This window comes from Corynebacterium sp. 401_CJEI, from assembly GCF_001076435.1.
Taxonomy (GTDB): domain Bacteria; phylum Actinomycetota; class Actinomycetes; order Mycobacteriales; family Mycobacteriaceae; genus Corynebacterium; species Corynebacterium jeikeium_D.
The window spans coordinates 57,672-104,146 of record NZ_JVIP01000009.1; the positions used below are offsets into that span (position 1 = coordinate 57,672).

A 46,475-nucleotide genomic window follows, 5' to 3' on the forward strand; every position below is an offset into this window, starting at 1 on the left:
GCGGACCGGGCCGCCGGCAGCCATCATACGGTCGCGAATCACTGCGACACGGCAGTCCTCGACAAGCCCATCGGCGCCCCCATGTGGCCATGCGTCCACGCCAACACGTTGCTGGAGTGGAAGCCCCTTAGTCATTTGTGCACCATTTACTGGGCAATCCCGCAATAGCATTGTCAAGTTTGTGGTCGCCAACGTCGCCTCAGCCTGAGCCTTAGTTGGTTTGACCTCAATGGCCACGCCATCCTTGGTGGTCACCAGCGTCGGATACATCGTGACGGACTGACCGTCGACATTACTTTTGACCGTTAATGAGACGGCGCCCAAGTTCTCTGAAGTCCACTTTTTCACAGCTTCGCGTGCTGCAGACTTCGAACGTTTCGACACAGCAGTTGAGACCGTCGAGGCATGCTTGTCTCGAAGCGCAGCAAGATCTCGGCTCTGATCGACGATCTTTCCATGGCGGTCGACCACTGCGTAGTTAAAGCGCAAGTGTGCTGGCAGCTTCGAAGGGGCAAAGTCTGCACCATTGATGCCCGAGCCTCCGAGTCGTCGTAAAGCATCGGCAAAAACATCGACGAAGCGGCCTGAGTACGGAGTCATCGTCTCCAGCGCGCGGCGTGCGAAATCCGGGGCGGGGACAACGGACTTCCGCAGTGCCTTCGGCAGAGTGCGAATGTAGGCTTCCGCGAGCTCAGCGCGAAGACCTGGTACCTGCCAGTCGAAGCCATCTTCACGCAGACCTGCAAGAAGAGGCACGGGGACACGGAGAGTCACACCGTCATCAGGGGCGCCCGGTTCGAATTTATAGGACAGAGAGAAATCGACCGAGCCCTGCTGCCACATTTCGGGGAAGGCGTTGTCGTCGATGTCGCCGGCTTCGGGGTTGAGCAGCTTATTGGGATCAAAGTCCAGTAGATTTGGCTGCTTGGGCTTAGTTTTCTTCCACCAGCGGTCAAAATTGGTGGCCGTGGTGATAGAGGCGGGCAGCTTGGAGTCGTAGAACGCGTAGAGCACGTCGTCATCGACGACAATGCCGCGGGAACGCTGCTTTTCCTCGATCTTCTCGGCTTCGGCAAGTTTGTCTTGATTGTTCTTAAAGAACTCGTGATGTGTGTTCCATTCGCCGTCGACAAGCGCAGAGCGAATGAAGATCGAGCGGGCGGCGTCGGCATTGACTCGGTGATAAGGCATCAAACGGTCAACCACCACGGGCACGCCGTAGAGCGTCGACTTCTGGTAAGCCATCGCTGCACCGCGCTTAGTAGACCAGTGAGGCTTTGAGTACTGGTGCTTGAGCAGATGAGGGGCTACCTTCTCTAGCCACTGCGGCTGAATCGTGCCGACGTTGCGCGCAAAAGTGCGCGAGGTCTCGACGATTTCCGCAGCCATCACCCAGCGAGGCGGCTTCTTTGCCAACGCGGACGAGGGGTGAATGAGGAACTTAGTGTTGCGGGTGCCAGTAAATTCCTTGCCCTCGCCCTCGCGCGTACCAATCATCGATAACAGACCCGGTAACAGTGACTTTGCCACCTCGTCGGGATTGTCGACACCGTTGGTTGAGCTGCGGGCCGAAAGATGCCAGCCCAGCTCGGCCGTTGCCTGGTGGAGCTGACGCACCAAGTCCTGCCACTCGCGAACGCGCAGATAGTGGAGGTACTCGCGCTTGCACATCTTGCGGAATTGGTTACCGCTAAGCTCGCGACGCTTTTCCTCCAGGTACTCCCAGAGCTTCAGTAGGGAGTTGAAGTCGCTGGTGGTGTCCTTAAAACGGGCATGTAGCTGATCTGCCTGAGCTTGGAACTCCAGTGGACGTTCGCGAACATCCTGCAGAGACAAAGCGGCGACAATGACGGTTACCGCCCCAAGAGTGGTGTTCTCGTACCCTTCGACCAGCATGCGGGCAAGACGCGGGTCGACTGGGATACGGGCAATTTGTCGGCCGATGTCCGTCAGCTCGGGGGCATCAGACCCCGACGTGGTGGTAATAGCCTGAAGCTCTGTGAGCAGGTTAATGCCATCGCGGATTGCTTTGTGCTCTGGTGGCTGGACAAAGGGGAAGTCCTCAATCGCGCCAAGCCGCAGTGAAATCATTTGCAGTACAACCGAAGCGAGATTGGTGCGCAGAATCTCCGGATCCGTAAACTCGGGGCGCGAGAGAAAATCCTCTTCGCTGTAGAGACGAATCGCCACACCATCAGCTACACGGCCACAGCGTCCAGAGCGCTGATTCGCGGATGCCTGGCTGATGTCCTCAACTGGCAGGCGCTGCACCTTCGTGCGGGTGGAGTAGCGGGAAATGCGTGCGGTACCAGTATCGACGACATACTCGATACCAGGGACCGTCAGCGACGTTTCCGCAATGTTGGTCGCCAGCACAATGCGACGCCCGGAATGCGGAGTGAAGATCCGATGCTGCTCTGCATTAGATAGCCGACCGAATAGTGGAACGGCTTCTACACCTTTCCAGTGTTTGCCCTCGATGGCTTCGGCAGCTTCTCGGATCTCTCGCTCACCCGAAAAGAACACCAGGATATCGCCGTCGCCAAGCCGCATCAGCTCTTCACACGCAGCGATTACACCATCGATCTGCTCGATGGCGACTTCCTTTTCCTGCCCATTCTTCGCAACAACGGTCCGCACCAGCGGGCGATAGCGGATTTCCACCGGGTAGGTGCGCCCCGACACCTCGATGATGGGCGCAGGGTGCTCGTCGTCAGGCGCGAAATGACGAGCGAACCGTTCCGGATCAATCGTCGCGGAAGTGATAATGATTTTCAGATCTGGACGCTGCGGCAGAATATGCTTTAAATATCCCAGCAGGAAGTCGATGTTGAGGCTGCGCTCGTGCGCCTCATCGATGATGATGGTGTCGTACTCGCGTAGCAGTCGGTCGCGGCCAATTTCGGCCAGCAGGATACCGTCGGTCATCAGTTTGATGCAGGTATCCTTGCTCACGCGATCATCAAAACGCACTGCATAGCCGACGTGCTGTCCAATCTTTTCGCCCAGCTCATGAGCGATGCGCTCCGCGACGGAACGCGCCGCAATACGACGTGGCTGAGTGTGACCAATCTTGCCCCGCACGCCGCGTCCCAGTTCGAGGCATATCTTCGGGATCTGCGTAGTCTTACCAGAGCCAGTCTCACCAGCAATAATGACGACCTGGTTGTTTTCAATTGCCTCTGCAATGTCGTCGCGGCGCGCGGACACCGGCAACTGGGCAGGGTAGGTGATGCGAGGAATCGCTTTACGACGATCTTCTAACCGCTCCAGCGCAAAGTCGAGGTCTGCAGAGATTGCAGACAGCGCCTTCGGCGCGGATGCTCGCTTTAGCCGGCGTCGGAAGGACTGAGCCTCCCGAATCGGCAATTGATCAGCGAGCTGGTAGAGCTCCTTTTTACGCGTGTCCTTAGCAGGTTTGCCAGAGCGCTGTGGCCTGGCGGAATTGCGGTGGCCGGAGTGGTGGTTTCCCGACTGGGCACGTGGAGCTGGTTTATCAGAACGGCTAGGAGTACTCATGGTTGCCTACTAGATTAGCCGCGTCTGGGGAGACAACCCACATCTGTGCTGATTAAGAGGTGCTCGAGATAGTCCGATGGCAGCAGGGAGCGTCCTACTTTGCGGCTGCTAGCTCTTCGGCAACTTCCTTGCAGTCCTCGCGCCCACAGTGCTGTGTCTCGGTGTGCTCCCAGCAATCATCGCAAATAAGCACCTGACGACGGCAGGTATCTTCGTTGATGCAGTTCTGGAAGGTGTTTGTGGGCTTGCCGCAGTGGACGCAGTGCCCGAGCTGTACGTAGTCCTCGTCTTCGATGCCATCGCCAAACTCCATATGCATGCGCTTGTCGAAGACATATAGGGAGCCTTCCCACAGCCCCTTATTGCCAAACTTTTCGCCGTAGCGCACAATACCGCCGTCGATTTGGTAGACCTCTTCGAAACCGCGGTTCTTCATAAGTGCGGAGAGGATCTCGCAGCGGATGCCGCCGGTGCAGTAGGAGATAACCGGCTTGTCCTTCATCCAGTCGTACTTACCGGATTCCAGTTCGTCGATGAAGTCGTGCGTGGTCTTTACGTCCGGGACGACAGCGTTTTTAAACTTGCCAATCTCGGCTTCCATTGCGTTGCGGCCATCGAAGAAGATGACATCGTCGCCGCGTTCCTCGACCAGTTTATTGACCTCTTCCGGCTTCAAATGTGTGCCGCCGCCAATGACACCATCGACATCGACTTTCAGCTCACCCGGAGCACCGAAAGCGACGATTTCGTCGCGAACCCTGACGGAGAGTTTTGGAAAGTCATCAGCGCCGCCTTCGCTCCACTTGAACTGCATGGAGTGAAAAGCGGGGTACTGCTTGGTTTTCTTGATGTACTTCTTGCAGGCATCGAGATCACCGCCGACGGTGCCATTGATGCCGTGCTCGGACACCAGAATGCGGCCCTTGAGCCCTAACGACTCGCAAAGATCGCGCTGCCATAGCATGATGGCACGCGGATCGGACAGTGGGGCGAACTGGTAGTACAGAAGAATCTTGCTGATGCTCACGGGGACTATTCTAGTCTGCTCTCTCAGTTATCCTATTTTCGGCGTGAGCTGCTGGTATGGCTTAGTGCTTCTGATAGAGAGCCTTCTTCTGGTACTTAGGCTCCGAAGTCACTAGCACACCGAGGTTGCGGAAAATTGTTTCGTCCACGCTGCCCAGAATGGTGGTGGTGTGGACATCGCAGTTTCGAAGGTTCTTCAGCTCGGCGAGGGCTGCGCGGGCATCGTCGCTGGTGGCCGCCGACACGGAAAGGGCGATAAGAACCTCGTCGGTATGTAAGCGGGGGTTGCGGCTGCCCAGGTGATGCGTCTTAAGCGTTTGAATTGGCTCAATGGCAGCTGGGGAGAGCAAGTGCAAGTCCGGGTCGATATTGGCGAGCTTCTTGAGAGCGTTGAGGAGCATTGCTGCTGAGCATCCGAGTAGTTCAGAAGTCTTGCCCGTGATGATTGTGCCGTCGTGCAATTCGATTGCGCTACCCGGTGCCCCGGTAGATTTCTCAACTTCAAGTGCTGGTGCGACGACTCGGCGGGCGGCTGTCGACACGTTGGCCTTGCTCATAATCATGGCAATGCGCTGTGAGACTTCGTCGTCTGCGCTGTTCTTGTGTTCGTCGACAAGAGCCTTGTAGTAACGGCGAACGATTTCCTGGTTGGATGCCTCTCGGCACACTTCGTCATCGTCGATACAGTAACCGGCCATATTGACGCCCATGTCGGTCGGTGACTTGTACGGCGACTCGCCCGCGAGCTTCTCCAACAGAGTGCGCAGCAGTGGGAAGACCTCGACATCACGGTTATAGCTGGTGACCTTGGTGTCATAGGCGGCCAAATGAAAAGGGTCGATGAGATTGATGTCATCGAGATCAGCTGTTGCCGCCTCGTAGGCCAGATTTACCGGGTGTTCGAGTGCCAGGTTCCAGATAGGGAAGGTCTCAAACTTTGCGTAACCGGAACGAATTCCGTGTTTGTGATCGTGATAAATCTGCGATAGACAGGTCGCCAGCTTTCCAGAGCCCGGGCCCGGCGCTGTAACAACGACCAAGTCCCGCGACGTTTGCGCCCATTCATTCAGCCCGAAGCCGGCTTCACTGACAATTTTCTCCGTGTTTGTCGGGTAGCCCTCGATATTGCGATGGCGGATTACGCTCAATCCGAGTCGCTGCAGGCGCTCAATGAAGTTCTTTGCCAGGGTGTTGTCGTCGGAAAGCTGCGTGACGACGACGCTGTCGACTAGAAACCCGCGTTCACGAAAGACATCGACGAGGCGCAGCACATCGTCTTCGTAAGTGATGTCGAGGTCAGCGCGGACCTTGTGGCGCTCCAAATCCTTGGCATTGATGCACACCATGATTTCCAGATCGTCTTTGAGGCGATCGAGCATAGCGATTTTATTGTCAGGCGTGAAGCCGGGGAGCACGCGCGAGGCATGCATGTCATCAAATAGCTTGCCGCCCATTTCGAGATAGAGCTTGCCGCCTTCACCTGCGATGTCTGCGCGCCGCTTCTTAATATGAGCGGATTGCATTTCGATGTACTTTTCGCGGTTAAAACCGACAGCCTGAGCCATGGTGCCCTTTCTGAAGTTGTGTCTGCGAGGAGCGCGCTAAAGCTTGCGAAATTCTACTGTGTCCATGGTAGTGATACTGCCTTGCGAATGTCGTATCGGTTACTGCTGTCGCGGGGGGAATTTTGGGAACTTTGGCTTATTAGGCCACGCGTAGGGGATTGTCTGATTAAAGTCCAACATATTGATATTCAAAAAGAAATATGAAGAGGATGTGACATGCTCGATCCCCAGATGGCATCATCGTCGAATTCGGCAGAACCAACCGCACGCGCCCCGTACCAAGTGGGCAGGCGAGGCTTCCTCGTCGGAGCAACTGCCGTGTCAGCTGCGAGTATGATGCCTGCCGTAAATGGTGCATCAAAGGCAAACGCCGCTCCTGCAAACGGGGCTTCTGCCGCCGCGGGGAATTCGACCACCACTTTGAATGTCGGTCGAGGAATGGCTGACATGACAGGCGAGCCACTCGGCGCTGGCATGAACGGGTATGCGGTCATGGACCAGACCACCTCGGGTCTGCGTCTTCGCCAGATGGCGCGTGCATTCATCTTCGGTGATGACAACGACAACCGTGTCGTCCACGTCACCGCAGATATGGGGCTCATGTTCCAGTCCATCCAGATGGAAGTTCTGCGGCGACTGCGAGCTCTCTTCGGAGACCTCTACCACGAGGGCAACGTGCTTATCTGCGCATCTCATACGCATGTCGCGCCGGGTGGTACATCGGGCCATCTTATGGTCGACCTGACTACTCTCGGTTTCCGTCCCGTCACTTTCGAAGCTGTGGTCGTCGGTGTGGTCAAGGCTATTGAACGTGCACACGCTGATTACCAGCCGTCGACTATCCACCTGACCAAGGGGATTGCCAAGGATGCGGGTGTTAACCGCTCCCTGGAGGCATTCAGGCGTAACCCCGAGGAAGAACAGCGTCTTTTCCCCGACGGAGTCAACCCGGAAAGCCATACACTGCACGTGAGTCGCGGTGGTCGCGAAGTCGGATTCATTAACTGGTATGGAATTCATCCGACCACCTTCGGCCCCGAGCACACCATCATCGACGGCGACAACAAGGGCTATGCAGCATGGAAGGTTGAGGTCGACCGCGGGGTTACCCACCGTGAGCCGGCCGATGCCCCCTTTGTCGCCGCATTTACCATGTCGTGCCCGGGTGACATCAGCCCGAACATGGGGCTCGTGCCAAATTCGGGTCCCGGCAACGGAGACGAAGCAGAGTCCGCCCGCATTCTCGGTCAGCGTCAGATTGACGCTACCCAGGGTCAGACCATTGCACTGCCAGGAGGCGGAATCTCTACCGTCCACAAGTGGGTCAACCTCGGCGATGTCGACATTGACGGCCAATTCACGCCCGACGGCCAGCCGCACCGCACTGGACCTGCAATCCTCGGTGCGGCCTTCGCAGCCAGTAGCCAGGAGGACGGCGGCGGCGAACCAGCCCTAGGTTTCAACGAGGGCCAGCGTGGAGGCACACCGTGGGTACGTCAGCTCAATAACGTCGTACTCCCGAAAAATATCGGGGAGATTCAGGGCGAGAAAGAATGCCTGCTGCCAGTGGGCTACATCGATGGTCTTCTCCAGCAGACCCACATGTTCTCCATCACCCGCATCGGTGGCTTCACCTTGATTACCAACGGCCTTGAACCCACCACGATGTCGGGTTACCGCATGCGTCAGCACGTCGCCGATGTCCTCGGCGTTCCAATCGACACTGTCATCTGCCAGGGCTACACCAACAGCTATGGACACTACGTCGTTACCCCAGAGGAATACGATCAGCAGGACTACGAGGGCGGCGCAACGGCTTTCGGCAAGTACACGCTCAGTGCGATGATCTCCATCTATCACGATCTCGCCCACGCGCTTGCCGACGGCATGGCTGTCGACCCGGGCAGTGCTGCAGGTGATCTCACTGGCATCATCCCGCCGTCGCCAGCAGGAGGAAAGACTATCGATTCCGTACCAATGGGCAAGAATTTTGGTGACGTGCTCGAATCGACTGCAAGCGTCACGGTAGGGCAGCAGGCCGTTGCCCAATTCGTCGCGGCAAATCCGAATAACGACTTGCGACTGGAAGACGGCTACCTACTCATCAAGAATGACCGCGGTGAGATCGTTTCTGACGACTGGGACCAGGCAACTGTCATTGAATTTGCCAAGGACGGTAATTACACCACCGCCAAGGTCACTTGGGAGACCGGAGGAGTCGCGCCGGGCAAGTATGACATCATCGTGCGTGGTAGCGCGTTGGGTGCCGGTGATTCGCTGAACGAGTTCGAGGGAGTCGCCGCGGTGGAGCTCGTGTAAGAACGTCCAATTAAATACGTCCATGCGCACAATGTGACTTATACTTCGGCCTTTAAAAACTCATCAAGGGCTTGTCTCACGTATAGTCCGTTGTGCGCGTTATTTGTATGTATCCGTCAATTTGGCAGGAGCAATTTGCTTCATGAATACCTCAAACGATCCATATAGCAACAACGATTCTTACGGTGACGGCAGCCGGGACAATGAGTCCAATAACTATGACTCCCAGAGTCACGGTTTTCCCAACAATGGTTCGCAGGACTACAACCCTTACGGGTTCGATTCGGACGCACAACATGGCCCGCGTGGACCAGAGGATTCGCCACAGTGGAATCAGACTTACGGCCGTGAACAGGCTTATGGCGAAATTCCTTCTTATGGAACTGGCGAGTCGCGCGATAGTTACGGCGGGCAACCCTATGGTGCGGACTCGAGCTACTGGCAGCACCAGTCCAGCGGGGCTTCTGCAGCCGGTGCACTTGCTCCCGGAGTCAACATGCCAGGTGGCGATGAGCCGCCGGTGAAGCCTGTGGCACAGGGGCCGACGAAGGTCGACATTGGAAGTGCCTTTTCCGCGGCGTTTCGTAGTCTAAACAGCAATTTTGCTTCCTGGCTTGGCATCATGCTGACGTTCTTCGCCGTACTAGTCGCACTGATTGTTGGCGCAGCGGCAATTCTCTTTGCGACTGGTGACTTCGATCCGGACTTTGAGCCGAACTATCCAGGCGATGTTCCGTTTGAGGATCTAGGGTCAATGTTCGCGACTCTCGGCGCGATGGCACTCCTATTTGCCGTGGGCATGTTCGCGATGCAGGCATTTATGCTGCGCGGTGCATTCGAAGCTGTCGACGGCCGAGTGCCGAGCTACGGTACTTTCTTCCGTGTAAACCGGTGGGGATCTCTTATCGGTGCCTACATTGTCACGTTCCTGGTGGGGCTGCTCGCCATGCTTCCGGGGATGGTGCTCTTCATCGCTGGAGTATCCCTGTCTGCCAACGGCAGTGAAGCTGCAGCTGCGATGATTCCCATCGGCTACCTGTTGGTACTTGTGCTGTCCATCTTCATCATGCCAATCACAGCGACTATGCCGCTTCTTGTTTTTGATGGTCGAGCAACAGCACTTGAGGCTCCGGTCGTCGCATGGCGCTTGGTGAAGCCTCAGTATTGGACGATGCTCGTTGCATTCATTCTGACGTCAATTGTTTCTTCCGCAGGTGCAATGCTCTTCTATATCGGTATGTTGTACACAGTCCCGCTTGCTCTCCTCGTGCAAGTACATATCTACCGTCAGCTCATCGGTGGCCGTCGAGTAGTTAATGAAGCCCAGGAGAATCCGGGTTATTACCCGCCACAGCAGTAGCCAAAAACGTACAAGAAAAAGCGCCCAAGGAACCGATAAAAATTGGTTCCTCGGGCGCTATTTCGTCAGCAGGTAATCCTGCGGGGGAGCGTTCGGCTATCAAAAGCCGAACCTAAGCTCTGAATATTTAGCGGGTAGCCTCAGCGAAGACAGCCTGTGCAACACCAGAGACGGTGCCTGCAATCTTCACAGCTTCCCAGACCTGCTCCTTGGTCAGACCAGCATCGCGGACGACCTTTGCGTGAGAAGTCACGCAAGCTTCACAGCCGTTGATGGCAGAAACTGCCAGAGACCACAGCTCGAAGTCTTCCTTCTCGACACCCGGATTGGAGATGATGTTCATGCGCAGGCCGAACTTGACCTGTGCGTAGTCATCACCGAGCATGTGGCGAGTGCGGTAAGCAACGTTGTTCATGCCCATAACGGTGGCCGCACCAAGCGCAGACTCGAAAGCCTCGTCAGACAGGTGCTCCTTGGCTTCCTCAGCGATCTCGGAGAAAACGGTCTCGTTGCGGGTGGCAGCAGCGGATGCAAGCAGGGTACCCCACAGCTGCTGCTCGGAGAGTTCCGTAGAACGGGTGAGAGTGCCAAGGTTCAGCTTCATGTCCTTGGCGTACTCCGGTAGACCGGAACGAAGGTTATCGATGCTCATATGAGTTACTTCAGCTCCTGCTTCAGAACGTCCATCTTGTCGATGTTCTTGGTCGGGTCATTCTTCTGCCAGTTACATGCGCAGACCTCTTCAGACTGAAGAGCGTCGAGAACACGCAGAACCTCGTCAACGTTACGACCGACAGCGTCCGGGGTAACGGAAACGAACTGAATGATGCCGTCCGGGTCAATGATGAAGGTTGCGCGGTCTGCAACACCGTCAGCGTTCTCGACGCCGAGTGCACGCATCAGGTCATGGCGGATGTCGGAGAACATCGGGAACGGGATGTCCAGCAGTTCCTCGTGGGTTGCACGCCAGTTGAAGTGGGAGAACTCGTTGTCGCCAGAGCCACCGAGAATAACGGTGTCACGGTCCTCGAATTCCTCATTCAGCTTGCCGAATGCAGCAATCTCAGTCGGGCAGACAAAGGTGAAGTCCTTCGGGTAGAAGAAGACGACCTTCCACTTACCCTCGTAGGACTCATTGGTTACCTGCTCGAAGTAGTCATCCGGAGAAGAAGCGTTTGCATCACGCAGGTTGCCGCCCTTCAGAGCGGTCAGAGAAAACTCGGGGAACTTGTCGCCAACAGTCAAAATTGCCATGGAATCCTCCTGAATGTATTCCTTTTGGGGTCACACACCATTATGCCTATGGATTCCCGAACCGTCAAGAGGAAAAAGTTAATAAGCTCGTGTAGGCTTATAGGTATGCGTAATAGAGATTATCGGCCCACTTTGCCTCAGTTACGTGCCTTTGTCGCGATTGCCGATACCGGTCACTTCGGTCAAGCCGCTGCCCGCCTCGGCATTTCACAGCCCAGCCTGTCACAAGCGCTTTCCACCCTTGAGCAGGGACTGGGGGTGCAGCTTGTAGAGCGTTCGACTCGCCGAGTGCTGGTGACGCCACTCGGTCGCGGTCTGATTCCATATGCCCGCCAAGCATCTGAAATTGTTGACGAGATCGTTGCTCGCGCCTCTGGCCGTACAGATGATTTGTCCGGACCACTATCCATTGGTGTTATCCCTACGGTTGCTCCATACGTGCTGCCCAACTTCCTCCAGTTGGTTCGTGACGAGCTGCCAGATCTAAAGCCTAGGATCGTCGAAGAGCCGACCGAGCGCCTCATCGAATCACTTCGCTCCGGCACCATTGATGCAGCCATCATGGCACTGCCGTCCGATGTGCCTTCCTTTGAAGAGATCTACCTCTACGACGAAGAGTTCTACATCGTCGTGCCAGAGGATCATCCGCTGGCAGGTAAGGAAGAGGTAAAGCTTGAGGCAATCAGAGACTTGGACTTGCTTCTGCTTGACGACGGTCATTGCCTGCGCGACCAAGTGTTGGATATTTGTCGCAAGGTCGATGCTGTTCACGGCGAGACCTCCAGCTTGGAAACACGGGCGGCTTCTCTATCGACCGTCGTGCAGTGTGTTGCCGGTGGGTTGGGGCAGTCGCTTGTACCGGAATCGGCTGTCAAGATTGAGGCCGACCGTCCCGGCCTGGCTGTTGCGCGATTCGAAGGTCCGGCACGGCCGGGACGCACCATTGGGCTGGTTCACCGCGCATCATCGGTACGCGGCGGCGAGTTCAATCGAATTGCTGAACTGGTACGGCAGGCCTACATAGACGCTGTTGCCTAAAGCTCTCTTGGCGCATGCCGCAGTAGCGTATGAAATAAGCAAAACCGGGCTGGTAGTTCCAGCCCGGTTTTTCGCGTTTATCCCTGAATAATTCGCAGCGATGCCAACCTGACCTCGCCGTATTCATCAGATGCAGCCAAGTCAACGCCCGCTTCAAAGCGCCAGCCGTGGTCGCCCTCAGGGTCATCGAGTATCTGGATCACATGCCATAGGCCCTCACCAGCCTTGCGGTCAATCGAAATCATATCGCCGCCGCGAGCCTTTGCATCGATCCCTAGGTCATCGTATTCATCGAAGTAGTCATCCATCGCGGCAGGCCAATCTGGCGCATCGTCGAGGTAGTTGTCCAGGTCGGCCAGCTCCTCCTCCTTTTCAAAGGCAAAGAGCTGCACGTGGCGAAACATGAGATTGCGCACCATACGGGTAAATGCACGTTCGTTGCCTGTAAGGGGCCGCGACTCGTCGGTGCCAAAAGCCGCTTCCTTGAGAGTTTCCTCGTCCAATGGCTTGTCCGGATCGGCCATCTGCGCCCATTCATCCACCAGGGAGTTATCCACCTGCACAACGAGCTCGCCGAGCCATTCCACAATGTCCCGGAGTTCCTCGTTAGCGGCTTCCGGAGGGAGAGTGTGTCGCAAAGTGCGCCAGGCATCGGTGAGGTAGCGCAGGAAAATACCTTCAGAGCGGGCAATTCCATACTCAGATACCACGTCCGAGAAAGTCATGGCCTTTTCCACCATCTCGCGCACCACAGACTTGGGCGACAGCGAAAACTCACGCACCCACGGGTGACCTTGAGCATAGGTGTCGAATGCGCCCTCCAGCTCGTCGGCAAGCGGCATCGGCCATGTGATGTCTTCGACGATGTTCATACGTTCGGTGTAATCAACACCCTCGGCCTTGAGCGCGGCGATTTCTTCACCGCGTGCCTTTTTCTGCTGCGCGATGAGCAGTGGGCGAGGGTCTTCCAGAATTGACTCAAACACACTGATGACATCGAGTGCGTAGTTCGGGCTGTCCTTATCCAACAGTTCGAGCGCGGCGATGGCGAAAGGCGACAGCGGCTGATTGAGCGCGAAGTCACGCTGCAGCTCCATTGTCAGCTCGGGGCGGCAGTCATCGCCCTCGCCATGCATGACGACGATTCCCGCGTTGACCAAACCGCGGTAGAGCTCAATTGCGGTCAGAATAGCCTCATTTTGCTGGTGGCGGGTGTCGTGATTGGTGCGCAGCAGATGACGCATGTGTTCGTAGGTATCGCCACCACGTGCAATGACGTTGAGCAACATACCGTTGGTAACTGCAAAGCGGCTGGTCAGCGGCTCCGGTGGCTGAGAAACGATTTTGTCGAAGGTCTTCTCCGACCATGTCACTTCGCCCTTGGGAACGGACTTCAGCCGCAACTTCTTCAGTTTGGCCTCATCCTGGCCGGCACGGCGCCGCAGCTTGGCGTTTTCGATTTCGTGTTCAGGTGCTTCGACAACTACGGTGCCCTCGGTGTCGTAGCCAGCACGGCCGGCGCGTCCAGCGATCTGGTGGAACTCGCGTGACTTGAGAATACGGCTACGACGGCCATCGAACTTGGCCAAACCGGTAATCAGCACCGTGCGAATAGGCACGTTAATGCCGACGCCGAGGGTATCCGTGCCACAGATGACCTTCAGCAGACCAGTCTGAGAGAGACGCTCAACCAAACGACGGTACTTCGGCAGCATTCCCGCATGGTGGACGCCAATGCCCTGGCGCACCAACTTGGAAAGAACTCGACCAAAGGCCGTGGTAAACCGGAAATCGCCAATCTCTTCGCGAATCCGCTCCTTCTCCTCCTTCGTCAGCAGCTTCAGACCGGTCAGTGCCTGAGCCTGTTCAGCTGCTTGGCGCTGGGAGAAAAAGACGATGTAGATTGGGGCTTTGCCGGATTCCAGCAACTCCGCCAGCGTGTCATGAACTGGTGTGTAGACATAGTGGAAATCCAGCGGTACCGGGCGCGTCGTACCTGTAACGAGGTTGACGTCGAGTCCCGTGCGTTCCTTCAAATCCGTCTCAAACTTTTGAGTATCGCCGAGAGTGGCGGACATCAACAGGAATTGGCAACGGGAAAGCTCGAGCAAGGGCACTTGCCATGCCCACCCGCGATCGGGATCCGCATAGAAGTGGAATTCATCCATTACCACCTGGTCAATATCGGCGTCGGCCCCGTCGCGCAGGGCGATATTGGCGACAATTCCCGCAGTTGCGCAGATGATGGGTGCACCACCGTTGACGGTGGCATCGCCGGTCATCATACCGACGTTCTCAGCGCCAAAGACCTCGCAGAGGGCAAAGAACTTCTCGCTGACCAAGGCCTTAATAGGCGCTGTGTAAAAGCTGCGCTGGCCACGAGCGAGGGCGCAGAAGTGGGCAGCAATAGCCACCATGGACTTGCCCGAACCTGTCGGAGTGGCAAGGATGACGTGGTCGCCACCAGCGAGACCAATAGCGGCCTCCTCCTGGGCCGGGTAGAGCGTGATGCCCTGATCCCTGGTCCAGGCAATGAACGAGTCCATAATCGCATCGTCGAAAAGGGACTCTGGAACCTCAGCTAGGTCGGGAAGCATTTCAGATAGTGACACGCTTCCCACCCTAGCGGTAACCCCGGATTAGAAGCGGAACCAGGGCTTCCAGCCGCGCCGACGGCGAGGTTGTTCCGGTTCACCGGATTCTTCGCTTTCCGCCTGCTCTTCCCGAGGCTGTTCTGACTCAGGCTGTTCGGCAGTGCCGTCTGCAGAAAACTCCGCAGACCTATCATCCGCCGAGGCCGACTCGGATTCTTCCGAGTGTGCGTCAGTGTCCTCTGATGTAGTTGCCGAGGAATCCGAGCTGGCCGGGGTCTCCGCCTCGTCGTCAAGCGAGGAAGAATCCTCTACTGGGCGCAGCGGTTGAGAAGCGAGGAACCTTTCGAACTCAGCGCCAATCTCGTCGGCCGAAGGCATCTCGCCGTTAGGTCCAAGCAGGGGAGAAGTCTCCAGCTCTTGACGACGTTGAACTTCCTGGTCGTACTGTTCCTCGAGAAGATTGACCAGCTGAGAGACCTCGCCGGAATCATTCGTCTGCGTATTGAGCAGCTCCGCCACCCGCGCGGATTCCTTCTCCAACGCCTCAAGCGGGAGCTCGAGCTTGGCTAGTTTTGCTACCTCCTGCAACAGCCGCAGTGACGCCAGCGGATACTCAGAGGCCGCGACATAGTGTGGCACCTGTGCGGTGAAACCAAAGGCATCACAACCGCGGCTTGCGAGCTCGTACTCAATGTTCAGGCTCGCAGCACCCGGAACTGTGACGCGGTTTCCCCAGGTATGCATATCACCGAGTTTCCGCTTATCTGTGCCATGGGCGATGATGCCCAGTGGTCGGGTGTGCGGAACCGTCATCGGAGCCGAGTACAGCGACACAGTCCGACCGACATCGTAGCGCTCCGCCAACTCTGCAACGGCAGTCGAGAAAGCCTCCCACCGCATGTCTGGCTCAGGGCCAGAAAGCAGCAAGAACGGCTTACCGACGTTGTCGCGAACCACATTGAGTGACAGGTTCAAATCGGATACATCCACAATCTGGTCGTGGTTCATCGTCACAGAGGGACGGCGAGAACGATAATCAATCAGCTCGTCGATAGAAAAGTTCACCAATGGACGGTGCTCGAGAGCATCCAAGAGGAAACTAGCTGATTCCGAGACGGCATTACCGGCATCCGCATAACCGCTAAGTGCAATGACCAGGGTCAGATGGCCCTCGCTTCCCGTTACGTCAGGAACCGGAAAAACTACCTCGTACATATTGCCCTGAGGCTTGTCGGTCGGATCACTCACGTACGACTACCTCCTGCATCACATTTTTCGTCATTTGAAGTAAACAACCACGATACCGCAGAAACTATTCCAGTTATCCACAAGTAGAAAGTAGTCCACAGATGGGCCGATTTTTCCGGTCGCGCACAAGCAAGGCTGTTGCGGATTCGATAACAATGAGAGCCACCAGATGGCGAGAGGATTGTCCGCTGTCGAGCTATTCCAATGGGGGGAAAAGGGGTAAGGAATTAATGGGAAACAAACAGAACTTCGGTGCAGGACAAAAGCCTGAAATTGAGCCGAGTGTTTTTCTGACGAACCTGCCGGGAATCGTTGGATTCTATCCGCGGGGGCAGGTAGTGATTGCGGCGTTGTATCGTCAGCAGGTCGAAGATCTCATCGATGGCAAGGTCGAGTTTGATCCGACAGCGCATGCTGGCCCGATGCTGATTAAGGATGTGGCCTCGATGGAGAACAATCCTGACTTGGTGCGGGCAGCCGCGGACTTCCTGCTCGATGAAGGATGCACTCACGCAGATGTGTTTATCATCGACGAATCCTGGGGGATTGAAAAGGACTCCACACCTATTACAGGCTGGCTGCGAGAAGGCGGCCTGCATGAGGTGCGTTTGGCGGGCGTTGCCACTATTGCTGCGGGGGAAGTTGTCACGGACGAGCAGGGAGAGATCGTCGGCATTGTCGGTGACAGTCTGATGACCGACAATGCAAATCTAATCTCTCGGCAGGGAGAGCAGATTTTCAAAAACTATGAGGAGTACCGCAGCTATTTTCGAGGTGGCCAATTCCGCGACAGTAAAGACAGGGCTCTGATTGAACGCCTCCGGGAACGAGCGACAGCCGTTGAGCAGCCTAGGAAGCTCAAAATTGGTTCGGACAATCCCGCGCTCATCGAGCATTTCGACATGCTAAAAGCCGCCGTGGAAAACGTGGCCGATGGTGTGATGGATGCACATGAGGCGGTTCGCGATGAAACCGCGGGATATGCCATTGCTGCAGCACTGACCAACGTCACCTTGCGCGATATGTCCATGATTTTCATTACTACGCAGTTGGCGCAATCAATGGGAGAAATCTGGCGCGAGGCCGCAATCGTCCACCGCGGCAGCCTGCGTGCTAACGCTTTAGCGTGTTTTGCCATCGCAAAGTTCGCGGCTGGGCTGGAGAACTATGCGCAAACAGCTCTCGATGAGGCAGCGGGGGAGCAACCGAATCATTCACTGACTCAGTTGCTGGAAATTGCGGTCGCCAATCAAATTGTGCCGAGGTGCGTTGGCACAATTCTTGGTGCGGCACAAGAGGTGCTGCGCAGGGTATACAAGGTGAAAATGCCGCGTATTGATTAGCGACCCTGCAAGCTGTGCTGCAGTACCTAGCGGTGCGCCGAGTGGGCTCGGTCGCCGAGGTTCTTGGTGTACTCCCATGCATCGGCGACGATGGTTTCCAGCTCCGTATGATTGGGCTTCCATCCGAGCTCGTCCATGGCGCGCTGAGAAGAGGCAATAAGGGTTGCCGGATCACCGGCTCTACGCGGTGCATCCTCAGCAGGAATCGGGTGACCGGTGACCTTACGGCAGGTCTCAATAACCTGGCGAACCGAAAAGCCGTCGCCAGAACCGAGGTTGAAGATACGGTGGGTTCCCGGCGTGTTGGACTCCAGTGCCAAGACGTGCGCATCGGCGAGGTCTTTGATGTGGATGTAGTCACGAACCGCGGTGCCGTCCGGAGTCGGCCAGTCATTGCCAAAGACCATAATCTTGTCGCGGTGACCGAGCGCAACCTGCAGTACCAGGGGGATGAGGTGAGTTTCCACCTCACGGTTTTCGCCAAAACCGCCCCAGGCACCCGCCACATTGAAGTAACGCAAGCTGGTAGCGCCGATGTTGTATGCCTTGGCGTAAGACGAGATGGCGTAGTCCATGGCCAGCTTGGTGGCACCGTAAGGGTTGGTCGGTGCGGTTGGCATGTCTTCGGTAATTGGTGTCTTCTCTGGCTCACCGTAGGTTGCAGCTGTCGAAGAGAACACCAGGTTATTCGTACCGGTATCACGCATTGCGTCGAGTAGCTTCAGGGTTTGGCCCACATTGTTGTGCCAGTAGTCGGAAGGAACCTCAACAGACTCGCCAACAAGCGATTTCGCAGCGAAATGAACGACGCCGTCGAAGCTGTCGGAGGACAGAACCTCGTAGGCCTTGTCCGCCACATCGCCTTCGACTAGGGTCGCGCCCTCTGGCACCGCATCACGGTTGCCAACAGAGAAGTTGTCCAGAATGGTGACGTCGTGGCCAAGAGAAATCAATACTGCCGAGCACACGCTACCGACGTAGCCGGCACCACCAGTGACGAGGAGTTTCATTTGATAATCACCATGATTGCGTGAGACAGAGTATCCGGAATGTCAAGAGAATGATCACCACGGGCGAGAGTCACGCGGCCGGCGGCAACCTCGGCAAGTGCCTCAGTACCCGGCATAATTCCAGCCTTGTGGAGACGCTTCATGTAGCTCTGCTCGACCTGCAGGATTTCGTTAATCTGGACGATCTCAACGGTGTACTCGCCGGGGTTTAGATCGGACAGTCGGCGAACGTTCTCTAACGACTCTGGTGACTGAGTCCCACCGAGGTCTCCCAAACCGGGAATCGGATTGCCGAATGGGGAGCGTGTGTAAGAGTCAAGCACGTCGAGAAGTTTGCGCTCGACCTCGTCACTCATTACGTGCTCCCAGCGGCAGGCTTCGTCGTGAACCTTGTCCCATTCGAGGCCAATGACATCCGTAAGTAGGCGCTCAGCTAGGCGGTGCTTACGCATGACAGCCGTGGCCAGCCTGCGGCCCTCGTCGGAAAGCTGCAAGCTGCGATCTGGGGCAACTACGAGAAGGCCATCGCGCTCCATGCGCGCAACGGTTTGGCTAACGGTCGGCCCCGACTGCTCAAGGCGTTCGGCAATGCGAGCACGCAAAGGAATGATGCCCTCTTCTTCGAGTTCGAAAATCGTACGTAAGTACATTTCCGTGGTGTCAACCAAATCCCTCACGGTTTTCCTCCGATAACACAGTCTTAAAAGTTTTCACTCAAGTATTAGGATAACCACACTTGCGCAAGAAAGATGTTAGGGCTCGCAAATCTAGTGGCTTTGGTGCTGATTAGGCAGCGAAAAGCTTGGTTCGGTGGGCGCTGCTGAGACGGAAGGGAGCGTACGCGATGTCGAAAGTTCGACGTGCAGACGAAAACGCCGACCGCCAGTGTGGATGAAACTCCGGCACGGGGTCGGCATTGAAGTCCAGCTCTATCTCAGGGCTGAAATTAGGAACCCTATCGATGTCACCGCCATGTGGCGTTAGTTTGCGTACTCACGCAGCTTGTCAGCACGGTCACCCTCGCGGAGCTTGGACATAACTTCCCGCTCAATCTGGCGGACGCGCTCTCGAGACAGGCCAAAGTGGCGGCCAATCTGATCCAGCGTGCGGGGCAGGCCATCGTCGAGACCGTAGCGGAGCTTAATAACTTCCTGCTCTCGAATCTCGAGAGTGGACAGAACCTTGCGGACATCGTGGTGACGCAGGGAAGCGACAACTGCCTCCTCGGCATCAGTTGCCTCTGAGTCCTCGATGAAGTCTCCCAGAGGAGCTTCCTCATCAGTGCCCACCGGCATGTCCAAGCTCACCGGGTCGCGGGACTGACGCAGCAGCATCTCAATCTTGGCTTCTGGAATGCCGGATTCCTCTGCCAATTCCTCATTCGTAGCCTCACGGCCGAGTTGCTGGTAGAGCTCACGCTTGATACGAGAAATCTTGTTGACCTGCTCAACCAAATGAACAGGGAGGCGAATGGTGCGCGACTGATCAGCCATACCGCGGGTAATAGCTTGGCGAATCCACCACGTTGCGTAAGTGGAGAACTTGAAACCCTTGGTGTAGTCGAACTTTTCCATGGCGCGGATGAGGCCCAAGTTGCCCTCCTGGATTAGATCCAGCAGAGGCATACCGCGGTTGGTGTAGCGCTTCGCCAGCGAGACCACAAGACGGAGATTGGCTTCGAGTAGGTGGGCGCGTGCAGCCTTACCTTCCTTTGCCAAAATCTTGACATCACGCTTCTTTGCGCGGGTCATTTTCGCGCCGGTCTGCAGCAAATGCTCGGCGTATACACCGGCTTCAATGCGCTTAGAAAGTTCCACCTCTTCTTCAGCGCTGAGAAGAGCAGTCTTTCCGATGCCGTTCAAATACACACGAACCAAATCGGCGGACGGATTGGAGTTATTGCCAGTGCGGCGCCCCTTGTCCCGTGGCTGACCTTCCAGTTCGTCATTTTGAATATCGGCACTCTTCATGAATCTGCCTCCTGGATTTTTAAGTGGACTCGATAACTACAACGCACGGAGTTACGGAAATGTTCCCGTGAAAGTTGATGAATGTCAATAGGGTAATTTTGCCATGCAAATATAATGTTAAGAAAAACTGCCGCGACTAGCATTCTATGAGAACTGTAAAGGGTCCATCATTGACGGATGCGACCTCCATCATCGCTCCAAATTGTCCCGTTTCGACCGTCAAGCCACGATTGCGCAAGTTCTCGACAATTTTTTCTATGACGGGTCCGGCCTCTGGGCCCGGAGCCGCGTCTACCCACGACGGCCGCCGTCCCTTCTTTGTCGCCCCCATCAACGTGAATTGGCTAACAACGAGCACCGGGGCGCCAGCGTCGACAGCGCTGAGCTCGCCATCCAGAATGCGCAGCTCCGCAATCTTGCGGGCCATCGTTTCCCAAGCATCGGCAGTGTCCTCGCGGCCAACACCTACGAGCGCCAAAATGGCGCCGGTATCGCCTCCGTCAACGTGGCCAACAACGGAGCCGTCGACAGTGACTGACGCGGATTTAACTCGGGTGAGAACGGCTTTCATTTACTGTTTATCCTCCAAGAGCTCGGCGGGGAGAATCAGACCATGGCGAACCAAGTCAACGACGATGGGAACTAGGGCGTCCTTGATTGCAGGGACTTCGGACTCATCAAAGGCTCCAAACATTGCCATGATGTCGATGACGGAGCCCAGGGCAGCTTCGGGATGCAGTGCACCCAGGATGGTTGCGACGGACTCATCGATTGAGTGTGTCCAGGCGGGGCCGTCGGTGCGTGAGATGCGCGTATCGAACTCAGTGAAGCCCTGGCCGCTGTCGACGTCGGCAAGCGAAACGCGTTCTAAGGCGACGCCGGGTCGCACAGTAAAGGCAGCTTCGAGGATGGTGTTAGCAGTTTGTGCGCGAAGCCATTCGGCGCGGCCGAGATACTCCTGGGCTTCGGCGCCGAAGGGAGCGGCCAAAGGCTGCGGCATTTCTTCGCACACGGCGGAAGTCGGGCCGGCAATGCGTTGGACTGTGATGTAGCCGAACCCGATGCCTGTCACGCCGCTGTTGCGGAAGTGCTCCAGCCAGGCACGGGAGCGCTCGCAGCCTTCTGGGCTGCGGGGGTCGATGGACTCGTCTCGAAGCCAGGTGCCGATGTATTCCGCCGGCGTGGCGACATCTCGTTGTGTTACCCACACTTCGAGGCCTTCAGCAGGGAGCCAAGAGGCGATGCGCTGTTGCCAACTTTCGCCTTCGATATGGGCCCAAGCACCGAGCAGATGCGCCGTGCCGCCGTCGGTGAGATGGTCGGCCAGACCGCGGATCATAAGTTCGGTGGCACCGTCCAGATTCAATCCTGAGTCACGGTAAACATGTTCCACACTTGGCAGCCCTACGACGAACGGCGGGTTCGCCACAATGCGGTCAAACTTCTTGCCTGCAACCGGTTCAAACCACGAACCTTCGACGGCCTGCGCCTGGTCGAAGCCATTTGCGGCGAAAGTAGCGCGGGCAAAAAACAGCGCCCGGGGGTGAATGTCCGTCGCGACAATCGACTTTGCATCCGGCTGGGCAAGACTCTGGACGCCACAACCGGCACCGAGGTCGAGTACGGATTCCACCGCCGAGGTCGGCGAAATATCGAGGAGGGAGCGGGAAGCCCGCCCTACGCCCAAGACATGATTGGGTCCAGGAACGTGATCGCTCATAGAGGCATCGCGGTCGGAAAAGACAATACGGTCGACTCCCGCAATCTCGACCGGGCGCACATCGATACACACCTGTGCGTTGGTGGCGGTGCCGGCAAGTATGCCGCTGCCCAGTAACTTGGCTGTCAGCTCAGCCCCAAATAGCTGCTGTGCGTCGGCGAAATCGCCCAGGATGAAAAGACGCAACGCGGTCACAGTGTCCGCAGAAACGCCCTCAGTTTCGGTAAGTAGAACATCGACAACGCCGGGCTCACCGCGGTCCAGCGCGGCCAGTCCCTCGGCGCCTAGGACTCGACGCAGTGACTCGCTGGAAAACTCAAGGCGCCTGAGCGCGGTGGCAAATTCCTCCGCACATTCGACAAAATCACGAAGCTGCTGATCAGTCGGTGGGGTGAAGGTGGAGGGGGAAAAGGTCATCGTAGGCACTACCTTCGTCGTAAAGCGGGGCGGAGGGGCTAGTTAGGGGAGCTTGACGACGGATCGTCGTCTTCCGGCATATCGATGACATTTGCATCATCGAAGGGGGGTGAGATGGTCTCGTTACCGGACTGCGGCGGTGCGTCGGTGTCTTCGGTACTGGCGGCAGAACCGAGCGCGCGCATCTCTGCTTCCTTGAGGGCGCGCTGGCGTTGCTGCTCCTCCCATTTGCGGTTTTGCTCGCGTACAACTCCAGGCTTGTATACGCGCGGCTTACGCTTGTCAGCGGGTTCTCCAACGCCATTGGCGATGACAACCGCGATCCACGGCATGGGTACGGAGACGACCATGAGAATCGCTGCGATCCACGGGACATCCCACCACAGATAAAAAGCGCCGGAAAGAAGCAGCAGCGGAATGCGAGACCATTGCAGGGCCGCGTAGACGTGGCGGCGGTGGTCATAGTTGCGAATCCGAGAGCCGCGGGCGTCGGTAATCAACGCCGCGTCTTTCTTGCGTCGCCGGGAACTTCCGCGTTTCGGCAGCGCGGAGTCGCGACGGTCATTGATTCGCGCCATGGTTGTCTAGCATACGCCTGTGGCGTGGGGTCGTCTCAACTAGCTATGCCCGTTGCAGCCGCATGCTCGCGTAGTCACAGCGATGTTGCGGATGGCTGTGGAAGGCAGCAGTCTGCAGCGGCCAGCACCTGGGTCGCTAGGCATAATTTGACCGATGGGGCACAATTGGAATCTGTGAGCACTCCATTGAAGACGACAAAGACGATTGAACGCACCGATACCCGCGTCGATGAGTCGACGAGGGACGACACTCCGAAGTTCTTCCATTACGTCAAGAAGGACCAGATCGTGAACTCCGCGGTCAACGGCTCCTACGTCGTTGCTCTGTGCGGTGAAACCTTCCCAGTGAAGAAGTCGGCGAAGCCGGGTTCACCGGTATGCCCTGACTGCGAGCGGATTTACAAATCCCTGCGTCGCAAGTGAGCGGGCTTCGTAAATGGCAGCAGGAGGCTCTCGACAAATACCTGGCGACTAGCCCCAAGGACTTCCTTGCAGTGGCGACACCGGGCGCAGGTAAGACGACCTTCGCCCTACGTATCGCCAGTGAGTTGCTGTCGCGCCGAATCGTCGAGCGCATCATCGTCGTAGTTCCCACTGAACACCTGAAGGTGCAGTGGGCTGCCTCCGCTGCTCGTTCGGGGATTGCGTTGGATCCCAAATTCACCAACGCCAAGGGTGTGGTAAACCCCTCCTACCAGGGAATTGTTGTGACCTACGCCCAAGTCGCAGTGCACCCGTTTAAGCACCATGCCGTAGCCACCGCTCGGCCGACATTGGTGATTCTGGACGAGGTGCACCACGGCGGCGATGCCAAGAGCTGGGGCGACGGTATTTCCGAAGCTTACGGCGATGTCGAACGCCGCCTGTGCCTAACTGGTACGCCGTTCCGCTCCGATGACGCGGCGATTCCGTTTGTTCGCTACTCGCCGGACGGCGATGGTTACTCGCGTTCCGTCGCCGATTACACGTACGGCTATTCCAATGCGCTTGCCGACGGCGTCGTGCGCCCAGTGGTCTTTTTGGCTTATTCCGGTGAAGCTCGCTGGCGTGATAGCGCGGGTGATGAGTTCGCTGCGCGGCTGGGCACCGTGATGAGCCCAGAGGAGACCACTCGAGCTTGGCGCACCGCGCTTGACCCAAAGGGCGAGTGGATGCCATCTGTGCTGCGGGCAGCGCACACCCGTCTCTCGCAGATGAGGCAGCATATCCCGGACGCGGGTGGTCTGGTTATCGCCTCCGATGCGGCAACTGCTCGTGCGTACAAACGCATTCTCGAGCAGATTGCCTCTACGCCGGTGGCGTTAGTGCTCTCGGATGAACCGGGCTCGTCGGAACGAATCAAGACTTTCTCCGAGTCCACCGATGAGTGGATGGTAGCCGTGCGCATGGTCTCCGAAGGCGTGGACGTGCCGAGGCTGGCGGTCGGTGTGTACGCGACAAGTTCCTCGACTCCGCTATTCTTCGCGCAGGCTATCGGACGATTCGTGCGAAGCCGCATGCCGGGGGAGACTGCTTCCGTCTTCTTGCCGTCGATTCCGGTGCTGCTCGACTTGGCCTCGCAGATGGAGGTGCAGCGCAACCACGTGCTCGGCAAGCCGGATCGGCCTTCGGAGGGCTGGGAAGATGACTTGGTCGCTGAGGCCAATCGCCGCAAGGATGAGCCCGATGAATTGCTGCCGGCCTACGAATCCATTGGCGCGGATGCTGAACTCGACTACCTCATCTACGACGGCTCCTCCTACGGCACCGCAACCGTTGCTGGTTCCGCCGAAGAGGCCGATTATCTGGGTTTGCCAGGGCTTCTCGACGCCGATCAGATGCGACTCTTGCTGCGTCAGCGGCAGGATGAACAGCTTAAAGCCGCCAGTGCCCGAGAGAAGGAAGCCCGCGAGGAGGCGAGGGAATCGTCGTCAAGCGGGGGCGAAGGGGGCGCGGTGCACCGGATTGAGGGATCGGCGTACCCAAGGCCGCAGAAGGTGGCCAGTGAGGTGTTGCCGAAGTTGCGGAAGGAGCTCAATACGCTGGTGTCGATGACAGCGGCGCGAACCGGTAAGCCACATGGTCAAGTGCATAACGAGGTTCGGCGCGCCTGTGGTGGCCCGCCGACTGCGCTATGTACGGAGGAACAGTTGCGTGATCGCATCAGCTACCTGCGTAATTGGTAGGGTTTCAAACGAACTGAGCAATCTATGGTGGAGAGAAGAATGTCGGCAAGCAGTGATAAGTCGAGGCCGTCAGAATTGACCGGCGGTGGTTTGTCAGCTGTACCAGGCAATGACGGTCGGACTATTGGCGTGCTGGCACTGATCTTTGGCGTCGGCGGACTCTTGATGTCCTGGATGATTGTTGGTGGCATCCTCGGTGTCTTTGGCATTGTTCTGGGCATCATCGCGATGGCGAAGGCAATGAGTGCCAAGAAACGCGTGCAGGCAGCCGGGGGAGACGCGGTCATCAGCGGTTCGTTCGGATTGGGCGTGGTCGGCATTGTGACGGGTATTGCAGCCGCCGTGGTGTCGCTGATGCTGTATTCGTCGACATCAGATGCGATGTCGAAGTGCGAGAAGTTCGAGCGCACCTCTGGAGAGTATGCCGAGTGCATCTCTAAGCAGATGGGTACTGATCAGCCAAAGAAGCAATCGGAGTGAGTTCGGAAGCGACATCAATGGCGGTCTTACTTTGTGCCCGGAGTTTTCGGTCAACGCCAGATACGCAATCAGGAAATGAGCTAACCCCGTAATCCACCCCCGAAGCCCAACTGCCTGCAGTTTCGGCCGGGGGTTTCTTAGTGAAATCTCATATTTGGCCGAGTGTTGGTAATGATATTGGTGTCAGAAAGTACCCACATTTGGCATCCCCTACATGCGGTAAACGTTTGAACATGCGTGCAATACAGGATGTCTGCTGATTATTAAATAGGAGCGTGAATCGTGGCAGCGACATCTACGCGCGACAACTCCCCGGAACTGTCACCTGGCCAACAAGACCGTGGATACCTCAGCCGAGAGCTTTTCCGTAAGCGCACCGGTCTAGGACTCGGTATCATCCTGGCCCTGCTCGTGTACTTCTTTATGCCGGCTGAGCTCGATCACAACCTGCGTGCAACCGCAGGTGTAGCAGTGCTTATGGCCGTGTGGTGGATGTCCGAGGCTATCCCGATTGCCGTTACGGCTCTGCTGCCGCTGGCTCTATTCCCGATTCTCAACCTCGCGGAGATTAAGGATTTCTCGGGCAAGTACACAGACCCGACCATCTTCCTCTTTATGGGCGGCTTCCTGTTGGCGCTGGCGATGCAGCGTTGGAACCTCCACAAGCGCGTCGCATTGTGGGTTCTGGTGCTCATGGGGTCGTCACCAAAGATGCTGATTCTCGGCTTCATGGTGGCTACTGGCTTCCTGTCGATGTGGGTCTCCAACACGGCCACGGCCGTGATGATGCTGCCAATCGGTGTGTCCGTCCTGAGCCTCATTGTCCGAATGCTGCACGATGAAAAGGTTGCTGCAGAGGATACGGGCTCTGCGAGTGAATCCGTCGCTGAAACCCCCGGTGGGGATGCGCTGGAGGAGGCCGAGGAGTCGTCGTCAAGCTATGACCCGATGCCAAAGTCAAACTTCGGTATCGCGCTGATGCTGGGTATCGCTTACGCGGCATCGATTGGTTCGCTGGGCACCATTATTGGTACTCCTCCGAACGCTATGCTGGCGGCCTACATGGCGGAGCAGGGAGTCAATATTGGGTTTGGCCAGTGGATGCTGCTCGGTGTCCCGGTGGCGGTTGTGCTCATGCTCTGTGCATGGTTCCTGCTGACAAATGTTCTGTTTAAGCCGGAGATTACGCATATTCCAGGTGGGCGCGAACTCATGCGTGACGAGTTGAAGCGCCTTGGCCGTATGTCGACTGGAGAGCGCCGAGTGCTCCTGGTGTTTATCGCGGCGGCACTGGCGTGGGTCTTTGTTCCGGTGCTGCTGCCCGACACCAAGATTGCCGATGCGGTTATCGCAATGACCGTGGGTATTGCGCTGTTCATTATTCCGGGCGGTCCTGATGGCGTTAAGCTTATGCGTTGGGAAAATGCGTTAGAGCTGCCGTGGGGCGTGCTGCTGCTGTTCGGTGGTGGCCTCGCACTGTCCTCGCAGTTCGGTGCCTCTGGGCTGTCGGACTGGATTGGCGAGCAGCTGTCTACTCTCGGCTGGATGCCAGTGGCTGCACTCGTGGTTGTCGTCGGCGCCGTTGTGCTGTTCCTGACCGAGTTCACCTCTAACACCGCGACGGCCGCGACCTTCCTGCCGCTGGTTGGTGCGATGGCAATCGGTCTGGGCCACGACCAGATGATTTTCGCCGTTCCAGTTGCACTGGCAGCTACTTCGGCCTTCATGATGCCGGTTGCAACACCGCCGAACGCCATCGCCTACGGCTCCGGCTACGTCAGCATGGACAACATGGTCAAGGCCGGTGTCTGGCTGAACGTCGTCGCACTGATCGTGATTTCTGTGGCATCGCTGACGCTCCTGCAGTGGGTATTCGGCGTCGTGTACTAGCTGGGTAGGTAGTAGCCCGTAGTGGATGGTGGGGCAGCGCGCTGAACCGCCACCGGACTGCTTCGCCTAGCGTTGCTCAGATACTCCTTCGCCCCGTTCCACTTCGGTGGTCCGGGGCTTTTGGCTGCAAATGTGAAACTGTGTGAGTTTATGACACTTTCAGGCCATTTTTCAGGCTATTTTTGACATAAACGCAGTCAGTAACTCACTAGCGCTGACACCAAAAGAAGAATCGGGCTTGAATAAGGTGTGAAACCTCATTCAAGCCCGATTTTTCTAGTCAAGCAGTTAGCCCCTGAACAACTCCAGGTTAAAGCTTTACTCCAAGTAGTCGCGCAGCACCTGCGAGCGCGACGGGTGACGCAGCTTGGACATCGTCTTGGACTCAATCTGACGGATGCGCTCGCGTGTCACACCGTAGACCTGACCAATCTCGTCCAGGGTACGTGGCATGCCGTCGGTAAGGCCGAAGCGCAAGCGGACGACACCGGCTTCACGTTCGGAGAGAGTTTCCAGGACGTCGCCAAGCTGATCCTGGAGGAGCGTGAAGCTGACGGCGTCCACGGCGATAACTGCCTCGGAGTCCTCGATGAAGTCACCGAGCTGAGAGTCACCCTCGTCGCCGATGGTCTGGTCCAGGGAAATCGGTTCACGAGCGTACTGTTGAATCTCGAGAACCTTTTCCTCGGTGATGTCCATTTCCTTGGCGAGCTCTTCCGGGGTGGGCTCGCGGCCCAGATCCTGAAGCAGTTCACGCTGGATACGACCGAGCTTATTAATGACCTCGACCATGTGAACCGGAATACGAATGGTTCGAGCCTGGTCGGCCATTGCACGAGTAATGGCCTGGCGAATCCACCACGTTGCGTAGGTGGAGAACTTGTAGCCCTTGGTGTAGTCGAACTTCTCGACCGCACGAATCAGGCCGAGGTTGCCTTCCTGAATCAAGTCGAGGAAAGCCATGCCACGGCCGGTGTAGCGCTTTGCCAGGGACACCACAAGACGGAGGTTGGCCTCGAGCAGGTGATTCTTGGCGCGCTGACCGTCGCGAGAAATCTCGCGCAAGTCGCGCTTTTGAGCGTAAGCGATGCGCTCGCCGGCTTCCTTGGCCTCGTCAATCTTGTACTGCGCATACAGACCGGCCTCGATGCGCTTTGCCAGACTGACTTCTTCCTCGGCAGTCAGCAGCGCGACCTTACCAATCTGCTTGAGGTAGGCGCGGACAGAGTCGGCGGAGGCGGTGAGGGCAGCATCTTTGCGGGCCTGACGCAGACGAGCGGACTCGTCCTCGTTCCAGACCTCGTCGCCCTCGTCCTCTTCATCCTCGTCTTCGTCCTCGTCGTCCTCTTCTTCATCATCGTCGAGGTCGTCGTCTTCGAGGTCGTCATCATCCAGATCGTCGTGAAGATCATCGTCTTCGAGATCATCATCCAGATCCGGGTCGTAGTCCTGCTCCTGCTCCAAGTCGTGGTCGAGTTCCTCGTCCTCGAGCTCTTCGTTCTCAGTTGCGTCGAGAGCTTGCGCGTCCTTCGCCTTCGCTGCAGCAGCCTTGGCCGCGGTGGCCTTCGCAGCCGTTGTCCGCTTAGTTGCCTTCTTGGCGGCGGCCTTACGCGTGGTTTTCTTAGCGACGGACTTCTTGGCCGCCTTCTTCACGGTCTTCTTGGCCGCTGCCTTCTTAGCGGTCGTCTTCTTCGCCGCAGTTTTGGTAGCAGCCGTCTTTTTGGCAGCAGTCTTCTTCGCGGCAGTCTTCTTTGCCACGGTCTTCTTCACTGCCTTCTTGATGGCCTTCTTTACAGCCTTCTTTGCAGGAGTAGCTGAACCGGTGCCACTCCCGGTGGATTGGTCCTGAGCTTGCCCCAGTTCGTTGCCTGCCACGAACGCCCTTTCACGATGTACGTTGTGTGCGCCGCCAAAGCCGCCGCCAGCTTCTCTCGGTCGAAGAGAAGCTCAACGCGCCAGTGGTGCGCCTTTACTTCGTCTATAGCCAACTAGCCGAATGGAAAACATTCAGAGCTGACCTTTTCGTGCCACGGTCATCAGTGTTGCTTTCTGGCTCCTAGCGAAGAAGTAATCGGTGAAAATCCTCATCGAAGCAGTGCGCTGGAATTCGATTTTCCCAATCCTCCTCGAGCCTGTTGATTATTCAACCTTGCCGTGAGTCAACTTCTTATTGTAAACCAATTCTTAAAATCGCCGCCACGGGGCATGGCTTCAAGCACGTGTCACGCCCGACACGTAGCTACCAATCCCCATATAAGAAATGAAAGTGGTTAAGGGTAAAGTCCCTGGTCAGCTGCAAAGGCGGCGCCAGCAATACCCGCATTATTATCCAGACTTGCGGGGACAACTGGAGTCTTACATGTCAACAGCGGAATCCACTTTTCGTGTTCGCGACTGATTCCGCCGCCGACGATGATCCGTGACGGCCAAAACAGTGCCTCGTAGGTCTTAAGCACCTTGCTCACGCGCTCAGCCCACTCTTCGAAGCCGAGCCCCTCCACATCCTTAACTCTCGCGGATGCAAAGTGTTCGGCCTCCATGCCATCAATGATGAGGTGGCCTAACTCCGAATTGGGGTAGAGCAGTCCGTCATGAATAAGCGCGGAGCCGATGCCTGTACCAAAAGTTAGCAACAACACGGCGCCTGTCTTATTGCCCGGATCGCCAAACTGGACTTCAGCGAGGCCGGCAGCGTCAGCGTCGTTAAGCACGTGCGCCTTGTTGTTGGGCAGGTATTTAGCGAAGAGCTCTTGGCAGTTCGTATTAACCCAAGAACCGTCAATATTGGCGGCCAGCAAGGCAATCTGATTCTGTACGACGGACGGAATCGTGATGCCGACATCGGAATCCCACTTCGCAATGTCCACAATTTCTGCAATGGTCTCCGCAACCGCTTCCGGAGTTGCCGGCTGTGGCGTGAAAATTTTAATGCGGTCGCCAATAAGCTGCCCAGTTTCAAGGTCTACGCGGCCACCCTTGATTCCAGAGCCTCCCACGTCGATGCCAAATCCAATTCGTTGTCCCATAGCTCAAATTGTACGAAACAGACACAATGGGGGCATGAGCAATAACTCGCATGGCACCGAACAACTCGCTAACAGCGCGGATAATAGGGGGTCTGCTGCACCGAATAGCCCCGGGTCCGTGCGGCCCAGCGTCGGGGAATTGCGTGACCGCGCGGTACTTATCGCCCGCGCAGCCGCGGCGCACATCGCCAGTCGTCGGGTCGAACTCGGCTCCGATGGCGTTTTAGCAAGTTCCGAAACGAAGTCCTCAGCTGTTGACCCCGTCACCGTCGTCGACCGTGAATCTGAGGAGCTCATTCGTTCGCTTATCAAGACGTTTAGCAGCTCTGACCGCATTTTGGGCGAAGAAGGCGGGCTTGACGACGGCGCGAGTTCCCCAGCGCAGGCTGCCAACGAGGGCGAAGCGGTGACCTGGATTGTAGACCCCATTGATGGCACGGTGAATTTCCTTTACGGCCTGCCCAATTGTGCCGTGAGTATCGCTTGCGCCGTAGGCGATGAGGTAGTGGCGGGTGCAGTGGCAAATGCGTCCTCGGGAGAGATTTACAGTGCAGCTAAGGGAGAGGGCGCTCAGGTTTCTCGACGGGACGGCACTGTGCAGACGCTTAGTTGTTCCCCAACGGCCGAGCTGGAAAAGACACTTGTGGCAACGGGATTCAGCTATTCCGCTAGTCTCCGGCAGGTGCAGGGCCGGATAGCGTCGCAGTTGCTGGGGGAGTGTCGAGATATTCGGCGCATGGGATCGGCGGCGCTGGATTTGTGCATGGTGGCGCACGGCCGTGTTGATGCGTATTACGAACACGACATCAAGGTTTGGGATTATGCAGCTGGTGCTCTGATTGCGGCTGAAGCAGGCGCAAGGATTAGGGTCCCGGAATTCACTCAGTGTGCCAACGTTACTGGCCGGCCGGAGGGAGACCCGCTCGACTTTGGTGTCGGTGCGGCGAACTCTGAAGTTGCCGATGCGTTCTTCGAGGCATTGGATGGTGCTATCGCGAAGGCTAGGAATTAGTGCGTCGGTCTAGGAGCAGGTGCTCGAGCCTAACGAGCTCAAACCCTCTAGGTCGGCTTGTTCGCCACGGTTCAATGCGGACATCGTTTCCTCAACCTGGCTGGCTACTTCGAGATCCTTAAACCCCTTACCCAACGACACATCGACGGTTGCATCCGGCCGACCATCGTGGATGAGCTCAAAGCAGGGGAAAAGAGCGTGAAGCGCCGCGGCGTGGCCATTGAAGTCCTCGCCATAACGCAGCTGGCCGAAGCAACCGAGGTCTTGGTTTTCCACAATAGGGTCGTTGCCGTAGGGAACCTGCTCATCGAGGACAAAATCGAGCTGCCGCAATTGCTCGGCGACGGTTGTAGCCTGGCCGACTTTGCCGTTGGCATTATAAACGCGCACATGAACATCCGACGGTGGAACGACGTGCTCTCCGATTAGCGTGGTGGAGGAAACAGGGGCCCCAGCCGCGGGGAGGGAACAGGACACCGGATAACTTGCCGGTTGGCTGCGGAATGCCAATACCCACAACGTAGCGGCAATCACTACAGCAACGACGGAAACCACCACGTAGGGAACAATTTTTCGTCGATGTGATGTGCTCGAAGTGCTCGCGGGGCCTGAACTCATAGCCATCATGTTATCCTCTCCTCGGCTTATGGGCATAGAAACCTATTCTGACCTGCAGAGATGACAGATTGCGTGAATTGCCTTAATATCCGCTGAGAAAGGCGCTGGAGAGTACAGGGTGTCAATCGTCTCAACGCGTTGTATTCTCCGAGAAAAAGTCAGTTCACAATGTCTAGCAAAGGTCCAGAAAGAAGGTTTGGGACATGGCTGTAAACTACGATGCCCCGCGTACTCGTGAAACCGAAGAGCTGGAGACCGATTCCCTCGAGGGCCTTCAGGCTGCATCTGCTGAGAAGGAAATCGACGACACTGACGACGGCGAAATTGTTGAGCCGTTCGAGTTGCCGGTTGCCGACATCGCGGGTGAAGAATTCGATATGGATGTTGCCCCGAAGGGGGAGGATGAATTCACCTGTGGCTCCTGCTTCATGGTGATGCACCGCTCAATGATCGCAATCGATAACGGCGATGGATTCCCCATCTGTCAGGACTGTGCCTAATCCCCGCACAGCCGGGATAGCTTCCTAGGAAAAAGGAAAACCGCCACTACCACGGTTCTGGCGGCGCTGGGGCCGTCGGCAAGCGTGTAGCGGCGGTGAGAGATTTGACCTAGCGGTCGAAGAGACTGTCAAGCAGTGCCTCGGGGTGGCGGGTGGAGACCAGCCAATAGGGGGTGGGGTCGTCCGGATCGTCGAGGACTAGCAGCACCATCGTGGGAATCCACGTGTGTGTAACCAGGAACGCTGCTGGATCGAGCTGACGGCCCAACGCATTGCGCTGCGCGGACTTCGGGACCACCAGGGATTTGGCAACAACCGATGCTGGCAAAACTGCCGTGCCAGCGTGAAGCCAGCGTTCACCAGTGCTGTCCACTTCCACGGACACCGTGGTCTTCGACATAGTCAACAGCACCCACACGCCCACGGCCAGACAAATAATGCCGCCGATGACAAGCCAAATCGGTGAACGGTTAAAGCCAATCTGGGCCGTGCATACAAAAACGGCAGCAGCGCCGAGTACCCAGAACCACCAGGGAACCCAGAGCTTTTCGGAATAGACAATCGATGAATCTCCGCTCGAGCTCATTGCTATTGCCGCACCTTCAGAGACGGATGCTGAGCTGTCGTCGCGACGAGGCTGCAGGTTATCTTTTCCACTCACGGTTATCCATTCTAGGGCACGGCTATGCTCGGTACTGACAAGGCCGAAGTGCGGTTCTTAAAAGACGCGACAGCGAAGGATATACAAAGAGATGACTTATGCCCCGGTGCAAGTGAAAAAGCTCGCTAAAGACGCTGTGATTCCCCAGCGTGCGCATGCCGATGATGCCGGTGTGGATTTGAGCTCAGTGGAGGATGTCATCCTAGCACCAGGGCAGCGGGCGCTCGTGGGAACCGGTATTGCCATTGCTTTGCCGGCGGGCACAGTGGGATTGGTTCATCCTCGCTCCGGATTGGCTTTCAAAAAGGGGCTGTCCATCGTCAACGCTCCCGGCACGATTGATGCCGGTTACCGTGGTGAGCTTAAAGTCTGCCTGATCAACTTGGACCCGACCAATGCGGTGGAGATCGCCAAGGGCGATCGAATTGCCCAATTGGTTGTGCAGAAGGTCGAGCTCAGCCCGCTGGTGGAAGTCGATGAGCTCGATGAAACTGAACGCGGCGTGGGAGGTCACGGGTCAACCGGAGTGTCCACGACGCTTTAAAACGCCTCTGACAGCGCGGGGACCCTACCAAGTGTGGTTCAATGCGTGAAGAGCTCAATAAAGCGTTTACAAAAGCGTATACAAAGATTTCTTTTTAGCGAGGTGTCAATAAACCACCATGTGGCCATTTGGAAAGAAGAACCAGCCAGAAGAACCAGCTGCTGAGGCAGAGACCGTTGCCACCGACTCTGCGGCGCCAGCTTCTGAGGAGGCTACCGCAACCGTGCATGACGACGCGTCGGAAACCGCCGCGGAGAACGCACCAGCAAACGGCCCCTTCGACATCAACAGCGCTAGCCCGACGCAGTTTGATTTTTCGGACTTCGCGAAGGCCAGCCTGAACCTCGGTTCGATGCTGCTGCCTATTCCTCACGTTGGTGATATTCAGGTGGAGATGGGGCCGACAGGTCCAACCATGCTGCACGTCGCCACTGAGCATGGCCGCGTAACTCCTGTAGCATTCGCTGCTCCGACGTCGCGCGGCCTCTGGGAGGAGTCCGCTCAGGAAATCAAGGACGGTCTTGAGTCCGATGGCCTCGATGTCCACGTCGAGCAGGGGCCGTGGGGTTCTGAGGTCGTAGGTCGCACCTCCGATATGGAAATGCGAATCATCGGCGCCGACGGCCCGCGTTGGATGCTTCGCATGACGGCTTCCGGTCCGGCTGATCGGGCGGAGGAACTCGCAGATCTCGCCCGCGGTCTCCTTGCCCGTAGCTTCGTCTCTCGCGGTGAAAACCCGATGCCAGCAGGTCAGCCGCTTCCGGTTACGCTGCCGTCCCAGATGGCCGAGCAGATTCGTCAGGCATACCAGCAGCAGACCCAGGCTGCCCAAGCTGAAGGTGAACCCGGGCAGGTGCCAGGCGCTACTGGTATCAACCCGGATGGCTCCACCAATTAGTTTGGTCAACCCGCCAGCAGAGAGAAGCTAGCTACTTGACCAGTTAGAAAAGGATCTGCAGGCGCCACTGTGCACTGCCCGCCGCCGTCACCCGACGGCGGCTTTTCTCTTGTCAGCGGGTAGTATCACACTGCGTGAACATCGAAGTGACTATTGACCGTCCCGCTGCCGGCGGAGAATTCATTGCCAGCTACGACGGACGAATCGGTTTCGTCACCGGCGGTATCCCCGGCGAACGCGTTGTTGTCGAAATTGCCAAACCTGATGCCAAGCTGTGGCGCGGCAATGTCGTTGAGGTTTTGGATGCCTCAGAGCATCGAATTTCGCAGCGTTGCGAAGCAGCTCAGCAGGGCGCGGGCTGTTGCGACTGGGGTTTTATTGATCCTGAGCACGCGGCGCGTCTCAAGGCTGATGTCTTGACCGATTGCCTGCGCCGTCTTGGACGTTTCACCGCCGACGAGCTGCCAGCTATCGATGTTCTTCCACTGGCTCCGACCTCCCGTTGGCGCACGCGCGTGCGGCTGGGTGTGGATTCCCAGGGACGAGCGGGATTACGTCGTTCCCGTTCCCACGAGCTCGTCATCGGCTCCGAGTGCGTCCAAACAGTTCCCAATCTCATCGCTGGCTTTTCGACGGCCGGAACCATCCCCGCCGCTAAGCCTGCTCGCGGTCGCGGGAGCAAGAAGCCGAAGCCAGGAGAACTCCATGTGGCCATGGACACGGAGGGTAACCGAAGTGCTGTGTACGTTTCCGGCACCGGCAGGAACCGCAAGCAAACGGTGATTGAAGGCGAGCCAACCACACAGCACACTGTTCACGGAATTACTTTCGATGTGCCGACTACCGGTTTTTGGCAAGCCCATTGCCATGCCCCTGAGTTCTATGGATCGCGCATCATTGAACTGTTGGCCGGTCAGTCTTTCTCCTGTGGTTGGGATCTTTACGGTGGCGCAGGCGTTCTGTCGGCGGCACTGCGCAAGCTAGTTGACGCAGAGGGCTCAATTCTCTCTGTCGAGGGTTTTGCAGCGGCAGCGACGGCGGGGCGCAAGGCCTTCACTGCAGCTGACCACAGTGCGAATGCGTCGTCTGCGGCACCAGTCCGGTTCGTTACTGGGGATGTCACCAAGGTAGTGCGCCGCGAAGTTGCTAATGAGGAAACACCAAACCCGGATATCGTCGTTCTCGACCCTCCGCGCTCCGGTGCTGGTAAGGATGCCGTTGCAGCTATTGCTCAGGCAAAGCCACGCGTGGTTGTACATTTCGGTTGCGATCCGGCGACTTTTGCCCGCGATGCCCGGTACTGGGCTGACTACGGCTACGCGTTCAAACACCTCGAGGTCGTTGACGCATTTGGCCTAACGCATCACTTTGAAACCATCGCGGTGCTAGAGCGGCTGTAGCTAGAGTGGCTGCCGCATGGGCGCAAGAACGTTGGCGCCGATCACGTCGGCAAGCAAATGTGCCTGCCATGGGCGGAAACCCTGTTCGCTGAGGTGAGCGGAGATTTCGGTAACGGCTGGCAGGCCGCCAGCGTAGTTGTCGTGGTGGCGGAAAACGAATGAGCCGACTGCGCGGCTGTGAATCCACCACACCAGTTCACGTGTCTGCGCGGAAGTGATGAGTGTATCTTTGCGCAGATGTATTTGGGCACAGACGTTGTCGATGCAGTCTCGCGTGGTTTCGAAAATCTCGGCGGCTTGTGGGGCATGTTCAGCCCAACGCCGAAAGTGGGGCATCTGGTTGGGAGCCTGCTTCTGGGGCTTCGGCCATGACGACCTGGGTTCCTGACGGGCTTCATTAACGACCTTCAACCAAGCGTCCGCAGCACCGCGACGGCGACGTGGAAATCCACGGATTGCAGTCAGTTCACGCTGCGTACCGGGGAGTTGTTCTGCGATTGTACGTAGAACGCTGTGACCCATGACGTGTGTTGGGGAGACATCACGGCGCTGCGCGATTTCGTCACGCTCAGTCCACAGTGCACGGGCGACGTGAAGTTGTTCGGGAGTGCGCAGCTTCCCAATCCCTTTGAGCCCCTGCCACGAGTGTCCGACGTGCAGGCCATCGAGGTATTTACGGTTTAGAGCGAGTTCGCGTTCGCATTCCTGTTCCAGCCATTCCAAACGGTCGAGCTCAGTCAGCGCCTGACAAAGAACCTCGGCGAGTTCGATGAGCAGCTCGACATCCAAGGCTGCGTAGTCCAGCCAATCTGCTGGCAGTGGACGAGTAGACCAATCCTCTCGACCGTGCCCCTTGGCAAGTCCAACTCCGAGGAGTCGCTCTGTCAGAGCTGCTAAGTTGACTCGCTCCAGGCCGAGAAGGCGGCCGGCCAGCTCAGTGTCAATGACTTTGGTGGGGTAGAGGCCCAGAGCTGCGAGGCAGGGAAGGTCAGAATGAGCGGCGTGAATAATCCAGGTCAGGTCGTTGACTGAGGAACCAAAAACGGCCATCGCCTTGCGACCATCTTCGGGATCGATGAGAAAGGTGCCCGCTCCACGGCGGCGAAATTGAAGCAGGAAGGCGCGGTCGTCGTAGCGATATGCCGAAGCTCGTTCAGTATCGACTGCGAGCCAACCGTGTCCTTTGGCCAGCTGCTCACCGGCGTCAATAATGTCGTCGATGGCAGAAAGCACGCGTGGAGTTCCCTCGGCTGGGGCAAGTCTTACTTCTACGTCGGGACTAGTTTCCACGTCGGAGCTCATCGCACGCCTCTTCGGTCGTCGGTATCAGCAGTCGCCGGTATCAGCCCAGCAGGGAAACGCCGACGGGTGGCAGACCAGCGACGTTCGCTAGTACCTGAGCGAAGGATTCAACGTGGGTGCGCAGGTCGGTGCCACGAGCAGTCCACGATGCGCGCATTTCTAATTGAAAGGCCTGTGGCTTGCCGCCGATCTCGCCATAGCGGACAGAGTTCGTAGTAGTCACCGTGCCACCCAAATTCGACAGTTCGGCGTTGTTCTCAGCCAGAGCCTCGGTGAGCCATTGCCAGGCAACCTGGGGAAGCAACGGATCTTCCGCGAGGGAGGCATCCATATCCGCCTGGATGTATGCAACCAAGCGCATGTCACCGTCCCAGGTTTCCTCACTGCGGGGGTCATGGAGCAAAATTAAACGACCAAAGGCATCGTCGTCCGAGGACTCGGGGACGATATCAGCTTCGGGCTGCGTGACCTCAAGCGAGACAGCGTGGCTAAACGGTGCCAGCTTCTGCGGTGGCCGAACGGTGCCCAGAGCAATCTCAGGTCGCAGTTCAGCAGAGTGCATTGACTGGACCGCGGCGCGGAAGTTCTGTGGCATTGAATCGGTTCCATTCACGCGCCTGAACTTAGCCATATGACGCTTGCGTTAGTGGGAGGCGCGCCGAAAAGAGTGGGAAGCGACCAAGCGGTTCGTCGAAAACGCACAGCAGGGCGAGCGATTTCCCTGTTCTTAGTACCCCACACATCAATTTCTAAGGTAAGTGGGGCATGATTGTCCGTATGAACAATCGTCGCACTTTGACTGATGCCCCGATTCTTGATGCAGCTTACGGTCGAACTCCGTCGCGCCGCCCGGTGTGGTTTATGCGGCAAGCTGGTCGTTCACTGCCTGAGTACCGTGAGGTGCGCAAGGACATCGGTATGTTGGACTCTTGCTTCCGCCCGGAACTGCTCGCTGAGATTACTATGCAGCCGGTACGTAGGCACGACGTTGATGCTGCGATTCTTTTTTCCGATATCGTCGTGCCACTGAAGGCCGCAGGTGTCAACCTGGATATTGTTCCTGGCCGCGGTCCAGTAATGGATACTCCGGTGCGCTCGGAAGCAGACATTAAGGCGCTGCCGGAAGTCACGGAAGAGCAACTCGCTCCGGTGGCCGAGGGTATCGGCCTCATTCTGCAAGAGCTGACTGAGACTCAGGCACTCATTGGCTTCGCCGGTGCACCATTCACTTTGGCGTCGTACCTGATCGAAGGCGGTCCATCCCGCAATCACGAGCGCACTAAGGCGCTGATGCACTCGGACCCTGAATTGTGGGATCACCTGATGCAGAAAATCACTCCGATGGTGATTGCTTTCCTGCGCGCGCAGATTGGTGCTGGTGTGGACGCTATTCAGCTCTTCGACTCCTGGGCTGGCTATCTCACCGAGCGTGATTACCGCCGCTTTGTGTTGCCGTACTCGAAGGAAATCTTCCAGGCCGTCGCCGACGCCGGCATTCCGCGCATCCACTTCGGTGTGGGCACCGGCGAGCTTCTCGGTGCGATGGCTGAAGCCGGCCCAGAAGTCATGGGCGTCGACTGGCGCGTGCCACTGGACGTTGCTGCCAACCGCATTCGTGCCACGCTTTCCGACGTTCACCGAGGCGCAGACCCTGCGGAAAACAGCCTTGCATTGCAGGGAAACCTTGACCCGGCGATTCTCTTTGCCGGTGAAGATGCAATGACCCAAGAGATTCAGCGCATCTGCTCTGAGGCGGACCGTGCAATTAAGCGTGGTGACGCCCGTGGACATATCTTCAACTTGGGTCACGGGGTGCTACCGAATACCGATGCCGACGCGATTACGCGCGCCGTTGAGATCATTCACGCAACGTAAAAGCCGACGCAACAGGCGTGTAAAACACGCACTAGCTAATTTCCTACAAGTCTTATCGACCGTGCCCGCTCGAGGCGCGGGCATAGAGAAAGCGTACGAAATACCGTGGTTGCACAACCTTCTACCATTGCCGTCATAGGTGGCGGTATCTCCGGCCTGACCGCAGCGTATGAGTTGCGTAAAAAGCTCGGACCCGCCGCAAGAATAATTGTCATCGAGTCCAGTGCACAGGTCGGCGGCAAGCTGAAGACTCGAACAGGAACTAACGGCCCTCTCGAAGCGGGCGCTGAGGCGTACCTGGCGTTCCGTCACGATGCCACCGAGTTTTTCAAGGAACTCGGTTTGGCAGATCAGCTAGTCGCCCCTTCGGGGCTGCCTTCCAAGCTCTACATTGGAGGTGAACTCAAGGACCTTCCGCGTAACACGGTCACCGGTATTCCAGGAAGCTCAGAAGGGTTGGGCTACCTCCTCAGCGAGGCCACCCTCGCCAAGATTGATGCCGAGTCGAACCCCGAGCTCACTCCAGCCTTGCACTGGGTACTGGGAGACGACATGAATGTCGGCCAGCTGGTCGCGGCGCGGCTCGGTGAGGAAGTCGTTGACCGCATCGTCTCCCCGCTGCTCGGGGGCGTCTACTCAACCACCGCATACGATCTGGGTCTGCGTGCGACCATCCCACAGCTGGCGGCAGCGCTTGATGAAATGGCTAGTGTCGGTGACCATGTCAGCCTCACCGGCGCTGTCCAGCGCGTTCTGGAAGCACGTAAGGAGGCGCAGCAGGCGCGTCTGAGTAGTGAGGCTGCGACAGATTCGACGAAGACGAAGCGACCGGTGGTCTTCCAAACGTTCCGCGATGGCTTCGAGGTTCTCTACAACACGCTTGTCGACGAATCGGGAGCCGAACTCCTCTTGTCGACGAAGGCTACTGGTCTGCGCCAGCATGACAACGGCTTTGAGGTGACAGTGGAACTGCCGTCGGAAAGCGGCACGAGCATTAGCACTATCGACGTCGACGGTGTTGTCGTGGCGGCACCTTCTGCAACCACATCGGAGCTGTTGAGCAATCTTGCGCCAGAGGCGGCCGAGCTCATTGGTGGGGTAGACACGTCGAACTCGGCGGTGGTCGGTATGTGTTTCGACTCGTCGGAAGGACTGCCGGAGATCAACGGCGTGTTGTGCGAGATTGGTGCTGACCTGTCCGCGAAAGCTTTTACAGTGTCGTCCCGGAAGTGGCCACATATTGGTGAGCGCTACGGTGCCGTTGTGAGGGCAAGCTTCGGCCGTTTTGATGATGACTCGCACGTGCATCGTAGCGACGAGGACCTCATCGCCAGGGCAAAAGCAGATTTGGCTAAGGCGACTGGCTTTGATGCCGAACCGACAGCGGTTTTCGTCCAGCGTTGGTGGGCGGGGATTCCACGCTTCGATATGGGGCATGGAGGCCTGATGGATTTTGCTCGCCAGGATTTGGCCGAGGTGCCTAAGCTTGCAGCAACAGGGGCGTGGCTCAGTGGCCCGGGCATTCCGGAATGTATCTCCAACGCCAAGGCTGCGGCCAGCAAGATTGCTGCGGAGCTGGCATAAAGCTGCGAGATTGGTGCTGAGTACGAAACTGGCGCTGACCCATCGTTTTTAAACAAACCTTTCAACCGAACTAGGAGACAACTAATGACCAAGCTCGATTTCAAGAAGCTCAACGACACCATCCGCTACACCATGTGGTCTGCCTTCAAGGTGACCCCAGGTGCACTCGGTGATAACCGCGAAGAGGCAGTGGCTAAGACCAAGGAATTCCTGGCTCGTTACGAAGACACTGATCTGATCATCCGTGGTTTCTACGATGTTTCGGCCATGCGTGCTGAAGCCGACTTCATGTTCTGGATCCACGCAGAGAAGCTGGAAGACCTGCAGGCGTTCTACAACGCCTTCCTGCGCGAGACTCCGCTGGGCAAGGCATCCACTCCGCACTGGTCGAACGCTGCGCTGCACCGTCCAGCTGAGTTCAACAAGTCGCACCTGCCGTCGTTCATCATGGGTGAAGAGCCGGGACGATGGATTGCGGTTTACCCCTTCGTTCGTTCCTACGACTGGTACCTGCTGGAGCCGACCGAGCGACGCCGCATCCTTGCTGAACACGGTATGGCCGGTCGTGACTACCCGGATGTGCGCGCCAATACTGTCCCGGCGTTCGCACTCGGTGACTACGAGTGGATCCTTGCATTCGAGGGGCCGGAGCTCGACCGCATTGTGGACTTGATGTGGAAGATGCGTTACACCGAGGCTCGTCTGCACGTCCGCGAAGAGATTCCGTTCCACACGGGACGTCGCGTCGATGACATCGCAGAGATCATCAACGTTCTGCCGTAGCTCACGCAATCAACGAGAGAATCAGCAGCGCCGCTGGTCAAGCCCCGTTAACTGACGGGATTTTGACCAGCGGCGCTGCTTCTCTATCTAGTTATTCAGCCGTCTTGTCCGGTTCGAGCGTGAGTGAAATTGAATTGATGCAATAACGCAGGTCGGTCGGAGTATTGTATCCCTCACCCTCAAAGACGTGGCCGAGGTGAGACTTGCAACGACTGCACAGCACTTCGGTACGGACCATACCGAGGCTGGTGTCTCGGCGCTCAATAATCCGGTCTCCAGCTAGTGGAGAGAAGAAGGATGGCCAACCGCAGTGAGAGTCGAACTTCTCGTTCGACCGAAACAGCTCGTAACCACAGGCCCGGCAGCGGTAGACACCTTGAGTCTTGGTATCGGTGTACTCACCGGTGAAGGCGCGTTCAGTACCTGCCTGACGCAAAACCTGGTACTCCGCGGCACTGAGGCGTTCGCGCCATTCTTCTTCGCTCAGATTCCAGTCTTCGCTATGCGAATCAACCATTCTGAATAGCCTCCTCAGACTTGAGATCAGATTCCTGATTAGACTTCCTGCCTGCTATCTTCCAGTCGCTCAGCCAGCTGAAGCCGGATGCAAAGCTACGCCCATTGACGGCATCCACAATCGTCATTCGAATGAGTGCTGCCGTGATGGAGAGAATAAGAACGGCCCATCCAATACCGCCGATTGCAACCGTGAACCACGGGAAAAAGAGGTCATCTTCATCAATCCACCAATTGGCGTAGAAGAAACAGAGTACGACTCCGAGTCCTGCGCCCCAATTCAACATGACTGTCGAACCAATATTTCCTTCATTGTCGCGAGCCAAAACCAATGGGCGAAGCACGGTGAGAACCATTGGCAAGAGCGTCATCGAGTAGTACTGCTGGCCCAGGCTGGAAAGGAAGAACGCGCCGGTGAAGAGAACTCCGGAAGTCGTAGCAATCCAGAATATCTCATCCCTTTCGAGCCAGCGAAGAAGGAGCACGACGGATACCAAGACGAAAATGCCGAAAAAGATCTGCCACAGCAAAATCAGGGTCGGATGGGCACCTAGCCAAACAAGCTGTCCAGTCAGTGAAGCATTTGCAAAGTCACGGACAACTCCCAGGTAGGGGACGGTGATATCTAGGTAGTCACGTGGTTGGACCATGAGCGGCCACGCAATGACATTGGCTGCAATTACCACTCCGATACTGGTCAGTACCGTAGAGAACTGCCTGCGCATGAACGGTAGGAACAGCATTGGCAAGAAAACAGGTTTAATGGTGATTGCGATACCGATGATCAGGCCGGCCAGGATATTGCGCCGCTCGGTCAGAGCAATAAAAAACAGCACTAATGCAAGGAAGAGTGAACCGTTGACGTTCGTAAAATCAAGGGTGTTGGTAACGGGTTCCGTGAGGTAGAGCAGTGCTATCGACGCTGGAATGATGGGGCCAGAGCGCGCAATACCAAGCCACCTCAGCAGCAATACAATTGCCGCAATGATTGCAGCTGACTGAAACACCGCAAACCAGATTCGGCCCGATTCAAGCGAGCCGAACAAATCAATCGGGGCTAAAAGTAGGGTAGCGCCTGGGGAATACAGATAGTGCGGATCGGCTGTTACGTAGTCTTCCGAATAAACGGGTACCTGCGATACGAATCGATTAATTGCCGACCAGACGGTCGTAAAGTCATCTGTGCCAGAAACGTCTTTCGGCAAAACCCAGGTGCGGTGAAAAATCACCACAGCTGCGATAGGCCACAAGAAAGCGCTGAGTCCTCGCGACACGTGCCGAGACAGAGGGCGTGGAGCCACCGAATTTGTCTCTGGCGTGTCCTTGGACGTTTGCGTTAATGCCGTTGCGCTTGCGCTCACGTCGATTTTTGGTTTACTCACAATACTCCACCCTACTGGGTGAAGCTGCGGGAATAGCGTAGGAAGATGTGTGAGTCGGAACGTAGGATATCCCGCACTTCAAAAGCCTGCGGGTTCGTCGAGTTCGAGTCCTCATCAGGGTCGTTCTCGCCGAAAGTCAGGGGGCCGTTACCCACCCACATCGGCGACAATGTCAGGAACAGTTCGTCGACGCACCCCTTTTTGAATGCTTCTCGATACATCGTCGATCCACCCTCTACGACAATGTCCCGATACCCATGTTCAGCCAGCCACGTTAACGCCGCTTTTACCGAGGGGTTAGGGAACTTAACGACGCGAGCCCCGGCCGACTCCATCTTTTTAGCTTTGTTCTTGTGAGCGGCTCTTGCCTCTTCATCATTAAAAGCATCTTTAGTCGGGGTGAAGATTATCGGAGGATTGACTTCTGCATTCGCGAAAAAGTCAGATTTTATATCTAAATCCAACGAGCGCGAAAGTGTGGACATCGCCACGTGCTCGGAGCGACCTAGCTTCTGTCGAACGGCCTCTAGGTACTCCGGTATCTCAACTGGCCCGTACCCCTCGGACGCAATGGTGCCTGTACCAACGAAAACGACGTCGGCAAGCGCGCGAAGCGTGTTGAAAACCGTGGCATCGGTGTCGTTGCCAAGCTGGCCAGAGGTGCCTTCGACGGCGCCGCGTCCGTCCAAGCTGGTGACGGCGATGGCCGTGACGGTGGAGGTGTTGTGAGACACCGCCGCTGTATCATGTGTCGTTTGCGCAGGTCGAGAAAGAAACTGCAGAATTTCGTCGGTCGATGGGCTTACGGAGGTGAGTGTAGCCATACCGCCGAGGTTAAGCCGACGATTGCAGAATAGGCAAGGCCTGGCTTATAAGGGAAGTATTATAATCGTTGTCATTTATAACGATTGGACTTATAGTAGGGGCATGCGACTAACAGATACTCTTGAGAAGGCATTCAACGACCAGATCACTATGGAGCTCACCGCTTCCCACGTCTACCGCCAGCTGGCAATCGAACTGGACCTGCTGGATTTCTCCGGCATGGCAGAGTGGATGCGTGCACAGGCGGATGAGGAAGTTGATCACGCGAACCAGTTCATCGCACACCTCGATGCTCGCGACAACCACCCGCAGATTGGTGCTGTCGACGCACCGGAGGTGAAGGTCACTTCCGCAATCGATGCATTCCGCATTGCTCTCGAGCATGAAGAGAAGGTTTCGGCATCTATCCGTAACCTCCGCAAGCTTGCTGATAGCGAGGGTGATCTCGACTCCCGCCCGCTGCTGGACAGCTTCGTGGTTGAGCAGATTGAGGAAGAGGACACCGTGCGTGGCATCATCGGTCGCCTGGAGATTGTTGGCGACAACGGTGCTGGCCTGCTGCGTATCGACCGGGAGCTTAGCGCTCGCGACGCAGCTTAACGTCAAACTCGATTTGTGAGTTCGAAAAGAGAAGACCGCTCCGGGTTAAGTAGCAAAAAGTGTGTCTGACTTTCAGCATTACTGCTGATTAGGCTGGGTAAATCGGGCGGATATAAGCATCAAGACCTTATATCCGCCCGATTAGTGTTCAATCCACCGGAATGGCACCCGCATGTGCTAATCGGGGGTTGGTGTGCTTTCCGGGTGAGTAAAAACAGACCACGATGCCCGATATGCGCTGGGCAAATGAAGAAAAACGGAACCACTTCTAAAGGCACAACCAGGTGGCGATGCAAGGACCCGAACTGCGGCAGTTCCACGACACGAACCCGCACCGACCGCACGCAGACCCGCGACTTTAAAGCCTTCGTCTCTTATGCCACCTCCACAGCAACGTTGTCTGAACTCGCCCAGCAACAAGGGGTAAGCCGTTGGACACTTGACCGCCGATTCAAACCGTTCTGGCTCATCGACATCCCCAACGACGGTGACCCACAGCGCATCTACGACCAGATCTTCATCGACGGTACCTACACCGCCGCCGGATGCTTGCTCGTCGCAGCCAGCCACGACCACGTCATCGCATGGCACTGGACCAAACACGAAACCGCCCACGCCTACACGCAGCTACTCCGCAAAATCGCTGAGCCGCTCTGCGTCGTCCTCGACGGCGGACAAGGCGCACTTACTGCGATTAAAGCCTGCTGGCCGAACGCGATAATCCAACGATGCCTCGTCCATGCGCAACGCGTCATCCGCCGCTACACCACATCACGACCACGCACCGACGCCGGCAAAGCCATCTACGCCCTGGCGTTGAAACTGACCCGTATCACCACACTCGACCAGGCACGGGAGTGGACGCTGCGTCTGCACGACTTCGGACAGGTATTCAAAGCATTCCTCAACGAGAAAACGCCCGTGTCAAAAGAGCGCCGCACACTCAACAACCAGTGGGAATGGACCCATCTGCGAGTTCGCAAGGCATACAACTCCCTGCTGCACCTCTCACGGAAAGGATGGCTGTTTACCTACCTGCAGCCACCACCGAATGCGCTTGAGCCTCAACGCTGGGCTTCAACGACAAACAGTCTGGAAGGCGGCATCAACGCCGGGCTCAAACGCATCGCCGACGCGCATCGCGGCAGGTCCGGGGAACGCCAACGAAAAATGCTCGAGTGGTACCTGCACTCGAAAACGCAACTGCCTGACGACCCATTAAAGATCGCCAGGCAGTGCAATTTCGGCCAAGATCAACTCGCCAAAGTCAACGATCTTGTCGAAGAAGACCACAACAAAGCCGACCATGAAACAGGCCGACCAGCCTTCTACGACAACGCTATCCCAACCGAGTACGAACACTCGATAGGAATCAGAAAAGGCCCCATGAAGTAACAAACGGTGTGCCCGCCCCGCAACACGCCGAGCGGACACACTTTTTGCTACTTAACCC

The 46,475-nt window shown here is 57.0% G+C and carries 40 protein-coding genes (1 of these 40 only partly in view); 18 read left to right on the forward strand and 22 right to left on the reverse strand.

Annotation, left to right across the window (positions count from 1 at the left end):
- The 3 genes from hrpA to ADM64_RS02240 all read right to left on the reverse strand — a co-directional run.
- On the reverse strand, nt 1-3,519 hold the 5' portion of the coding sequence (gene hrpA / locus ADM64_RS02230; RefSeq protein ID WP_016422631.1) for an ATP-dependent RNA helicase HrpA. Its footprint begins 501 nt before the window's first position; the window shows 3,519 of its 4,020 coding nt (coding positions 1-3,519); the start codon lies at nt 3,517-3,519; its stop codon lies beyond the left edge, outside the window.
- 94 nt (nt 3,520-3,613) lie between these two features.
- Nucleotides 3,614-4,546, reverse strand: a complete 933-nt coding sequence (locus ADM64_RS02235; RefSeq protein ID WP_016422632.1) for a rhodanese-related sulfurtransferase — start codon at nt 4,544-4,546, stop codon at nt 3,614-3,616.
- Nucleotides 4,547-4,607: 61 nt separating this feature from the next.
- Nucleotides 4,608-6,110: a DUF1846 domain-containing protein gene (locus tag ADM64_RS02240; protein ID WP_016422633.1), complete on the reverse strand. Its 1,503-nt coding sequence runs from the start codon at nt 6,108-6,110 to the stop codon at nt 4,608-4,610.
- 216 nt (nt 6,111-6,326) lie between these two features.
- Between ADM64_RS02240 and ADM64_RS02245 the strand changes: the two genes are divergently transcribed.
- Together ADM64_RS02245 and ADM64_RS02250 are read left to right on the forward strand one after the other, a co-directional pair.
- Complete coding sequence (locus ADM64_RS02245; protein WP_016422634.1) at nt 6,327-8,429, forward strand: neutral/alkaline non-lysosomal ceramidase N-terminal domain-containing protein; 2,103 nt, start codon at nt 6,327-6,329, stop codon at nt 8,427-8,429.
- A gap of 142 nt (nt 8,430-8,571) precedes the next feature.
- On the forward strand, nt 8,572-9,789 hold the full coding sequence (locus ADM64_RS02250) for a hypothetical protein (protein ID WP_016422635.1): 1,218 nt from the start codon (nt 8,572-8,574) through the stop codon (nt 9,787-9,789).
- A 127-nt stretch (nt 9,790-9,916) separates the two neighbouring features.
- Here ADM64_RS02250 and ADM64_RS02255 read toward each other — a convergent pair whose 3' ends face one another.
- Together ADM64_RS02255 and ADM64_RS02260 are read right to left on the reverse strand one after the other, a co-directional pair.
- Nucleotides 9,917-10,441, reverse strand: a complete 525-nt coding sequence (locus ADM64_RS02255) for a carboxymuconolactone decarboxylase family protein (RefSeq protein WP_016422636.1) — start codon at nt 10,439-10,441, stop codon at nt 9,917-9,919.
- A 5-nt stretch (nt 10,442-10,446) separates the two neighbouring features.
- A complete protein-coding gene (locus tag ADM64_RS02260; RefSeq protein WP_016422637.1) occupies nt 10,447-11,043 on the reverse strand; it encodes a peroxiredoxin in 597 nt (198 codons plus the stop codon).
- Nucleotides 11,044-11,148: 105 nt separating this feature from the next.
- On the opposite strand from ADM64_RS02260, the gene ADM64_RS02265 reads away from it, so the two are divergent.
- Nucleotides 11,149-12,081 (forward strand): hydrogen peroxide-inducible genes activator, encoded by a 933-nt coding sequence (locus ADM64_RS02265; RefSeq protein ID WP_049193018.1) that lies wholly within the window; start codon nt 11,149-11,151, stop codon nt 12,079-12,081.
- A 77-nt stretch (nt 12,082-12,158) separates the two neighbouring features.
- On the opposite strand, the gene ADM64_RS02270 is transcribed toward ADM64_RS02265, so the two are convergent.
- Nucleotides 12,159-14,678 (reverse strand): DEAD/DEAH box helicase, encoded by a 2,520-nt coding sequence (locus tag ADM64_RS02270; RefSeq protein WP_152907551.1) that lies wholly within the window; start codon nt 14,676-14,678, stop codon nt 12,159-12,161.
- Nucleotides 14,679-14,720: 42 nt separating this feature from the next.
- Complete coding sequence (locus tag ADM64_RS02275; RefSeq protein ID WP_016422640.1) at nt 14,721-15,923, reverse strand: PAC2 family protein; 1,203 nt, start codon at nt 15,921-15,923, stop codon at nt 14,721-14,723.
- Nucleotides 15,924-16,153: 230 nt separating this feature from the next.
- Here ADM64_RS02275 and ADM64_RS02280 point away from each other — a divergent pair, with 230 nt between their 5' ends.
- Nucleotides 16,154-17,266 carry a DUF4192 domain-containing protein gene (locus ADM64_RS02280; RefSeq protein ID WP_049193020.1) on the forward strand — a complete coding sequence of 371 codons (1,113 nt, stop codon included), beginning with the start codon at nt 16,154-16,156 and terminating at the stop codon, nt 17,264-17,266.
- Between the two features lie 26 nt (nt 17,267-17,292).
- On the opposite strand, the gene galE is transcribed toward ADM64_RS02280, so the two are convergent.
- From galE to ADM64_RS02310, 6 genes are all read right to left on the reverse strand, one after another.
- Entirely contained in the window at nt 17,293-18,276 is a 984-nt protein-coding gene (gene galE, locus ADM64_RS02285; protein ID WP_016422642.1) for a UDP-glucose 4-epimerase GalE, read from the reverse strand.
- A complete protein-coding gene (locus ADM64_RS02290) occupies nt 18,273-18,953 on the reverse strand; it encodes a metal-dependent transcriptional regulator (RefSeq protein ID WP_016422643.1) in 681 nt (226 codons plus the stop codon). Before ADM64_RS02290 ends, galE begins: the two co-directional genes overlap by 4 nt.
- A 303-nt stretch (nt 18,954-19,256) precedes the next feature.
- Complete coding sequence (locus tag ADM64_RS02295; protein WP_016422644.1) at nt 19,257-20,246, reverse strand: sigma-70 family RNA polymerase sigma factor; 990 nt, start codon at nt 20,244-20,246, stop codon at nt 19,257-19,259.
- A 136-nt stretch (nt 20,247-20,382) separates the two neighbouring features.
- Nucleotides 20,383-20,817 carry a D-aminoacyl-tRNA deacylase gene (gene dtd, locus ADM64_RS02300; RefSeq protein WP_016422645.1) on the reverse strand — a complete coding sequence of 145 codons (435 nt, stop codon included), beginning with the start codon at nt 20,815-20,817 and terminating at the stop codon, nt 20,383-20,385.
- The gene (locus ADM64_RS02305) at nt 20,818-22,383 is read right to left on the reverse strand and encodes a methyltransferase (protein WP_049193021.1); all 1,566 of its coding nucleotides are present in this window, start codon (nt 22,381-22,383) and stop codon (nt 20,818-20,820) included. It lies immediately after the preceding gene.
- A gap of 38 nt (nt 22,384-22,421) precedes the next feature.
- Nucleotides 22,422-22,961: a DUF3099 domain-containing protein gene (locus tag ADM64_RS02310; protein ID WP_049170917.1), complete on the reverse strand. Its 540-nt coding sequence runs from the start codon at nt 22,959-22,961 to the stop codon at nt 22,422-22,424.
- Between the two features lie 174 nt (nt 22,962-23,135).
- Here ADM64_RS02310 and ADM64_RS02315 point away from each other — a divergent pair, with 174 nt between their 5' ends.
- The 4 genes from ADM64_RS02315 to ADM64_RS02330 all read left to right on the forward strand — a co-directional run bounded on the left by ADM64_RS02315 (nt 23,136) and on the right by ADM64_RS02330 (nt 27,496).
- The gene (locus ADM64_RS02315) at nt 23,136-23,384 is read left to right on the forward strand and encodes a DUF3039 domain-containing protein (protein ID WP_005509477.1); all 249 of its coding nucleotides are present in this window, start codon (nt 23,136-23,138) and stop codon (nt 23,382-23,384) included.
- Nucleotides 23,381-25,126, forward strand: coding sequence for a DEAD/DEAH box helicase (locus ADM64_RS02320; RefSeq protein ID WP_049193022.1), 1,746 nt, complete (start codon nt 23,381-23,383; stop codon nt 25,124-25,126). The genes ADM64_RS02315 and ADM64_RS02320 overlap by 4 nt, the downstream gene beginning before the upstream one ends.
- 39 nt (nt 25,127-25,165) lie before the next feature.
- The gene (locus tag ADM64_RS02325; protein WP_016422649.1) at nt 25,166-25,606 is read left to right on the forward strand and encodes a hypothetical protein; all 441 of its coding nucleotides are present in this window, start codon (nt 25,166-25,168) and stop codon (nt 25,604-25,606) included.
- A 282-nt stretch (nt 25,607-25,888) separates the two neighbouring features.
- A complete protein-coding gene (locus tag ADM64_RS02330; RefSeq protein ID WP_049170921.1) occupies nt 25,889-27,496 on the forward strand; it encodes an SLC13 family permease in 1,608 nt (535 codons plus the stop codon).
- 318 nt (nt 27,497-27,814) lie between these two features.
- Here the strand turns inward: ADM64_RS02330 and ADM64_RS02335 are convergent, their stop codons facing one another.
- Nucleotides 27,815-29,371, reverse strand: coding sequence for an RNA polymerase sigma factor (locus ADM64_RS02335; RefSeq protein ID WP_049193023.1), 1,557 nt, complete (start codon nt 29,369-29,371; stop codon nt 27,815-27,817).
- A gap of 395 nt (nt 29,372-29,766) precedes the next feature.
- Nucleotides 29,767-30,522 (reverse strand): polyphosphate--glucose phosphotransferase, encoded by a 756-nt coding sequence (ppgK, locus tag ADM64_RS02340; RefSeq protein WP_042388657.1) that lies wholly within the window; start codon nt 30,520-30,522, stop codon nt 29,767-29,769.
- A 34-nt stretch (nt 30,523-30,556) separates the two neighbouring features.
- Between ppgK and ADM64_RS02345 the strand changes: the two genes are divergently transcribed.
- Nucleotides 30,557-31,534, forward strand: coding sequence for an inositol monophosphatase family protein (locus ADM64_RS02345; protein ID WP_016422653.1), 978 nt, complete (start codon nt 30,557-30,559; stop codon nt 31,532-31,534).
- A 9-nt stretch (nt 31,535-31,543) separates the two neighbouring features.
- Here ADM64_RS02345 and ADM64_RS10735 read toward each other — a convergent pair whose 3' ends face one another.
- Nucleotides 31,544-32,152: a LytR C-terminal domain-containing protein gene (locus ADM64_RS10735; RefSeq protein WP_160310020.1), complete on the reverse strand. Its 609-nt coding sequence runs from the start codon at nt 32,150-32,152 to the stop codon at nt 31,544-31,546.
- 203 nt (nt 32,153-32,355) lie between these two features.
- On the opposite strand from ADM64_RS10735, the gene ADM64_RS02355 reads away from it, so the two are divergent.
- Nucleotides 32,356-32,652 carry a DUF4193 family protein gene (locus tag ADM64_RS02355; RefSeq protein WP_016422655.1) on the forward strand — a complete coding sequence of 99 codons (297 nt, stop codon included), beginning with the start codon at nt 32,356-32,358 and terminating at the stop codon, nt 32,650-32,652.
- 109 nt (nt 32,653-32,761) lie between these two features.
- Here the strand turns inward: ADM64_RS02355 and ADM64_RS02360 are convergent, their stop codons facing one another.
- On the reverse strand, nt 32,762-33,238 hold the full coding sequence (locus ADM64_RS02360; protein WP_049173043.1) for a DUF3093 domain-containing protein: 477 nt from the start codon (nt 33,236-33,238) through the stop codon (nt 32,762-32,764).
- 166 nt (nt 33,239-33,404) lie between these two features.
- Between ADM64_RS02360 and dut the strand changes: the two genes are divergently transcribed.
- The 3 genes from dut (at nt 33,405) to ADM64_RS02375 (ending at nt 36,155) form a co-directional block, all read left to right on the forward strand.
- Nucleotides 33,405-33,857 carry a dUTP diphosphatase gene (dut, locus tag ADM64_RS02365; protein ID WP_016422657.1) on the forward strand — a complete coding sequence of 151 codons (453 nt, stop codon included), beginning with the start codon at nt 33,405-33,407 and terminating at the stop codon, nt 33,855-33,857.
- A gap of 118 nt (nt 33,858-33,975) precedes the next feature.
- Entirely contained in the window at nt 33,976-34,755 is a 780-nt protein-coding gene (locus ADM64_RS02370) for a DUF3710 domain-containing protein (protein WP_049193024.1), read from the forward strand.
- A gap of 134 nt (nt 34,756-34,889) precedes the next feature.
- Nucleotides 34,890-36,155: a class I SAM-dependent RNA methyltransferase gene (locus tag ADM64_RS02375; protein WP_049193025.1), complete on the forward strand. Its 1,266-nt coding sequence runs from the start codon at nt 34,890-34,892 to the stop codon at nt 36,153-36,155.
- Here ADM64_RS02375 and ADM64_RS02380 read toward each other — a convergent pair whose 3' ends face one another.
- Together ADM64_RS02380 and ADM64_RS02385 are read right to left on the reverse strand one after the other, a co-directional pair.
- Nucleotides 36,156-37,457: an HRDC domain-containing protein gene (locus tag ADM64_RS02380; RefSeq protein WP_049193026.1), complete on the reverse strand. Its 1,302-nt coding sequence runs from the start codon at nt 37,455-37,457 to the stop codon at nt 36,156-36,158. It abuts the gene before it with no gap.
- 40 nt (nt 37,458-37,497) lie between these two features.
- On the reverse strand, nt 37,498-38,052 hold the full coding sequence (locus ADM64_RS02385; RefSeq protein ID WP_016422661.1) for a DUF3000 domain-containing protein: 555 nt from the start codon (nt 38,050-38,052) through the stop codon (nt 37,498-37,500).
- Between the two features lie 170 nt (nt 38,053-38,222).
- On the opposite strand from ADM64_RS02385, the gene hemE reads away from it, so the two are divergent.
- The 3 genes from hemE to hemQ all read left to right on the forward strand — a co-directional run bounded on the left by hemE (nt 38,223) and on the right by hemQ (nt 41,699).
- Nucleotides 38,223-39,332 carry a uroporphyrinogen decarboxylase gene (gene hemE / locus ADM64_RS02390; RefSeq protein WP_049193027.1) on the forward strand — a complete coding sequence of 370 codons (1,110 nt, stop codon included), beginning with the start codon at nt 38,223-38,225 and terminating at the stop codon, nt 39,330-39,332.
- Between the two features lie 105 nt (nt 39,333-39,437).
- Nucleotides 39,438-40,916: a protoporphyrinogen oxidase gene (hemG, locus tag ADM64_RS02395; protein ID WP_049193028.1), complete on the forward strand. Its 1,479-nt coding sequence runs from the start codon at nt 39,438-39,440 to the stop codon at nt 40,914-40,916.
- A gap of 84 nt (nt 40,917-41,000) precedes the next feature.
- Nucleotides 41,001-41,699 carry a hydrogen peroxide-dependent heme synthase gene (gene hemQ, locus ADM64_RS02400; RefSeq protein WP_049173031.1) on the forward strand — a complete coding sequence of 233 codons (699 nt, stop codon included), beginning with the start codon at nt 41,001-41,003 and terminating at the stop codon, nt 41,697-41,699.
- A 91-nt stretch (nt 41,700-41,790) separates the two neighbouring features.
- Here the strand turns inward: hemQ and msrB are convergent, their stop codons facing one another.
- The 3 genes from msrB to ADM64_RS02415 form a co-directional block, all read right to left on the reverse strand.
- Nucleotides 41,791-42,216 (reverse strand): peptide-methionine (R)-S-oxide reductase MsrB, encoded by a 426-nt coding sequence (msrB, locus tag ADM64_RS02405; protein ID WP_048733231.1) that lies wholly within the window; start codon nt 42,214-42,216, stop codon nt 41,791-41,793.
- Nucleotides 42,209-43,465, reverse strand: a complete 1,257-nt coding sequence (locus tag ADM64_RS02410; RefSeq protein ID WP_070827430.1) for a glycosyltransferase family 87 protein — start codon at nt 43,463-43,465, stop codon at nt 42,209-42,211. The genes msrB and ADM64_RS02410 overlap by 8 nt, the downstream gene beginning before the upstream one ends.
- A gap of 143 nt (nt 43,466-43,608) precedes the next feature.
- A complete protein-coding gene (locus ADM64_RS02415) occupies nt 43,609-44,421 on the reverse strand; it encodes a dihydrofolate reductase family protein (RefSeq protein WP_049193029.1) in 813 nt (270 codons plus the stop codon).
- Between the two features lie 103 nt (nt 44,422-44,524).
- Between ADM64_RS02415 and ADM64_RS02420 the strand changes: the two genes are divergently transcribed.
- Together ADM64_RS02420 and ADM64_RS02425 are read left to right on the forward strand one after the other, a co-directional pair.
- Entirely contained in the window at nt 44,525-45,022 is a 498-nt protein-coding gene (locus tag ADM64_RS02420; RefSeq protein WP_049193030.1) for a ferritin, read from the forward strand.
- Nucleotides 45,023-45,226: 204 nt separating this feature from the next.
- Nucleotides 45,227-46,417 carry an IS1249 family transposase gene (locus ADM64_RS02425; RefSeq protein ID WP_162838042.1) on the forward strand — a complete coding sequence of 397 codons (1,191 nt, stop codon included), beginning with the start codon at nt 45,227-45,229 and terminating at the stop codon, nt 46,415-46,417.
- Nucleotides 46,418-46,475: the final 58 nt, after the last annotated feature.

Excerpts from the sequence above, each read along its gene's own strand:
- ADM64_RS02240 (WP_016422633.1), bottom strand. The coding sequence starts at position 6,110 with ATGGCTCAGGCTGTCGGTTTTAACCGCGAAAAGTACATCGAAATGCAA.
- ADM64_RS02245 (WP_016422634.1), top strand. The coding sequence starts at position 6,327 with ATGCTCGATCCCCAGATGGCATCATCGTCGAATTCGGCAGAACCAACC.
- ADM64_RS02250 (WP_016422635.1), top strand. The coding sequence starts at position 8,572 with ATGAATACCTCAAACGATCCATATAGCAACAACGATTCTTACGGTGAC.
- ADM64_RS02255 (WP_016422636.1), bottom strand. The coding sequence starts at position 10,441 with ATGAGCATCGATAACCTTCGTTCCGGTCTACCGGAGTACGCCAAGGAC.
- ADM64_RS02260 (WP_016422637.1), bottom strand. The coding sequence starts at position 11,043 with ATGGCAATTTTGACTGTTGGCGACAAGTTCCCCGAGTTTTCTCTGACC.
- ADM64_RS02265 (WP_049193018.1), top strand. The coding sequence starts at position 11,149 with ATGCGTAATAGAGATTATCGGCCCACTTTGCCTCAGTTACGTGCCTTT.
- ADM64_RS02270 (WP_152907551.1), bottom strand. The coding sequence starts at position 14,678 with ATGCTTCCCGACCTAGCTGAGGTTCCAGAGTCCCTTTTCGACGATGCG.
- ADM64_RS02280 (WP_049193020.1), top strand. The coding sequence starts at position 16,154 with ATGGGAAACAAACAGAACTTCGGTGCAGGACAAAAGCCTGAAATTGAG.
- galE (WP_016422642.1), bottom strand. The coding sequence starts at position 18,276 with ATGAAACTCCTCGTCACTGGTGGTGCCGGCTACGTCGGTAGCGTGTGC.
- ADM64_RS02295 (WP_016422644.1), bottom strand. The coding sequence starts at position 20,246 with ATGAAGAGTGCCGATATTCAAAATGACGAACTGGAAGGTCAGCCACGG.
- dtd (WP_016422645.1), bottom strand. The coding sequence starts at position 20,817 with ATGAAAGCCGTTCTCACCCGAGTTAAATCCGCGTCAGTCACTGTCGAC.
- ADM64_RS02305 (WP_049193021.1), bottom strand. The coding sequence starts at position 22,383 with ATGACCTTTTCCCCCTCCACCTTCACCCCACCGACTGATCAGCAGCTT.
- ADM64_RS02310 (WP_049170917.1), bottom strand. The coding sequence starts at position 22,961 with ATGGCGCGAATCAATGACCGTCGCGACTCCGCGCTGCCGAAACGCGGA.
- ADM64_RS02325 (WP_016422649.1), top strand. The coding sequence starts at position 25,166 with ATGTCGGCAAGCAGTGATAAGTCGAGGCCGTCAGAATTGACCGGCGGT.
- ppgK (WP_042388657.1), bottom strand. The coding sequence starts at position 30,522 with ATGGGACAACGAATTGGATTTGGCATCGACGTGGGAGGCTCTGGAATC.
- ADM64_RS02345 (WP_016422653.1), top strand. The coding sequence starts at position 30,557 with ATGAGCAATAACTCGCATGGCACCGAACAACTCGCTAACAGCGCGGAT.
- ADM64_RS10735 (WP_160310020.1), bottom strand. The coding sequence starts at position 32,152 with ATGAGTTCAGGCCCCGCGAGCACTTCGAGCACATCACATCGACGAAAA.
- ADM64_RS02355 (WP_016422655.1), top strand. The coding sequence starts at position 32,356 with ATGGCTGTAAACTACGATGCCCCGCGTACTCGTGAAACCGAAGAGCTG.
- ADM64_RS02360 (WP_049173043.1), bottom strand. The coding sequence starts at position 33,238 with ATGAGCTCGAGCGGAGATTCATCGATTGTCTATTCCGAAAAGCTCTGG.
- dut (WP_016422657.1), top strand. The coding sequence starts at position 33,405 with ATGACTTATGCCCCGGTGCAAGTGAAAAAGCTCGCTAAAGACGCTGTG.
- ADM64_RS02370 (WP_049193024.1), top strand. The coding sequence starts at position 33,976 with ATGTGGCCATTTGGAAAGAAGAACCAGCCAGAAGAACCAGCTGCTGAG.
- ADM64_RS02380 (WP_049193026.1), bottom strand. The coding sequence starts at position 37,457 with ATGAGCTCCGACGTGGAAACTAGTCCCGACGTAGAAGTAAGACTTGCC.
- ADM64_RS02385 (WP_016422661.1), bottom strand. The coding sequence starts at position 38,052 with ATGCCACAGAACTTCCGCGCCGCGGTCCAGTCAATGCACTCTGCTGAA.
- hemE (WP_049193027.1), top strand. The coding sequence starts at position 38,223 with ATGATTGTCCGTATGAACAATCGTCGCACTTTGACTGATGCCCCGATT.
- hemQ (WP_049173031.1), top strand. The coding sequence starts at position 41,001 with ATGACCAAGCTCGATTTCAAGAAGCTCAACGACACCATCCGCTACACC.
- msrB (WP_048733231.1), bottom strand. The coding sequence starts at position 42,216 with ATGGTTGATTCGCATAGCGAAGACTGGAATCTGAGCGAAGAAGAATGG.
- ADM64_RS02415 (WP_049193029.1), bottom strand. The coding sequence starts at position 44,421 with ATGGCTACACTCACCTCCGTAAGCCCATCGACCGACGAAATTCTGCAG.
- ADM64_RS02420 (WP_049193030.1), top strand. The coding sequence starts at position 44,525 with ATGCGACTAACAGATACTCTTGAGAAGGCATTCAACGACCAGATCACT.